Source organism: Methylovorus sp. SPW-M1 (assembly GCF_053848825.1).
On record NZ_CM132626.1, the window covers coordinates 2,470,044 to 2,527,714 of the forward strand.

At 57.3% G+C, this 57,671-nt stretch carries 54 protein-coding genes and 1 other RNA gene (2 of these 55 cut by a window edge); 11 read left to right on the forward strand and 44 right to left on the reverse strand.

The genetic code is table 11. The features are described from left to right. Both secA and ACWWD9_RS11695 read right to left on the reverse strand, forming a co-directional pair. A protein-coding gene (secA, locus tag ACWWD9_RS11690; RefSeq protein ID WP_455867114.1) for a preprotein translocase subunit SecA crosses the window boundary here: on the reverse strand, positions 1-1,678 show its 5' portion. The gene continues 1,058 nt to the left of window position 1, outside the view; the window shows 1,678 of its 2,736 coding nt (coding positions 1-1,678); the start codon lies at positions 1,676-1,678; its stop codon lies off the left edge, out of view. 111 nt (positions 1,679-1,789) lie between these two features. Beyond that, positions 1,790-2,668 carry a M23 family metallopeptidase gene (locus tag ACWWD9_RS11695; RefSeq protein WP_013441324.1) on the reverse strand — a complete coding sequence of 293 codons (879 nt, stop codon included), beginning with the start codon at positions 2,666-2,668 and terminating at the stop codon, positions 1,790-1,792. 27 nt (positions 2,669-2,695) lie between these two features. On the opposite strand from ACWWD9_RS11695, the gene ACWWD9_RS11700 reads away from it, so the two are divergent. Genes ACWWD9_RS11700 through ACWWD9_RS11720 form a run of 5 tightly spaced genes read left to right on the forward strand, consistent with a single transcriptional unit; the run spans position 2,696 to position 6,233 of the window. Further along, on the forward strand, positions 2,696-3,118 hold the full coding sequence (locus tag ACWWD9_RS11700; protein WP_013441323.1) for a DUF721 domain-containing protein: 423 nt from the start codon (positions 2,696-2,698) through the stop codon (positions 3,116-3,118). 54 nt (positions 3,119-3,172) lie between these two features. Next, positions 3,173-3,964 carry a sulfite exporter TauE/SafE family protein gene (locus tag ACWWD9_RS11705; RefSeq protein WP_455867115.1) on the forward strand — a complete coding sequence of 264 codons (792 nt, stop codon included), beginning with the start codon at positions 3,173-3,175 and terminating at the stop codon, positions 3,962-3,964. Between the two features lie 13 nt (positions 3,965-3,977). Beyond that, entirely contained in the window at positions 3,978-4,730 is a 753-nt protein-coding gene (locus ACWWD9_RS11710; protein WP_015829391.1) for an ABC transporter ATP-binding protein, read from the forward strand. After that, positions 4,727-5,539 (forward strand): ABC transporter permease, encoded by an 813-nt coding sequence (locus tag ACWWD9_RS11715; protein WP_455867116.1) that lies wholly within the window; start codon positions 4,727-4,729, stop codon positions 5,537-5,539. The genes ACWWD9_RS11710 and ACWWD9_RS11715 overlap by 4 nt, the downstream gene beginning before the upstream one ends. Positions 5,540-5,573: 34 nt before the next feature. Then, positions 5,574-6,233, forward strand: a complete 660-nt coding sequence (locus ACWWD9_RS11720) for a uracil-DNA glycosylase (protein WP_455867117.1) — start codon at positions 5,574-5,576, stop codon at positions 6,231-6,233. A gap of 78 nt (positions 6,234-6,311) precedes the next feature. Here ACWWD9_RS11720 and ppa read toward each other — a convergent pair whose 3' ends face one another. The 11 genes from ppa to ACWWD9_RS11775 all read right to left on the reverse strand — a co-directional run bounded on the left by ppa (position 6,312) and on the right by ACWWD9_RS11775 (position 18,041). After that, positions 6,312-6,839 (reverse strand): inorganic diphosphatase, encoded by a 528-nt coding sequence (ppa, locus tag ACWWD9_RS11725; protein ID WP_013441318.1) that lies wholly within the window; start codon positions 6,837-6,839, stop codon positions 6,312-6,314. 43 nt (positions 6,840-6,882) lie between these two features. After that, the gene (locus ACWWD9_RS11730) at positions 6,883-7,737 is read right to left on the reverse strand and encodes a carbonic anhydrase (protein ID WP_148211139.1); all 855 of its coding nucleotides are present in this window, start codon (positions 7,735-7,737) and stop codon (positions 6,883-6,885) included. 59 nt (positions 7,738-7,796) lie between these two features. Further along, positions 7,797-8,696, reverse strand: coding sequence for a phosphoribosylaminoimidazolesuccinocarboxamide synthase (locus ACWWD9_RS11735; RefSeq protein WP_159356434.1), 900 nt, complete (start codon positions 8,694-8,696; stop codon positions 7,797-7,799). A 63-nt stretch (positions 8,697-8,759) separates the two neighbouring features. Continuing rightward, positions 8,760-9,173: a phosphate-starvation-inducible protein PsiE gene (locus tag ACWWD9_RS11740; RefSeq protein ID WP_013441315.1), complete on the reverse strand. Its 414-nt coding sequence runs from the start codon at positions 9,171-9,173 to the stop codon at positions 8,760-8,762. A 153-nt stretch (positions 9,174-9,326) separates the two neighbouring features. Next, on the reverse strand, positions 9,327-10,412 hold the full coding sequence (fba, locus tag ACWWD9_RS11745) for a class II fructose-bisphosphate aldolase (protein ID WP_455867118.1): 1,086 nt from the start codon (positions 10,410-10,412) through the stop codon (positions 9,327-9,329). A gap of 9 nt (positions 10,413-10,421) precedes the next feature. Next, on the reverse strand, positions 10,422-11,858 hold the full coding sequence (pyk, locus tag ACWWD9_RS11750; protein ID WP_013441313.1) for a pyruvate kinase: 1,437 nt from the start codon (positions 11,856-11,858) through the stop codon (positions 10,422-10,424). Positions 11,859-11,987: 129 nt separating this feature from the next. Then, positions 11,988-13,169: a phosphoglycerate kinase gene (locus tag ACWWD9_RS11755; protein ID WP_013441312.1), complete on the reverse strand. Its 1,182-nt coding sequence runs from the start codon at positions 13,167-13,169 to the stop codon at positions 11,988-11,990. A gap of 10 nt (positions 13,170-13,179) precedes the next feature. After that, positions 13,180-14,178: a type I glyceraldehyde-3-phosphate dehydrogenase gene (gene gap, locus ACWWD9_RS11760; protein WP_013441311.1), complete on the reverse strand. Its 999-nt coding sequence runs from the start codon at positions 14,176-14,178 to the stop codon at positions 13,180-13,182. Positions 14,179-14,252: 74 nt separating this feature from the next. Continuing rightward, positions 14,253-16,238, reverse strand: coding sequence for a transketolase (gene tkt / locus ACWWD9_RS11765; protein WP_015829382.1), 1,986 nt, complete (start codon positions 16,236-16,238; stop codon positions 14,253-14,255). A gap of 200 nt (positions 16,239-16,438) precedes the next feature. Then, positions 16,439-17,434, reverse strand: coding sequence for a GGDEF domain-containing protein (locus tag ACWWD9_RS11770; RefSeq protein ID WP_013441309.1), 996 nt, complete (start codon positions 17,432-17,434; stop codon positions 16,439-16,441). A gap of 55 nt (positions 17,435-17,489) precedes the next feature. Next, positions 17,490-18,041: a thioredoxin family protein gene (locus ACWWD9_RS11775; protein ID WP_455867119.1), complete on the reverse strand. Its 552-nt coding sequence runs from the start codon at positions 18,039-18,041 to the stop codon at positions 17,490-17,492. Between the two features lie 170 nt (positions 18,042-18,211). On the opposite strand from ACWWD9_RS11775, the gene ACWWD9_RS11780 reads away from it, so the two are divergent. Further along, positions 18,212-18,943, forward strand: a complete 732-nt coding sequence (locus tag ACWWD9_RS11780; protein WP_455867120.1) for a 16S rRNA (uracil(1498)-N(3))-methyltransferase — start codon at positions 18,212-18,214, stop codon at positions 18,941-18,943. Here the strand turns inward: ACWWD9_RS11780 and ACWWD9_RS11785 are convergent. After that, positions 18,940-20,274 carry an Nramp family divalent metal transporter gene (locus tag ACWWD9_RS11785; protein ID WP_455867121.1) on the reverse strand — a complete coding sequence of 445 codons (1,335 nt, stop codon included), beginning with the start codon at positions 20,272-20,274 and terminating at the stop codon, positions 18,940-18,942. The genes ACWWD9_RS11780 and ACWWD9_RS11785 overlap by 4 nt on opposite strands. A 151-nt stretch (positions 20,275-20,425) precedes the next feature. Between ACWWD9_RS11785 and argA the strand changes: the two genes are divergently transcribed. Together argA and ACWWD9_RS11795 are read left to right on the forward strand one after the other, a co-directional pair. After that, positions 20,426-21,997, forward strand: coding sequence for an amino-acid N-acetyltransferase (gene argA, locus ACWWD9_RS11790; protein ID WP_455867122.1), 1,572 nt, complete (start codon positions 20,426-20,428; stop codon positions 21,995-21,997). A 115-nt stretch (positions 21,998-22,112) separates the two neighbouring features. Further along, a complete protein-coding gene (locus ACWWD9_RS11795) occupies positions 22,113-22,538 on the forward strand; it encodes an Hsp20/alpha crystallin family protein (RefSeq protein ID WP_013441304.1) in 426 nt (141 codons plus the stop codon). A 136-nt stretch (positions 22,539-22,674) separates the two neighbouring features. Here the strand turns inward: ACWWD9_RS11795 and ACWWD9_RS11800 are convergent, their stop codons facing one another. After that, entirely contained in the window at positions 22,675-24,345 is a 1,671-nt protein-coding gene (locus ACWWD9_RS11800) for a formate--tetrahydrofolate ligase (protein ID WP_455867123.1), read from the reverse strand. Positions 24,346-24,436: 91 nt separating this feature from the next. On the opposite strand from ACWWD9_RS11800, the gene argB reads away from it, so the two are divergent. The 3 genes from argB to slmA all read left to right on the forward strand — a co-directional run bounded on the left by argB (position 24,437) and on the right by slmA (position 26,608). After that, positions 24,437-25,321: an acetylglutamate kinase gene (argB, locus tag ACWWD9_RS11805; protein ID WP_013441302.1), complete on the forward strand. Its 885-nt coding sequence runs from the start codon at positions 24,437-24,439 to the stop codon at positions 25,319-25,321. A gap of 15 nt (positions 25,322-25,336) precedes the next feature. Continuing rightward, on the forward strand, positions 25,337-25,966 hold the full coding sequence (locus ACWWD9_RS11810; protein ID WP_159356425.1) for a pyrimidine 5'-nucleotidase: 630 nt from the start codon (positions 25,337-25,339) through the stop codon (positions 25,964-25,966). Between the two features lie 81 nt (positions 25,967-26,047). After that, a complete protein-coding gene (slmA, locus tag ACWWD9_RS11815) occupies positions 26,048-26,608 on the forward strand; it encodes a nucleoid occlusion factor SlmA (RefSeq protein WP_015829376.1) in 561 nt (186 codons plus the stop codon). Positions 26,609-26,703: 95 nt separating this feature from the next. Here slmA and ACWWD9_RS11820 read toward each other — a convergent pair whose 3' ends face one another. The 29 genes from ACWWD9_RS11820 to ACWWD9_RS11960 all read right to left on the reverse strand — a co-directional run. Beyond that, entirely contained in the window at positions 26,704-27,060 is a 357-nt protein-coding gene (locus ACWWD9_RS11820; protein ID WP_455867124.1) for a PEP-CTERM domain protein, read from the reverse strand. Positions 27,061-27,376: 316 nt separating this feature from the next. Next, entirely contained in the window at positions 27,377-28,600 is a 1,224-nt protein-coding gene (locus ACWWD9_RS11825) for a multifunctional CCA addition/repair protein (protein ID WP_455867125.1), read from the reverse strand. A gap of 12 nt (positions 28,601-28,612) precedes the next feature. After that, positions 28,613-29,560, reverse strand: a complete 948-nt coding sequence (locus ACWWD9_RS11830) for a complex I NDUFA9 subunit family protein (RefSeq protein WP_455867126.1) — start codon at positions 29,558-29,560, stop codon at positions 28,613-28,615. 2 nt (positions 29,561-29,562) lie between these two features. Further along, complete coding sequence (locus ACWWD9_RS11835; RefSeq protein ID WP_455867127.1) at positions 29,563-31,530, reverse strand: transglycosylase SLT domain-containing protein; 1,968 nt, start codon at positions 31,528-31,530, stop codon at positions 29,563-29,565. A 137-nt stretch (positions 31,531-31,667) separates the two neighbouring features. Beyond that, the gene (locus ACWWD9_RS11840) at positions 31,668-31,850 is read right to left on the reverse strand and encodes a hypothetical protein (protein ID WP_013441295.1); all 183 of its coding nucleotides are present in this window, start codon (positions 31,848-31,850) and stop codon (positions 31,668-31,670) included. A gap of 16 nt (positions 31,851-31,866) precedes the next feature. Continuing rightward, positions 31,867-32,796 carry a UDP-3-O-acyl-N-acetylglucosamine deacetylase gene (gene lpxC, locus ACWWD9_RS11845; protein ID WP_455867128.1) on the reverse strand — a complete coding sequence of 310 codons (930 nt, stop codon included), beginning with the start codon at positions 32,794-32,796 and terminating at the stop codon, positions 31,867-31,869. 243 nt (positions 32,797-33,039) lie between these two features. Beyond that, the gene (ftsZ, locus tag ACWWD9_RS11850; RefSeq protein ID WP_013441293.1) at positions 33,040-34,209 is read right to left on the reverse strand and encodes a cell division protein FtsZ; all 1,170 of its coding nucleotides are present in this window, start codon (positions 34,207-34,209) and stop codon (positions 33,040-33,042) included. A 79-nt stretch (positions 34,210-34,288) separates the two neighbouring features. Further along, a complete protein-coding gene (gene ftsA / locus ACWWD9_RS11855; protein WP_013441291.1) occupies positions 34,289-35,527 on the reverse strand; it encodes a cell division protein FtsA in 1,239 nt (412 codons plus the stop codon). Between the two features lie 37 nt (positions 35,528-35,564). Beyond that, complete coding sequence (locus tag ACWWD9_RS11860) at positions 35,565-36,320, reverse strand: cell division protein FtsQ/DivIB (RefSeq protein ID WP_013441290.1); 756 nt, start codon at positions 36,318-36,320, stop codon at positions 35,565-35,567. Beyond that, on the reverse strand, positions 36,310-37,272 hold the full coding sequence (locus tag ACWWD9_RS11865) for a D-alanine--D-alanine ligase (protein WP_159356421.1): 963 nt from the start codon (positions 37,270-37,272) through the stop codon (positions 36,310-36,312). Before ACWWD9_RS11865 ends, ACWWD9_RS11860 begins: the two co-directional genes overlap by 11 nt. Further along, positions 37,273-38,205, reverse strand: a complete 933-nt coding sequence (gene murB / locus ACWWD9_RS11870; protein ID WP_455867129.1) for a UDP-N-acetylmuramate dehydrogenase — start codon at positions 38,203-38,205, stop codon at positions 37,273-37,275. It abuts the gene before it with no gap. Continuing rightward, positions 38,202-39,599 carry a UDP-N-acetylmuramate--L-alanine ligase gene (gene murC / locus ACWWD9_RS11875; RefSeq protein ID WP_455867130.1) on the reverse strand — a complete coding sequence of 466 codons (1,398 nt, stop codon included), beginning with the start codon at positions 39,597-39,599 and terminating at the stop codon, positions 38,202-38,204. The genes murB and murC overlap by 4 nt, the downstream gene beginning before the upstream one ends. Next, a complete protein-coding gene (gene murG / locus ACWWD9_RS11880; protein ID WP_159356419.1) occupies positions 39,596-40,702 on the reverse strand; it encodes an undecaprenyldiphospho-muramoylpentapeptide beta-N-acetylglucosaminyltransferase in 1,107 nt (368 codons plus the stop codon). Before murG ends, murC begins: the two co-directional genes overlap by 4 nt. A 127-nt stretch (positions 40,703-40,829) precedes the next feature. Further along, complete coding sequence (gene ftsW / locus ACWWD9_RS11885) at positions 40,830-41,993, reverse strand: putative lipid II flippase FtsW (protein WP_013441285.1); 1,164 nt, start codon at positions 41,991-41,993, stop codon at positions 40,830-40,832. Next, positions 41,990-43,372, reverse strand: coding sequence for a UDP-N-acetylmuramoyl-L-alanine--D-glutamate ligase (gene murD / locus ACWWD9_RS11890; protein ID WP_455867131.1), 1,383 nt, complete (start codon positions 43,370-43,372; stop codon positions 41,990-41,992). The genes ftsW and murD overlap by 4 nt, the downstream gene beginning before the upstream one ends. A 17-nt stretch (positions 43,373-43,389) precedes the next feature. Continuing rightward, a complete protein-coding gene (gene mraY, locus ACWWD9_RS11895) occupies positions 43,390-44,493 on the reverse strand; it encodes a phospho-N-acetylmuramoyl-pentapeptide-transferase (protein ID WP_013441283.1) in 1,104 nt (367 codons plus the stop codon). Then, a complete protein-coding gene (locus tag ACWWD9_RS11900) occupies positions 44,493-45,866 on the reverse strand; it encodes a UDP-N-acetylmuramoyl-tripeptide--D-alanyl-D-alanine ligase (protein WP_455867132.1) in 1,374 nt (457 codons plus the stop codon). The genes mraY and ACWWD9_RS11900 overlap by 1 nt, the downstream gene beginning before the upstream one ends. Further along, complete coding sequence (locus tag ACWWD9_RS11905) at positions 45,863-47,296, reverse strand: UDP-N-acetylmuramoyl-L-alanyl-D-glutamate--2,6-diaminopimelate ligase (RefSeq protein WP_455867133.1); 1,434 nt, start codon at positions 47,294-47,296, stop codon at positions 45,863-45,865. The genes ACWWD9_RS11900 and ACWWD9_RS11905 overlap by 4 nt, the downstream gene beginning before the upstream one ends. Next, positions 47,296-49,026, reverse strand: coding sequence for a peptidoglycan D,D-transpeptidase FtsI family protein (locus ACWWD9_RS11910; RefSeq protein WP_455867134.1), 1,731 nt, complete (start codon positions 49,024-49,026; stop codon positions 47,296-47,298). The genes ACWWD9_RS11905 and ACWWD9_RS11910 overlap by 1 nt, the downstream gene beginning before the upstream one ends. Further along, complete coding sequence (ftsL, locus tag ACWWD9_RS11915) at positions 49,023-49,295, reverse strand: cell division protein FtsL (protein ID WP_013441280.1); 273 nt, start codon at positions 49,293-49,295, stop codon at positions 49,023-49,025. The genes ACWWD9_RS11910 and ftsL overlap by 4 nt, the downstream gene beginning before the upstream one ends. 5 nt (positions 49,296-49,300) lie before the next feature. After that, positions 49,301-50,266 (reverse strand): 16S rRNA (cytosine(1402)-N(4))-methyltransferase RsmH, encoded by a 966-nt coding sequence (rsmH, locus tag ACWWD9_RS11920; protein WP_013441279.1) that lies wholly within the window; start codon positions 50,264-50,266, stop codon positions 49,301-49,303. Then, entirely contained in the window at positions 50,263-50,709 is a 447-nt protein-coding gene (mraZ, locus tag ACWWD9_RS11925; protein ID WP_013441278.1) for a division/cell wall cluster transcriptional repressor MraZ, read from the reverse strand. Before mraZ ends, rsmH begins: the two co-directional genes overlap by 4 nt. Positions 50,710-51,056: 347 nt before the next feature. Next, positions 51,057-51,360: RNase P RNA component class A (gene rnpB, locus ACWWD9_RS11930), an RNA gene on the reverse strand. A 48-nt stretch (positions 51,361-51,408) separates the two neighbouring features. After that, positions 51,409-51,669, reverse strand: a complete 261-nt coding sequence (locus ACWWD9_RS11935) for a hypothetical protein (RefSeq protein WP_455867135.1) — start codon at positions 51,667-51,669, stop codon at positions 51,409-51,411. 127 nt (positions 51,670-51,796) lie between these two features. After that, entirely contained in the window at positions 51,797-53,713 is a 1,917-nt protein-coding gene (locus ACWWD9_RS11940; protein ID WP_455867136.1) for a peptidase U32 family protein, read from the reverse strand. 77 nt (positions 53,714-53,790) lie between these two features. After that, on the reverse strand, positions 53,791-55,008 hold the full coding sequence (locus ACWWD9_RS11945) for a hypothetical protein (RefSeq protein ID WP_013441275.1): 1,218 nt from the start codon (positions 55,006-55,008) through the stop codon (positions 53,791-53,793). A 29-nt stretch (positions 55,009-55,037) separates the two neighbouring features. Next, entirely contained in the window at positions 55,038-55,847 is an 810-nt protein-coding gene (locus tag ACWWD9_RS11950; RefSeq protein ID WP_015829360.1) for a transglutaminase family protein, read from the reverse strand. A gap of 22 nt (positions 55,848-55,869) precedes the next feature. After that, positions 55,870-56,817, reverse strand: a complete 948-nt coding sequence (locus ACWWD9_RS11955) for an alpha-E domain-containing protein (RefSeq protein ID WP_015829359.1) — start codon at positions 56,815-56,817, stop codon at positions 55,870-55,872. Positions 56,818-56,917: 100 nt separating this feature from the next. Next, positions 56,918-57,671, reverse strand: partial view of a circularly permuted type 2 ATP-grasp protein gene (locus ACWWD9_RS11960; protein ID WP_013441272.1) — the 3' portion only. It continues 677 nt past the right edge of the window; only the last 754 of its 1,431 coding nucleotides appear in the window; its start codon lies off the right edge, out of view; it ends in the stop codon at positions 56,918-56,920.

Here is a 57,671-nt window from a genome sequence, read left to right on the forward strand (position 1 = left end):
CAATAATATGAAGGCCACCTGCAGCCAGCACAGCGTCATGCTGCTTCTGCCAATCGGCCTTGATGGCGGCGATACGGGCTTCCTTGTCAGCGTCGCTCAGGCTTTCATCGCTGCGCACCAGCGCAATCTCTGGCTCAGGGTTGCCCCCCAGCACGATGTCGGTACCACGGCCCGCCATATTGGTCGCAATGGTGATCACGCCAGGACGGCCCGCCTGCACAATGATCTGTGCCTCGCGCTCGTGCTGCTTGGCGTTCAACACCTGGTGCTCCAGCTTGGCTTCGTTCAGCAGATGCGAAATCAGTTCGGAGTTTTCAATCGAAGTGGTACCCACCAGCACGGGTTGCCCACGGCTCTGGCAATCCTTGATGTCTTCGATAACGGCGCGGTATTTCTCGCCGGAGGTGCGGTAGACCTTGTCCATCATGTCTTTGCGCTGCATGCCACGATGGGTAGGGATCACGACGGTTTCCAGACCATAGATCTGGTTGAATTCGTAAGCTTCGGTATCGGCAGTACCGGTCATGCCGGACAGCTTGCCGTACATGCGGAAGTAATTCTGGAAGGTAATGGATGCCAGCGTCTGGTTTTCTTTCTGGATCGCCACGCCTTCCTTGGCTTCAACGGCCTGATGCAAGCCATCGGACCAGCGACGGCCCGGCATCATGCGGCCGGTGAATTCATCCACGATCACGATTTCGCCATCGCGCACCACATAGTGCTGATCGCGGTGGAAGAGAGATTGCGCGCGCAAGGCGGCATACATGTGATGAACCAGGCTGATGCTGGCGGCATCGTAAAGACTGGCGCCTTCGGACAGTAAACCGGCCTCGGCCAGCAATTGTTCGGCGTGCTCATGTCCGGCTTCTGACATCAGGACCTGATGGGATTTCTCATCGACCCAGAAATCCCCCTCGCCTTCTTCTTCCTGCTGGCGCTTGAGCTTGGCGGCGATGCCATTCATCTGCACATAAAGGTCGATGCTGTCATCGGCCTGACCGGAAATAATCAGCGGGGTACGCGCTTCGTCAATCAGGATGGAGTCGACTTCATCAATCAGCGCATAGCTGAGACCGCGCTGCACGCGTTCCTGTGAAGTGAACACCATGTTGTCGCGCAGGTAGTCAAACCCGAATTCGTTGTTGGTGCCGTAGGTGATGTCAGCCGCATATGCCTCTTGCTTGGCATCATGTGACATCTGCGAGAGATTAATGCCGACGGTCAAGCCCAGGAAGTTGTAAAGGCGGGCCATCCACTCGGCATCACGCTTTGCCAGATAATCGTTGACGGTAATGACATGCACGCCCTTGCCGGTCAGCGCATTCAGGTAAGCCGGCAATGTAGCCACCAGGGTTTTACCTTCACCGGTACGCATTTCGGCAATCTTGCCAGCATTGAGTACCATGCCACCGATCAACTGCACGTCAAAGTGACGCATGCCCAGAATGCGGCGACTGCCTTCACGCACTACTGCAAATGCTTCCGGCAGCAGTTTTTCAAGCGACTCGCCATTCTGATAGCGCTGCTTGAACTCCTCTGTTTTGGCTTTCAGCTGTTCATCGCTCAAGCTCTGCAATGCAGGCTCCAGCGCGTTAATCACCTGCACATTCTGTGCGTATTGTTTGACCAGCCGCTCATTGCGGCTACCGAAAATTTTCTTGAACAGCGTGGATAACATGCAATAACACCAACTTTCCGCCCCAAGGACGGAAACCTCTAGGTTGACTTAAACAGTTTCTGGGTATGTAACAATGCCAGCAACAACGCGCATCCACCCATGATGGACGACTTAATTCAGCAAATATTTCCTGGGATCCAGCGGTGCGCCATTCAGGCGAACTTCAAAATGCAAATGCGCACCGGTAGAACGTCCTGTAGTACCTACTCTGGCGATCATTTGGCCTTTTTCAACCCGGTCACCCACCTTTACCAATAATTCTGAGGCGTGGGCATATCGGGTCTCAAAACCTGCACCATGGTCAATCTTGACGATTTTACCATAATCGGGCGTCTGCTCTGCCGTCGTGACAAGGCCACCTGCCGCCGCGTAAATGGGCGTACCTACCTCAGAGGTAAAATCCAGGCCTTCATGAAAGGCCATCCTGCCGCTGAAGGGGTCCAGACGCCAACCATAACTTGAAGAGTTATAAGCGCCGTTGACGGGATGGCCATTGGGGAAAGCATTTTTCTGCACGCTCTGCTGCATCATGAATGCCTCAATGGCACTCAGCTGGTCCTGCTTGCGCTCCATCTCGAACAGCAGCTCGGATATCTTCTCCTGCAACTGCGGGACATCCAGTCCGTAGGCGCGTACTTCGGGGCCGCCGCGCCCAGGTTCGGGCTGCGCTTCTTCAGGAGTGGATGGCGAGATCCCCGCCATGCCGGAGAGGCGCTCGCTGGTGGCATCCAGTCGCATCATGCGCGCCTGCAATTCACCCAGCTGCATGGCCAGGGCATCAATATGTTCTTGGGTATTCGGGGAAACAAGGTGCAAGGCCGCCGGAATAAGCGCCTTGACGCCATGGTGCTTGCCATCTGCCTGTGGCAGAATAAGGAGGGATGTGAGCAGGGCTATGCCTGCTATCAAAAGCGCCAGAAATAGTACGACTTGCCCCAGAGTGAGAACCCTGGGTTTTGCCATTGTGTCAGAGACAATAATGATATTCACGCAATTCCCCTTTGAGAGCCCATCGGCATGCGCAAGCTGAACGCGTTATTCAAAGATAATGCCAATCTCGAAGCATTGACCAGCTTGTCGGACAGTTTGACTGCCTCTAAAAATGCCTGGAATGCTGTGGTGCCTGCTCAGCTGGCGCGCTATACGCAACCCGGTGTCATCAAGCACAAGCGCTTGACCGTATATGCCCATAACGGCGCAATTGCGGCAAGACTGAAGCTTTTATTGCCAACTTTAATCAGTGGGCTGCAAAAGCAAGGGGTTGAAGTTACTTCAATTCGGGTGGAAGTGCAAGTGCAATCTGGCACGCGGGAAACACCCAAAATACTGCGCACATTGAGCGCGCAAGCCGCAGAAAACCTGGATGATCTGGCACAGAAACTCAAAGGCTCCCCGCTGGGGGAAGCGCTCAGCCGACTGATCAGCCGGGCAGAAAAATAAGCCCGGCCCTCTCCCTTCTGAAACTAATCTCTTAACGCAAGCTCTGATCAAACTATGGAATTTTTGTACTATCTGGCAGCAGGTGCTGCAACCGGCGTGCTGTCTGGCCTTTTCGGCATAGGTGGCGGCGTAGTCATTGTATCCATCCTCGCTTATCTGTTTGCAGGCCTGGGTTTCCCCGAAAGTCATATCATGCACATTGCGCTGGGCACTTCGCTCGCCAGCATTGTGTTTACCTCGCTGTCATCTGCTCGCGCCCATCACCGCAAGGACAATGTGGACTTCCCCCTGGTCAGGCAACTGGCCCCCACCATCGTCCTTGGCACCTTGCTCGGTAGCCTGATCGTTGCCCAGATACACAGCCATGCCTTGCAAGCGATTTTTGCGGTTTTCCTCACAGCCGTGGCTTGCCAGATGCTGTTCAAGCTCAGCCCCAATCAGGCTAGCCGGGTGCCAGGCCGCTGGCTGAATGGCGTCATGGGCGTTGTTATCGGGTTTATCTCCAGTCTGGTGGGGATAGGCGGTGGCACGGTATCCGTGCCCTATCTGCATTATTGCAATGTGCCTTTGAAACGCGCGATTGGTACCTCTGCCGCCATCGGCCTGCCGATTGCCCTGGCGGGAACCATAGGCTATATCTACACCGGCTGGAGCGTGCCCGGCTTGCCCGCCAACAGCCTGGGTTTTATATACCTGCCGGCACTCGCTGGCATTGCGCTGGCAAGTGTGGTCACCGCTCCCTGGGGCGCGGCCCTGGCACATCGCCTGCCGACGCCGATTCTGCGCCGCCTGTTCGCCTGCCTGCTGCTGGCACTCGGACTTAACATGCTGTGGAAAGTCATATGAGCGGGGATGCAACATGAGCCTTGATACCAGCAAAGACAATGTCATTGAAGTGAGTGGCCTGTACAAGCACTTCGATCAGGTCACCGCGATCAATGGGCTGGATTTCACCGCTCGGAGGGGAGTGACCACGGCATTACTCGGTGGCAATGGCGCGGGCAAGACCACCACCATCGCCATGCTGCTGGGATTGCTGCTACCCAGCAGTGGCAATATCCGCATACTGGGCGAAGACATGCTGAAACACCGGCACCGCCTGTTGCATCGCATGAATTTCTCATCGCCTTACGTCGATTTGCCACAGCGCCTCACCGTGCGGCAAAACCTGACGGTATTTGGCCATCTCTATCGCCTGCCCGCGCTCAAGCAACGCATAGCCAAACTGGCAGAAGATCTGAACCTCAGCCAGCTGCTGGACCGGCCTTACGGCAAACTCTCCGCAGGACAGAAAACCCGCGTTTCTCTGGCAAAGTCGCTGATCAATGAACCGGAAGTCCTGCTGCTGGATGAGCCGACCGCCTCGCTGGACCCGGACACCGCCGATGCCATACGCACGCACCTGGAGCAATACCAGCAACGCACTGGTGCCAGCATATTGCTCGCATCGCACAACATGACCGAAGTCGAGCGCATGTGCAGCGATGTGATCATGCTGCGCGCAGGCAAAGTAGTTGACACCGGCTCGCCTGATGCGCTGTTGGCGCGCTATGGCCGCACCTCCATGGAAGAGGTCTTTATCGATATCGCACGGGACCGCGCCCCACAATGAGCAAACAAGACATCCATTATTCACCACGCCGCATCGGCGCCATTGTGCTGCGCCACCTTTATCTAATGCGCACCTCCTGGCCGCGCGTGCTGGAAATGGTCTACTGGCCTACCGTGCAGATGATCCTGTGGGGCTTCATCACCCTGTTCCTCAAGGAAAACAGCCATTACGTGGCGCAGGCTGCCGGCATTCTGCTCTCTGCGGTGCTGCTGTGGGATGTGCTGTTTCGCAGCCAACTGGGCATAGCCCTGGTCTTCATGGAAGAGATGTGGTCGCGCAACCTGGGGCATCTTTTTGTCAGCCCGCTGCGCCCTTATGAAATGGTATCGGCGCTGATCGTCATGAGCCTTATCCGCACCCTGATCGGCATAGGCGGTGCAGCCCTGGTGGCGATTCCGCTGTTCCATTACAACATCTTTGACATGGGGCTGCCGCTCATCGCCTTCTTTTTCAACCTGATCGCCATGGGCTGGGCCGTGGGTTTGCTGGTGTCCGGCATCGTCTTGCGCTATGGCCTGGGGGCCGAGAGTGTGGCCTGGATTGCCGTGTTTGCCATTCAGCCCTTGTGCGCCATTTATTACCCTGTCGCCACTTTGCCGCACTGGCTGCAGCCGGTAGCCTGGGCCTTGCCAGCGAGCCATGTATTTGAAGGCATGCGCGAGCTGCTGTTGCAGGGCACCTTCAATATGCATTATCTGGTCAATGCCATATTGCTGAATATTATGTATCTGGGTGGTGGCATCGCGGCCTTTCTGGGCTATTTCCGCGCCGCTCGCCGCCGCGGATTGCTGCTGCAAATCGGCGAATAAGCACCAGCCCTACACCCGCCCTGTCGGAGTCATCATGCATTCCCCTGAAACCATCCCATCCACCTGGGCCGAGCGATTACCAGAACTGGCACAGCAATATGCCAGCATTCGCAAGCAATTGCGTGATGAAACCGATATACGTCCGCGGCCCGGCCTGTGGTTTGAGGCATTGCGCGCAGTAAACCCGCAAGAGGTGCGCGTCGTCATTCTCGGCCAGGATCCCTATCACGGGGAGGACCATGGCATACAGCAGGCGCATGGCCTGGCGTTTTCGGTGCCTGAAGATGTGCGCCCGCCGCCGTCACTGCGCAATATCCTCAAGGAACTGGCGAGCGATATTGGCGAAGCGCATATTGAAGGCGGCAACCTCAGCAACTGGAGCAAGCAGGGCGTGCTGCTGCTGAATGCCTCGCTGACGACACGCGGCGGTGAAGCTGGCGCGCATGCGGCCTACTGGCATGCGTTTACTGAAAAGCTGATGACATGGCTGGGCCAGCGTGAGCAGCCTCTGGTATTCATCCTCTGGGGCAGCCATGCGCAACGCCATAAGTCCCTGATCGCCCCGCAGCACCGCATCATCGAATCCGTTCACCCCTCGCCGCTTTCCGCACATCGCGGATTTTTTGGCAGCCGACCATTCAGCCAGACCAACGCCGTGCTGGCCGAGTGGGGGCAAACGCCCATACACTGGTAAGCCAGCCTGGCACATGCCTCGCAGACAATAAAAAACGGCGCATAAGGCGCCGTTTTTTATTGAAAGCTTAAGCAGAGATTACTTGCTGTAGCGTGCCACGCTGGCCAGGATTTCCGCCTTGGCTTCATCGGTGCCCACCCAGCCACCCACCTTGACCCATTTGCCCTTTTCCAGATCCTTGTAGTGCTCAAAGAAGTGGGAGATAGGTGCCAACTGGAACTCAGGAATGTCGTGATAGCTTTTCACATCCTTGTACTGAGGGCAGACTTTATCAACAGGCACGGCCAGTACCTTGGCATCCACGCCGCCGTCGTCTTCCATGGTCAGCATGCCAATCGGGCGGCAACGAATCACCACACCAGGCTGCAAAGGAATAGGGGTAATCACCAGCACATCGGTCGGGTCACCATCTTCAGCCAGGGTGTGAGGGATGTAGCCGTAGTTACAGGGGTAGTGCATGGAAGTGCCCATGAAACGATCCACGAAAACCGCGCCGGACTCTTTATCCACTTCAAACTTGATCGGCTCGCCACGCATCGGGATTTCGATGATGACGTTGAAATCATTGGGGATATCCTTGCCTGCTGGCACATTGTTCAGTGACATTACTTGATCCTTTTATCAAAAATAGGGTGATTCAGTTGTTATTTTAAACCAGCGTCTCGAATTTGAGCTGATCGGCGTTATAGGCTTTCATCTCGCCGTTGATGATATCGAAATACCAGCCGTGCAGCTTGATAAGCCCCTGCTCAATACGGGTGCGTATGAAGGGGAATGTTTGCAGGTTTTCCAGCGAAACCACAATGGCCGCCATCTCGCAGGCGCACAGCTTGTCATCTGCCGTCTCATGGCCATGCTCGGCATTGACCCGGTCGGCCGCCCGCTTCGCCATGCCGACCCACGGCTTGATGAATTCGCCGTCCATCCCCTCTGGAATGCCTTCAAACAGGGCCTTGATACCACCGCACTGCCTATGCCCCAACACGATGATGTGTTGCACCTCCAGCGCGCTAACACCAAACTCCAGCGCCGCACTCACCCCGTGGTAACCGCCGCCCTGCTCATAGGGCGGGACCAGATTCGCCACGTTACGCACCACAAACAAATCGCCTGGCTTGCAATCAAGCACGATGGCCGGATCGACACGGGAATCTGAACAGGCAATCACCAGCGTGCTGGGCTTCTGGCCCTGACTCAGTTCGGCAAACAATTGCTGCTCGTCCGTCACGAAGTAGTTATCGTGAAAACGACGATAACCATCGATCAACTTCTGAAAATCCGTCATGCAGGTTTCTTTCTTCAATTGTGCCCGGCACTCTTCAACCACCCAGGATGGGATAAGGCGAAGTGCCAGGTACACCAGACCGGGGATGATGATCAGCTCATCGAGCTGGCCGATAACAGGAATAAAATCAGGTATCAGGTCAAACGGCATCACCAGATACGCCAGGGCCAGCCATAGCAATGCCTTGGCTGCCAGTGGCGTCTTCGGATGCGCCAGCACACGCTTGTAGACCTGGAACTCGGCCTTGAGCGTGGCGGCAAGCTGTTTCAGCTTCTGCTTCAGCTGGGCAACTCGCTGCCCGTCAGTTTGCGATAGGCTTCGCGGTACTTGTCCGCGGTTTTCTGCGCAACGTCAGCGGGTAACTCAGGACCAGGCGCAACCTTGTTCCAGCCAGTGGATTCGAGCCAGTCGCGCACATATTGCTTGTCGAAGCTGGGTGGGTTGCTGCCTACGGCATATTGCTCGGCAGGCCAGAAACGCGAGGAATCCGGCGTGAGCGCTTCATCGATCAGATAAAGCTCGCCAGCCGCATCCAGGCCAAACTCAAACTTGGTGTCGGCAATGATAATGCCGCGTGTCAATGCATAGGCAGCGGCTTCGGTATAGAGCTGAATGCTGATGCGGGCCACTTTTTCGGCCAGCTCTTTGCCCAGCAGCTGGGCGCATTTTTCCAGTGTGATATTTTCGTCATGGTCACCCATCTCGGCTTTGCTGGATGGAGTGAACAGTGGCTGTGGCAATGGTGAAGCTTCTTGCAAACCTGCTGGCAGGGCGATGCCGCATACGGTGCCCGAGGCTTTGTATTCTTTCCAGCCGGAACCCACCAGATAGCCGCGCACAATGGCTTCGATCGGCAGCGGCTTCAGTTTTTTGACCACCAGCGCACGACGCGCCAGCTGGGCTTTTTCCGCGGGGTCTGACACCACGCTTTCCGGGGCAATGCCGGTCAGGTGATTGGGAACAATATGCCCCAGCTTATCAAACCAGAAATTGGCAATCTGGGTCAGCACGGCGCCTTTGTCCTGAATCGGCGTTGGCAAAATCACATCGAAAGCCGACAGGCGATCAGTCGTCACCAGCAGCATGGTCTTGTCGTCGATGTCGTAAATATCCCTGACCTTGCCCTGATTGATCAGAGGCAGGCTGTTAATGCTGGATCGCATGAGAGGTGCTGTCAAAACGGATTCCTTAATCAATATGCGTTAATGCGGTGTGCTGGCATGGTTATCTGGATCACGATCCTATTTGGATTGCAGATCCGTGCCATCGGTATAGGGGAAGCGCACATGGCCGTAACGCACCAGCAAAATCGCCATGGCAATGAGCAGGATGGAGGCCGAGACGGCAAAAATGCGCCAGGCATCCAACTCCTTGATATCCAGTACCAGATAGCGCGCCAGGGCAATAATGCCGATGTAGAGTGGATAGCGCACTGGCAGCTTGCCCGAGCCCAGGTAATGGTTGAGCATGGTCATGACTTCAAGGTAGAGGAACAGCAGGAGCAAATCGCCCACTGTGACTGCCCAGGCCTGCCAGATATGGGCAATCTGCTGATAGGTAGCTACCACGGTCGCCAGTGCAATCACGATCAATACGATCTGCTCGACAATGCCCAGGCCATACTGGCCCAGGCTGCTAAATTTATTTGGTTTCATGCTGGCGCTCCCCAAGGTTTTTACCTGATATTGTCTTATATGCCATGACTACGCCAGATTCATCAAATGAATCCAGCCATGCTGGCCTGAGCGCTATTTTACATGACAACCACACCCGCACGATATGCAGATAAGCAAGCACTTACGCGAGCATCACACACCCTGGCGAGGCTGTACCAGCGCGGTTAACTCGCCTTGCCGATAGCGGCGGGCCATCTCGGCACAGGCCACAGGCCGGATTCGCGATGCCTGACCCGCTGAGCCGAATGCCTCAAAGCGTGCCCGACAGATGCTGGACATACCCTGCGTGGCAGCCGTCAGCAGCTTGCGCGGATCAAGCTCGCGATTGTGCTGTCCACCATGCAAAAATTCCCGCGCCGACCCAATAAACGCCATGCGCAGATCGGTATCAATATTTACCTTGCGCACGCCATGCCGTATGCCCTGCACAATCTCTTCCACTGGGACACCGTAGGTTTCGGGAATCTCGCCACCATGGGCATTGATCAGTTGCAGCCACTCCTGCGGCACCGAGGATGACCCGTGCATGACAAGATGTGTGTTGGGCAAGCGGGCATGAATCTCACGGATGCGCTCGATGGCAAGAATGTCGCCGCTGGGTGGTCGGCTGAATTTATAGGCGCCATGCGAAGTACCAATCGCAATCGCCAGCGCATCCACATTGGTAAACCGTACAAAATCGGCAGCTTCTTCCGGGTCAGTTAGCAACTGGCTGTGGTCCAGGTGGCCCTCGGCGCCAACCCCATCTTCCTCGCCCGCCATGCCGGTTTCCAGTGATCCCAGCACCCCCAGCTCGCCCTCCACGGACACGCCAACGGCATGGGCAATATCCACTACCCGACGCGTCACTTCCACGTTGTAGGCAAAATCTGCAGGGGTAGAAGCATCTTCACGCAGCGAGCCATCCATCATCACACTGGAAAAGCCCAGCCGTATGGCCTGCACACATACATCGGCCGAGGCGCCGTGATCCTGATGCATGACCACAGGAATATGCGGGTAGGTTTCAATCGCGGCCAGCACAAGATGCTGCAGGAAGATCTCGCCTGCGTATTTACGTGCCCCCGCGCTGGCTTGCAGGATGACCGGGCTATCCACCGCATCGGCAGCCTGCATGACCGCCTGTATCTGCTCCAGGTTATTGACGTTGAACGCAGGCAGGGCGTAGCCATATTCGGCCGCGTGATCCAGTGCCTGCCTGAGAGTAATGAGTGCCATGGCAAACTCCTAACTTTGGCGATGTTCCCCTACTTGGACAAGTTTCATGGTATTGGTGCTGCCAGCCTTGCCGATGGGCTGGCCAAAGGTCAGCAAAATATAATCGCCATTGGTCACCACACCACGCGATACCAGCTCTTCTTCCGCATCAAACAGAATACGGTCAATATCATGACTGCCCACCTCCATGCGATAAGGGTAGACCCCACGGCACAGCGTCAGCTTGCGCCGCGTATTTTGCTCTGGCGTCAGCGCATAGATGGGCACATTGTTGTTGGCGCGCGATAACCAGATGGCCGACTTGCCCGACTGCGTCAGTGCGGCTATCGCCTTCACGTTGAAATGCCGTGCGCTGTAACTGGTGGCCATGGCAATCGCTTCATCGATTTCATCAAAGGTATCACGTCCCAGGCGTCGCACGCTGTCGTCGTAGTATTCTTTCTCCGCTTCCTTGCATACGCGATGCATGGCTGATACCGCTTCCACCGGAAACTGGCCGGCCGCGGTTTCCGCCGACAGCATCACCGCATCCGTGCCATCCAGCACGGCATTCGCCACATCCGATACCTCGGCCCGGGTTGGGATGGGGTTGAGGATCATGGATTCCATCATCTGCGTGGCGGTAATCACCAGCTTGTTCTTGGCGCGCGCCAGCCGGATCATGCGTTTCTGCAAGCCGGGCACCACGGCGTCGCCCACTTCCACGCCCAGATCCCCGCGCGCCACCATGATGACATCGGCGGCATCCACAATCTCTTCCAGGGCGGGTATCGCTTCTGCCCGTTCGATCTTGGCGACAATATGGGCATGGCCGCCTGCTTCTTGCACCAGTTGTCGCGCCAGTTCGACATCCGCCCCGCTGCGCGGAAACGAGATGGCGATATAGTCGGCGCTCAGGGCAGCAGCGGTCTTGATATCCTCGCGGTCTTTTTCAGTGAGCGCTTCGGCTGCCAAGCCACCACCCAAGCGATTAATGCCTTTGTTATTGGATAGCAGGCCGCCGACCTTGACTGTGCAATAGACCGCACTACCCTCTACCGAATCCACGGTGAGCACGATACGGCCATCGTCCAGCAGCAGCACCGTGCCCGTGACGACCTCCTGTGGCAGGGTTTTGTAATCCAGGCCCACGCGCGATTGATCGCCCAAGGGGCAATCTGCATCCAGAATGAAATTGTCACCGGGCCGCAGCAGTATCTTGCCATCGGCAAACTTGCCAATACGGATTTTGGGGCCTTGCAAATCGCACAGCACGCCCACCGAGCGCCGCCGCGCACGCGCCAGCTCCCGCACCAGCTCTGCCCGGGCTATATGGTCTGCCGCCTGCCCATGCGAAAAATTCAGCCGCACCACATCCACCCCGGCATCCAGCATGCGTTCCAGCACTTCACGCTCACTGGAGGCCGGCCCCAGCGTCGCTACGATCTTGGTTCTGCGTAATTCCATTGCTACCTCCTGAAATGGCCATCGTCTGCAGACCGCAAACGCTGCCACCTGAAACCAGATTACAAATAACGGCTGCCCATAAAAAAAGGGGCGCGAGCGCCCCTTTTTACTGAATACCCGCGTATCGGCTTAACCGCGTGCGCGTGCCTCCAGAATTTCAACTGCTGGCAGCGGTTTGCCCTCCAGAAACTCCAGGAAAGCACCACCGGCCGTTGAAATATAGGACACCTTGTCATAGATATCATACTTCTGAATCGCGGCAATGGTGTCGCCACCGCCCGCCAGGGTAAACGCCTTGGTCTGGGCAATGGCTTCCGCGATGCGTTTGGTACCTTCACCAAACTGGTCAAACTCGAATACCCCTACCGGGCCATTCCAGACGACGGTGGCAGCATTCATGATGATCTCCGCCAATTCCTCAGCAGATTTCGGGCCAATATCAAAAATCATCTCGTCTGCGGCCACGTCACTCGCGTCTTTCAGCACCGCAGGCTCGTTGGCGTCGAATTGCTTGCCGACAACTACATCCACGGCAATCGGCACGGCTGCACCACGTGCGGACATTTTGTCGATCAGCGCCTTGGCTGTGGGCACCAGATCATCTTCACACAAGGACTTGCCGACTTCATGTCCGGTGGCCTTGAGGAAGGTATTGGCAATGCCGCCGCCCACCACCAGTTGGTCCACTTTTTCAGCCAGGCTTTCCAGCACGGTCAGCTTGGTCGACACCTTGGAACCACCGACAATCGCCACCATAGGCCGGGCCGGACAGAGCAGGGCTTTGCCCAGCGCATCCAGTTCCTGTACCAGCAGGATGCCTGCAGCAGCCACGGGCGCAAACTTGGCAACGCCATGCGTGGAAGCTTCTGCGCGGTGGGCGGTACCAAAGGCATCCATCACAAACACATCGCACAGCTTGGCGTATTTTTGTGACGTTTCGTCGAGATTCTTCTTCTCGCCCTTGTTAAAACGACAGTTTTCCAGCAGCACCAGTTCACCGTCGGCCACGTCAAAGCCGCCATCCACCCAGTCCTTGATCAGGCGCACAGGCTTGCCAAGCTTGGCAGCAATGACATCGGCAACCGGCTTGAGCGAGTTCTCCTCGGAATACACGCCCTCTTCCGGACGCCCCAGATGAGACGTCACCATGACCTTGGCACCCGCCTTCAGCGCGTGCTCGATAGTGGCCATGGATGCGGTAATGCGGGCATCCGAGGTCACTTTGCCGTCCTTGACCGGCACATTGAGATCAGAACGAATCAGTACCTTTTTACCCTTAAGGTCCAGGTCGGTCATTTTGATGACTTTCATGCCCAGCTCCTTATTTAGCGACGTGCTGCACCAGGCGCATCAGATTGCAGGTGTAGCCATACTCGTTGTCGTACCAGGCCACGACTTTGACAAAGGTCGGGTCAAGCTGAATGCCAGCATCAGCATCAAATACCGATGGGCAGGTTTCACCACGGAAATCGGTGGACACCACTTTTTCTTCGGTATAGCCCAGCACACCCTTGAGTTCGCCTTCAGCCGCGGCTTTCATCGCAGCGCAGATTTGCTCGTAGCTGGTCTCTTTTTCCAGTTCCACGGTCAGGTCCACCACGGATACATCCGAGGTTGGCACACGGAAAGCCATGCCTGTCAGCTTTTTGTTCAAGGCAGGAATCACCTTGCCGACGGCCTTGGCAGCGCCAGTGGACGAAGGAATGATGTTTTCCAGAATGCCGCGACCGCCGCGCCAATCCTTGTTGGATGGGCCATCGACGGTTTTCTGCGTTGCCGTGGCGGCGTGTACCGTGGTCATCAGGCCACGCTTGATGCCGAAGGCATCGTTTAGCACCTTGGCAACCGGCGCCAGGCCATTGGTGGTGCAGGAAGCTGCCGACACAATCGCTTCGCCCTGGTAGCTGGCATGGTTAACACCATAGACAAACATGGGGGTATCGTCCTTGGAAGGAGCCGATTGCACGACTTTTTTGGCGCCCGCATCGATATGCTTCTGGCAGGTTTCCTTGGTCAGGAAGAAGCCGGTACATTCGATCACGATATCCACACCGGCCTCGTCCCACTTGAGGTTGGCCGGATCTTTTTCAGCGGTCAGGCGGATTGTCTTGCCGTTCACCACCAGATGATTGCCTTCAACAGCGACATCACCCTTGAATTTGCCGTGCACGGAATCATGCTTCAGCATGTATGCCAGATAGTCCGGCTCCAGCAGATCATTGATCGCGACTACTTCAATATCGGTGAAATGCTGAGCTGCTGCACGAAACACCATACGGCCAATGCGGCCAAATCCATTGATACCAACCCTGATTGCCATTTGTCTTTCCTTTCCCTGATAAAGAAAAAGGGAGCCAACACTAGACTGGCTCCCTTTGACTTAACTACACACTATTACAGTACGGATTTTACGGTTTTCACAACATTTTCAACCGTGAAACCGAAGTGCTTCATCAGCACGCCGCCAGGAGCGGACTCGCCGAAGGTGTCGATACCGACCACAGCACCTTCCAGACCAACATACTTGCGCCAGAAGTCAGGGTGAGCAGCTTCCACTGCAACACGCTTCACGCCTGGGGTCAGCACGCTGTCCTTGTAAGCCTGGTCTTGTGCATCGAATACGTTGGTGGATGGCATGGAAACCACACGCACCTTGGTACCAGCTGCATTCAGCTCAGCAGCAGCCTTGATCGCCAGATCCAGCTCGGAACCGTTGGCGATGATGATCACATCAGCCTTGCCAGCCACGTCGGAGAATACATAACCACCCTTGCGGATCAGGTCAATTTGCGCAGCATCGTGCTTGATGCCAGGCAGATTCTGACGGCTCAGCACCAGGCTGGTTGGACCATCGGTACGCTCAACAGCAGCTACCCATGCCACAGCAGTTTCAGTAGCATCAGCAGGACGCCATACGTTCATGCGTGGGATGTAACGCAGACCGGAGGTGTTTTCCACTGGTTGGTGAGTTGGGCCGTCTTCGCCTTGACCGATAGAGTCGTGAGTCAGCACGTAAACAACACGTTGCTTCATCAGCGCGGACATACGCATGCCGTTCTTCATGTAGTCGGAGAACATGTGGAAAGTACCGCCGAATGGCAGCAAGCCACCGTGCAGTGCCATACCGTTCATGATCGCAGCCATACCGAATTCACGTACACCGTAGGAGATGTAGTTACCTGGCTTCTTGCCATCCACGTGCACGAAGCTGCCAGTGCTGGTCAGGTTGGAGCCGGTCAAGTCAGCGGAACCGCCGAGGAATTCTGGCAGCAGTGGAGCCAGAGCGCCGATGACGTTTTGCGAGGCCTTGCGGCTGGCAACGCCTTCTGCCTTTTCGTTGAAGTCGGCGATCATCTTGGTGGTCGCTTCCTTCCAGTTTGCTGGCAGTTCATTTGCCATGCGGCGCTTGAATTCAGCGGCTTCTGCCGGGAAAGCCTTTGCGTATGCATCGAACTTGGCGTCCCATGCAGACTCGGCAGCAGCACCCTTGGCCTTGGCATCCCAGCCTGCGTATACGTCAGCAGGGATTACGAATGGCTCGTGGTTCCAGCCGATGTTGGCGCGAGTAGCAGCCACTTCAGCGTCACCCAGTGCGGAACCGTGGCAGTCATGGCTGCCGGACTTGTTTGGAGAACCCTTGCCGATGATGGTCTTGCAGCAGATCAGCGATGGCTTGTCAGTCACCTTCTTGGCAGCGTCGATAGCAGCCTGGATCGCAGCGGAGTCATGGCCGTCTACAGACTGAACGTGCCAGCCGTATGCTTCAAAACGCTTAGCGGTGTCATCGGTGTACCAGCCTTCGATGTGACCGTCGATGGAGATGCCGTTGTCATCCCAGAAAGCCATCAGCTTGCCCAGACCCCAGGTACCGGCCAGTGCACAAGCTTCGTGAGAAACGCCTTCCATCATACAGCCGTCGCCCAGGAACACGTAGGTGTAGTGGTCAACGATGTCGTGGCCTGGCTTGTTGAACTGGCTGGCCAGCAGCTTTTCTGCCATGGCGAAACCAACGCCGTTGGCAATACCCTGGCCCAGAGGACCAGTGGTGGTTTCTACGCCAGGAGCGTAGCTGTATTCAGGGTGACCTGCACACTTGGAATGCAATTGACGGAATGTCTTGATGTCGTCGATGGAAACATCGTAACCAGTCAGGTGCAGCAGGGAGTAAATCAGCATAGAGCCGTGACCATTGGACAGCACGAAGCGATCGCGGTTAGCCCATTGAGGATTGGTCGGGTTGTGGCTCAGGTTGTGGTTCCACACTACTTCTGCAATTTCCGCCATACCCATAGGCGCGCCTGGGTGCCCCGAGTTGGCTTTCTGGACGGCGTCCATCGAAAGCGCACGGATGGCGTTTGCTAAATCTACACGAGTTGCCATTAAAATCTCCCACGGTTAAAGAGAAAAAAGGCATCTACCCGGCCGTCTCAGCCGGCTAGAAGCCTTACCTCAAATTCTTTTGGAAATCCCCTGATGCAGGGAATGTAACGCTATATAACGTTGCTGCTGCGGTACGCGTTCAGTGCCTAATTATTCCTTAGAACCCACTTTTGAGCAATACCGCCGTTTAATCAAAAGGACTAGAAAAGCTCTACTCCCCCTTCGTTTCGCTTGTTTTCGAGAGCGCCCTCTGCCACCAGCCGCTCATAATTGCAAACCCGGTTGCGACCATGATGCTTGGCATAATACAAAGCCACATCCGCCCGGTCGATGATATGCGAGGAAACATCGTAGGCCATGATCTCGGTATAACCGGCACTCACGGTGATGCGGCCCACCTGCGGAAACTCGAATTCGGCGACGCGCTCGCGGAAACGATCCAGCACCATCTGCATTTCTTGCTGATCATGGCATTCAAAAATGGCGACAAATTCTTCGCCGCCAAAACGGAACAGCAGATCGTGATCGCGCAGGCTGTAAGTCATTTGTTGCGCGAACAGCAACAGCACCTCATCCCCCAGCAGATGGCCATAGCGGTCGTTCACCAGCTTGAAGTGATCTATGTCAAAAATCGCCATGTAATAGTGCAGGCCCAGCGCATCGTCTTCGCGCTGATGCCTATTTTGCACGCGGGTCACCACCTTGTTGACCTTGTGCTCGAAGGTCTTGCGATTAAGCAGCCCGGTCAGGGTGTCCTGCTCGTTATCATTAATCAGCGCGATGAAGTTCTGATACACCTGCAGCAGCATGCCGGTGATCTGGTCGAAACCGGCTACTTCGGGTGCGGTAACGCCAATCACGGCCAACGGCTTGTTTTTGGCACAGCTCACAGGATAAAGCGTGACGGTTTCACCATCTTGCCGCACGTATTGCTGACGCTGACCAGTGGCGACGCACTGCTCCAGCATATGCTGCAAATCGGCAGGAATCTGAGCGCTGGGGACATCGCCACCTTCCATCACGGTAAGGGCGAATTTCTTGCTATGGACATCCTCAAGCTTGTATATGGCAACTGCGCCAGGTGCTACCAGTTCAAACAAGGCATGGGCGAGCGAAATCTCCAGCGCGTTGACATCGCGTTCGCTGGTAAGTGCGATCAGCTTGGCTAGCACCCCTTGAATGGTGGGCGAATACAATGCAGATTCAGTAATTAATGGAGGAATATACAAGCTCAAGCTTTTATTAAATGACTCACTCTTTCCATTTGAGTGAGCAGCCTATACTGGCAATTTGTTCACGTGGCCCCTGACCTGTGGCCGCAATTTGCGCCATGGCGCGGTATAAATCCCTGCTACTCTCTGGTGCAAGCTCTTTGCGCGATGCATCAAAACGCCCGCGATACTGCAGCTCGAGGTCGGCATTAAAGCCAAAGAAATCAGGCGTACACACCGCCCCATAAGCACGGGCGACATTCTGACTCTCATCAATAACGTATGGGAAGCAAAAACCGTACTCAGCGACCACTTCCCGCATGCGCTCCGGACCATCCTCCGGGTAAGCGACAATATCATTGGACTGGATGGCAATCGTATTGATGCCTTGCGCCTGCAATTCACGCACATCATTCACCAGCCGCTGGCGTATGGATTGCACATAGGGGCAATGATTACAGATGAACATGACAAGTGTGCCACGCTCACCGCGAATATCTGCCAGAGTCCAGATTCGCCCATCCGCATCAGGCAGACTGAAGTCAGGTGCCTTCCAGCCAAAGTCACATACCGGGGGATTTACGCTTGCCATTTTTACCGACTGCTCCTATCTTGCCATGACCCGCTCGCCCGCATGTCGGGTGGAGATATGCGCCCTTCTACTGAATGCGCGCAAAGTCTCGTGCATACCCGATAAAAACTCGCCGCCAGCAAGCCGATCTTTTAAAATAATCCGCAATACTAACATTCACTTAGGCTCTTATGTCCAGCCCCCGCTTTTTCTCCGATGTGCCATTGACCAGCAACAGCTCGATCACCCTGCCAGCCACCGCCGCCAACCATGCTATCAAGGTACTGCGCCTGCAGGTGGGCGATGCCCTGCGTTTATTCAATGGCGATGGGCATGATTACAGTGCCGAAATCGAAACAATCCGCAAAAATGAAGTCATCGTAAAAACCGGGCAGGCTGTCGCCGTCAGCAATGAGTCCAGGCTGAAGATCACATTGGCACAGGGCATTTCAGCAGGCGACCGCATGGATTTCACGATACAGAAATCGGTAGAGCTCGGCATTCACGCCATTCAGCCCATCAGTTGCCAGCGGAGTGTGGTGAAGCTCAACGGCGACCGGGCAGACAAGCGTCGCGAACACTGGCAAAACGTCGCCATCTCGGCCTGCGAACAATCCGGCCGCGCCTTTCTGCCCGAGGTCGGGCAAGCAACCTCGCTGGCAAAATGGCTGGCAAGCGCCCCGCCGTTTGCTACGCGCATTACGCTAGACCCGCTGGCAAGCTCACGCCTGCAAGACCTCCCTATCCCCCAGGGCCCCATATGCCTGCTGATTGGCCCCGAGGGCGGGCTGACCAGCGAAGAGATTGCCATGGCCGCCTCTCAGGGCTTTACCGGAGTGCAGTTAGGCCCGCGCATCCTGCGCACAGAAACCGCCGCCCTTGCTGCCTTGGCTGCCATCAATACAGTATGGGGTGATTTTTAAGCCACAAAAAACCGGAACACCAGCCAGGCATTCAGCGCGGAAATCATCAGAAACAGAAACCACGCCAGCGCCTGACTCATCCAGCCGATGGCAAATTCCCCCATCACCTTGCGGTTGCTGGCGAGCCGCATCAATGGGTAAATGGCAAACGGCAGCTGAAAGCTCAGCACCACCTGACTGAGCACCAGCAACTTGCCCACTGCCCCCTCACCCCACAACGACACCCCGATAAACGCGGGGATGAGCGCCAGACCCCGGGTAATCAGACGGCGTTGCCAGCAGGGAATCTTGAGATCAAGAAACCCTTCCATGATCACCTGCCCCGCAATCGTACCGGTCAGCGTGGAGCTTTGCCCGGCCGCCAGCAAGGCCAGGCCAAACAACACGCCAGCAGCGGCTGTACCCAATACCGGACTCAGCAACTGGTGGGCATCCTGAATATCGGCCACATCACTGTGGCCGTTGGCGTGAAAAGCCGCGGCCGCCAGCACCAGAATCGCCGCATTGACGAAAAAGGCCAGGCTGAGCGACACCACGGTATCAATCGTAGAAAGCTGGATGGCCTCGCGCTTGTCAGCCGGACGATCGCTCACCACGCGCGTCTGCACGATGGAGGTATGCAGGTAGAGATTATGCGGCATCACCGTCGCCCCCAGAATGCCGATGGCAAGGTAAAGCGCCTCAGCATCGTGCAAGGCGGCGCCCGATGGCACCAGGCCCGCAGCAGCAGCGGCAAAATCGGGCCCCACCAGCCAGAGTTGCACCACAAAGCACAAGCTGATGGTCATTATCAGCCCCAGCACGATTGCCTCCACCTGACGGAAGCCTTTGCCCTTGAGACCGAGGACTATCAGCGTATCAAAGGCCGTCAGCACCACCCCCGTCAGAATCGAGCAGCCAAACAGCAGATGCAGCGCCAGGGCCGCGCCCAGCACCTCCGCCAGATCGCAGGCAATAATCGCCAGCTCCGCCATGGCCCACAAAGTGAGATTGACCGGCCGACTGTAGTGCTCACGACACAAGCGTGCCAGATCGCGACGGCTGGCGATGCCCAAGCGTATGCATAAGCCCTGCAGAAAAATGGCAATCAGGCTGGAGCTTAAAATCACGAAAAGCAGCGCATAGCCATATTTGGAACCAGCCTCGATATCCGTTGCCCAATTGCCCGGATCCATATACCCCACTGCGACCAGAAGACCGGGGCCAGCAAATTTCAGCAGCTTTTTCCAGAAGGGTAGCCCAGGGGCCAGTTGAACCGTGCCACGCACTTCGGACGGACAAAAAGGCGCTGTGGCCGTGCGCGGCAGTCGGGCAAACAGGGATCTGATCATGAAGCCACCGATATTGATGTTATTGGAATGAAGGTGAATCAAGGCTGTTTATAGCATCGCCTTTGCCGCTCGGCAAGACAGACCCATTTCATTAATTGCAAATTACGCAAAATTTATATAAAGTCTGCGCATTACATAAAAGGACACCGCCATGTCACTGGGCCAAGCCATCCGCAAACGGCGCAAAACACTCGCGCTCACCCTGCAAACCCTCGCAGCCAATGTAGGCACGGACAGCGGCAACCTCTCCCGCATCGAGCGCGGGGCGCAAGGCGTTTCCGAGCCCATGCTGCGCAAGCTTTGTCATGCGCTGGACTGCACACCCGCCCAGCTATACGCGCAAGCCGACACGGCCACCACCCCCGCGACGACACCGCGCCCCATGCAGCACCCCCAGGATTTTGTGCGCTGGTTCCGCTCGGCCGCGCCCTATATTCACGCCTTTGGCGGCCGGACCTTTGTGATCGCCTTTGGTGGCGAAGTCGTTGAAGACGGACAGTTTACCGCCCTGTCGCATGACCTCAACCTGCTCGCCAGCCTGGAAGTGAGGCTGGTGCTGGTGCATGGCGCCCGGCCCCAGATCGAATCGCGCCTGAAGCGCGCCCGCATCGAAACCCGCCTGGTCAACGGCCTGCGGGTGACCGATGCGCAAGCCATGGAAGCTGTAAAAGAAGCCAATGGCGCCATTCGGGTAGAAATCGAGGCCCAGCTCTCCATGGGCATCGTCAACTCCCCGATGGCTGGCTCGGATATCCGCGTTGCCAGCGGCAACTTTGTCACGGCACGACCACTGGGCGTGCGCGATGGCGTCGATTTGCAGCACACCGGCACCGTGCGCAAAGTCGATGCGATTGGCATCCAGAAGCGGCTGGACGACGGCGAATTGGTGCTGCTGTCGCCGCTGGGTTACTCCCCAACCGGCGAAGTGTTCAACCTGACGCTGGAAGACGTGGCCGTGAGCGCCGCCGCCGCCCTGGACGCAGACAAGCTGATCTTTCTGATGGATGCCAACGGCGTACACAACGTGCGCGGCGAACTGCTGCGTGAAATGACGGCGCTCAAAGCCAAGAACCTGCTGCGCAATGTGGAAAACAACACGCAGGGCAGCGGCGCACAGAATTTCAGTGAAGATGAAGCGTATTACCTGCCCGCCGCCGTACGCGCCTGCGATCAGGGCGTAGCCCGCACGCACCTGATCAGCCGCCATATTGATGGTGCGATTCTGCAGGAGCTGTTTACCTATGACGGCATCGGCACCATGGTGACCGAGCAGCCGCTGGAATCCATGCGCGAAGCAGAAATCAGCGATGTAGGCGGCATATTGCAATTGATCGAGCCACTGGAAGCCGAAGGCGTGCTGGTGCGACGTGGCCGTGAACGGCTGGAGATGGAAATCAGCCGCTTTCATGTCATGGAACACGATGGCCGCATTATCGGCTGCGCGGCGCTTTACCCTTTCCCGGAAGAAAAAACCGCAGAGCTCGCCTGCATGGCGGTGCATCATGCCTATCGCCGTGGCGGACGTGGCGACCGGCTGCTGCAATACTGCGAAAGCATTGCCAAAGAGCAAGGCCTGAAATCGGTATTTGTCCTAACCACCCATACCGAGCACTGGTTTGAAGAGCGAGGATTCATCGAGCGCGATGTGAATGCCCTGCCGCAACAGCGGCAGCAGCTTTACAACCTGCAACGCCGCTCCAAGGTATTTACCAAGCAACTGTAAAAACCAGGCCGCATGGGCGGCAAAATAGATACGGATGGGGGCTTGAAAACAAAAAGCCCGATCCCATTAATGACAACAGGAACACAATTCCCAACCTCATTAAAGGAGATTAAACATGGCCAACCTTACCCGTTTCGATCCCTTCACCGTCAACGCGCTGGATCCGTTTGACGATGTCTTCAAGGGCTTTTTCCGTCCAGTCAGCGCTGAGCGCTCCGCCGTATTGAAAATTGACGTGCAAGAACACGACGACCATTACACCGTGCATGCTGATCTGCCCGGCGTAAAAAAAGAAGACATCCACGTCACCATTGATGGCAATCGTGTGGCCATCAGTGCGGAATCCAGACGCGAACAGGATGTCAAGGAAGGCGGACGACTGCTACGCAGCGAACGTCACTACGGCAAACTGTCGCGCAGCTTTGAGCTGGCGAATGAACTTGATGACAGTCGCGCCGAAGCCCAATACCGCGACGGCGTACTGCAACTGACGCTGCCGAAAAAAGCGGCAACCAGCGCCAGAAAACTCACCATTAATTAACGTAAAGCAGCAGTTACCCAGGTAATCACAAGTTGCCTGCCCCAGCCCCGACCCACCGTCGGGGCTTTTCTTTTCTCAGGACTTTCTGCCCATACATGCATTCAGATATCCCCCGCTGACATGGGCAGGTCTCAGGCTAGGACAATCCGCTGACATTCCCCTGGTCATCAATATCGATACGATGGGCAGCGGGTTCGGCTGGCAGGCCGGGCATGGTATTCACGCCATCGCAAATCAGCACAATGAATTCCGCGCCAGCGCACAGCCTGGCCTCGCGCACCGTCAGCGTATGGCCGGCAAGCACCCCGCGCTGCGCCGCATCTGTGGTGAAAGAATAGGGGGTTTTGGCTACGCAGATAGGGTAATGGCCATAGCCGGCATCTTGCCAGGCTTGCAGCTGCGCCTTCACCTGCGCCGGGGCGGCAATATCCGCAGCGCCATAGACTGCCGTCGCGAGCTTGCGCAGCTTCTCCCACAAGCTGTCTTCATCGGCATACACCAGGCGCATCGTGGACTCAGCCGCTGCCAGACGCACCACCTCATGCGCCAGCATTTCCGCCCCGGCACCCCCATCGGCCCAATGCGTGCATAGCACCACCTTGACGCCCTGCTCCGCCATGCAGGCCTGCACCAGCGCCAACTCGGCCTCGGTATCCTGCGAAAAACGGTTCAGCGCGATCACACAGGGCAAACCGTAATGCGTACTGACGTTCTCCACATGCTTCTGCAGATTGGCAAGGCCCTGCTTGAGGGCTGACAGACTCTCCTGCGGCAAGGCAGAGAGAGCTTGCCCGCCGTGGTACTTGAGTGCGCGTATAGTCGCCACTATCACGCATGCATGCGGCCGCAAACCGCTCTTGCGGCATTTGATATCGATGAATTTTTCGGCTCCCAGGTCGGCACCGAAGCCGGCTTCGGTGACCACATAATCACCATGCTGCAATGCCAGTCGCGTCGCCACCACCGAGTTGCAGCCATGGGCAATATTGGCAAAGGGGCCGCCATGTATCAGGGCCGGAGTATGTTCCAGCGTCTGCACCAGATTGGGTTTGATCGCTTCTTTCAGCAATACGGCCATGGCGCCTTGCGCCTGCAATTGCCCTGCCGTCACCGCCTGGCCATCGGTGCGATAGCCCACCACAATATTGCCCAGCCTGCGCTTGAGATCGGCCAGCGAAGAGGCAAGGCACAGAATCGCCATGACTTCGGAAGCCACCACGATGTCAAAGCCGTCTTCACGCGGATAGCCGTTGGCCTTGCCGCCCAGCCCGACCACGACATGGCGCAAGGCGCGGTCATTGGTATCGAGCACGCGGCGCCAGGTAATGCGCCGCACATCCAGCCCGAGCGCATTGCCTTGATGCAGGTGGTTATCGATGAGCGCTGCGAGGAGATTGTGCGCCGCTGCAATCGCAGCAAAATCGCCAGTGAAATGCAGATTGATGTCTTCCATCGGCATGACCTGGGCATGACCACCACCCGTCGCTCCACCTTTCATGCCGAATACCGGCCCCATAGAGGGCTCGCGCAAACAGATGCATACCGATTTGCCTATGCGCTGCAAGGCATCGCCCAGGCCTATGGTTGTAGTTGTTTTGCCTTCGCCAGCCGGGGTCGGGCTGATGGCACTGACCAGTATCAGCCTGCCCTGCCTGGCGTCCATAGGCACGGGCAGTTTGTGCAGATTGATCTTGGCCTTGTGGGCGCCATACAACTCCAGCGCCTCGACAGGCAGCCCCAAACGGGCCGCGATGTCCTCCATGGGAAGGATGCTGGCCTGTTGCGCAATTTCAATATCGGACGTCATCGCCATACCCCTTGTTTTTTAGAAGATTACACCATCTCAAATGCAGCCGTTCAAGGTAAAATGCACAGCATTGCCAACGCCGAGACACCACATGCTGAACGACACCACCTCCGCGCAAAAAGCCCAGACCCTCGCGGAAGCCCTGCCCTACATCAAACGCTTTTTTGACAAGACCATTGTCATCAAATACGGCGGCAACGCCATGACCGACCCGCACCTCAAGGAATGCTTTGCCAGCGATGTCGTGCTGCTCAAGCTGGTCGGCATGAATCCCGTCGTGGTGCATGGCGGCGGCCCGCAAATCAACGAGCTGCTGGACCGCCTGGGCAAAAAGGGCGAGTTCATCCAGGGCATGCGCGTCACCGATGAAGAAACCATGGATATCGTGGAAATGGTGCTGGGCGGTCAGGTCAACAAGGAAATCGTCAACCTGATCAACCGTAACGGCGGCAAGGCAGTGGGCCTGACCGGGCAGGATGGCAACTTCATCCACGCGCACAAGCTGATGATCCCCAACAAGGACAAGCCGGACGAAATGATCGACATTGGCCAGGTCGGGGAAATCAGCGGCATAGACCCTAGCCTGATCCAGTTCCTGGATAGTGGTGACTTTATTCCGGTGATCGCGCCGATCGGCGTGGGCACGGAAGGCGAAACCTACAACATCAACGCCGATGTCGTGGCTGGCAAGCTGGCCGAAATCCTCGGCGCAGAAAAACTCATTTTGCTGACCAATACACCTGGCGTACTGGACAAGGAAGGCAATCTGCTGACCGGCCTGACCCCCAAGCAGATTGACGATCTGGTGGCCGATGGCACCCTTTCCGGCGGCATGCTGCCCAAGATCAGCTCAGCGCTGGATGCCGCGCGCAGTGGCGTCAAATCGGTACACATCATCGACGGCCGGGTGGAGCACGCCCTGCTGCTGGAAGTGCTGACCGATGAAGGGGTGGGCACCCTGATCAAGGCAAAGTAAAGCCAGACGCCCGCTTTGCGCCCTATCTGGATCTTTGATCTGGACGACACGCTGCACGACGCGTCCGCCCATATCTTCCCGCACCTCAATCGTGCCATGACGCAGTACATCATGGACACCCTGGCGCTAGGCGAGGCGGAAGCCCATGCCTTGCGTCAGCGTTACTGGCGTATTTATGGCGCCACGCTGAAAGGGCTGATGCGGCATCATGGCACTGACCCTTACCATTTTCTGGTACGCACCCATGAACTGATGAACCTGCCTGACATGGTGGTGCATGCCAAGCGCCTGCGACATGCCCTGCTGCGCCTGCCTGGGCGCAAAGTCGTGTTCACCAATGCGCCCATGCAATACGCTCTGCGCGTACTCAAGCTGATTGGCGTGGAAGACATGTTCGAGATTGTGCATAGCGTCGAGTCCACGCGCTTTCACCCCAAGCCTTCCGTGCGCGGTTTTCAGAGTTTGCTGCGCACCCTGCACGCCCATCCCGGCCAGTGCATCATGGTCGAAGATAATCTCCCCGCCCTGCGTACCGCACGTCGCCTGGGCATGAAAACCGTGCACATCACACGTCGTTTGCACAAACCATGTTACGTATCTGCCAGACTAAACAGCGTGTTAGCGCTTACTCGTCACACAATATAGAAACAGCAGGCAGTCAGCTATTTCACTCAGCGACGTTTTCCCCTAAAATCCGCTAACCTTATTACCTAGCAAGGATGAGCAATGGCTGGAGAACGCAAACAACAGATTCTGGAAACGCTGGCAAAAATGCTGGAAACGCCCAAGCGCGAAAAGATTACCACCGCCTCTCTGGCTGCTCGCCTGAATGTGTCTGAAGCGGCGCTTTATCGCCACTTCGCAGGCAAGGCGCAGATGTTTGGTGGCCTGATCGAATTCATCGAGCAAACCCTGTTTGGCCTGATCAATAAAATCACCAGCGAAGAAACCGAAGGCATGAAGCAGGCACAGCGCATTGTGACCATCCTGCTGCTGTTCGCGGAAAAAAATCCCGGCATGACACGGGTACTGATTGGTGACGCGCTGGTGAATGAGGATGACGCGCTGCAAACCCGCATCAATCAGTTATTTGATCGCATTGAGTCCACGCTCAAGCAAAGCCTGCGGATTGCAGAAACCCAGACTGGGCGTGAACTGCAACCCGAAGCCAAGGCCAATCTGATGCTGTGTTTTGTCGTGGGTCGCTGGCAGCAATTCGCCAAGAGTGGCTTCAAGCGCAAACCCATGGAATTCGTACAGCAGCAACTCGGGCTGCTGATCAACTGAAACAGAGGTTCAGTCGGCACAGACGCTCTGTTAACAGAGATAATAAAAAAGGCGGAACATGTCCGCCTTTTTTATTATCCGAACCGACAGCCTGACTACATTCGCGAACGGCGATAACCTACAAACATCAGCAAGCCCAAGCCCGTCAGCAGCATGACTGCCTTGGGCTCAGGAACTGGCCGCAAAGCCAGCTCGGTGGACTGGGCAGGCGCGGCTGGTGCATCAAAACCGATATTGCTATCTGCCATGGCCGTCATGGAAAAGCGGTCGGCCCGGCCAGTATCAGCCATAGCCAGCAAGGTAGCAGTGTTGGCGGTCAATGCCACCGGTTCACTGATGCTGAAGTTGGTTGTGACTGCCTGATTGCCAGGCATTTCCGCTGCTTGTGCCGCGTGGTTGAGAGAAAGACCAACAACCGCGGCGATCAAGGAAGTACCAAGTGCTCGTTTCATGGTGCAGACTCCTTAAGTTACGTTTGGTGTAACTAAAGCAATCCGCGTGCCAACTTGCATAAAGCATAGGTTTCTGGCAAAAAATCGTCAAAAAGCGTTTAAATGCGGCGATTTATAGCATTAGCCAGTTGGCGTTCGAGCTGGCATGCACAAAGCACGATCAATATGCACCAGATGCATGCCTGATACGCAACAATCTGCGTGCATGCTGCTTGCAAGTGCCGTGGCTATTGGCTTCCATTGAAGGTGTAGCGAATGACAGGCAGCGTATGCCTCAGTCGCCGCGACTGAAAGTGTCACCGCATGGTGACGTTTTTCAGGAATGTCGGACAGCCAATACTTCCTGCAAGGCACTCAGCCTGGCGGCAAATACCGCACTTTTGATCTCTTCGGGATGGGAAAACTGTCGGGCAATGGCGCCAGCATCCACCTGCATCACGGCTTGCAGCAGCTGCTTGAGATAAGCCGCTTCAGGAAAAGCTTTGTGTTCAAAGCCAGCACGGCCGCGCGAATCGCACTCGCAAGCCTTAAGAAAATCGTCAAACCGCGTCGGCTGACGCAAGGCATCCAGCTCCTGCAGAAAGTGCAGCAGGGTATCCGGCCGCATGGCGTTAACCTGATGCACCTTGCCATGAAACCTGGCCACCAGCTGCGCAAGCTCGCGGCAATCGTTGGGCACGCGCAGGCGCTTGACCACATCCTTGAGCAGATCCACGCTGCGCAGCTCATGGCCAATATGCCGTGGCCAGATATCCGGCGGCGTGGTGCCCTTGCCCAGGTCATGCGTCAAGGCGGCAAAACGAACTGGCAATGAATAGCCTTGGCTGGCCGCATAGTCAATCACCATCATGACATGCACGCCCGTGTCGATTTCGGGATGATGCTGGGCTGGTTGCGGCACGCCCCACAGGCGATCCAGCTCGGGAAATATTCTCTGCAAGGCCCCGCAGGCACGCAGCATCTCAAACATGCGTGAAGGCTTAGCCTCCATCAGGCCCTTGGCCATCTCCTGCCAGACCCGCTCAGGCACCAGGGCATCGACCTCGCCATCGGCGACCATCTGCTGCATCAGGGCCAGGGTTTCGGGAGCCAGGGTAAACTCGGTAAATCTTGCGGCAAAACGTGCGGCTCGCAGGATGCGCACCGGGTCTTCGGCAAATGCCGGACTGACATGGCGCAATATGCGCGCCTCCAGGTCCGCTTTGCCATGGTAGGGATCAATCAGGCTGCCATCCTCAGCGCGGGCGATGGCATTGATGGTGAGGTCGCGTCGCGCCAGGTCTTCTTCCAGCGTGACATCAGGGGATGCATGCACCTCAAATCCTTTGTACCCCTTGGCGGTTTTGCGCTCGGTGCGGGCTAGCGCATATTCTTCGTGGGTATCCGGATGCAGGAAGACAGGAAAATCCTTGCCGACACGACGAAAACCAGCCGCCTCCATTTCTGCCGGGGTGCTGCCGACCACGACATGATCCTGATCCTGCACGGGCAGGCCCAGCAGTGCATCACGCACGGCTCCGCCCACGACAAAGGTTTGCATGCCCACCAGGACCTAGCGACCGGCCAGGCCACGAAAACGGTTATAGGCGTTGCGTGGCGTGTCATTGGTCAGGTATTCAGGCACCACCGCTTCCAGCGCGGTAGGCGTGACGCCCAGCACAGCGGGGAAAGGTGCACTGGTCACGCTATCCACTTCCATGGAGCTCAGGTTGTCACGCGTCATCAGCTTGACGGGCATTTTTTCCAGCGCATAGGCCTGCAGGTAAGAAAGCTTGTCGTTAAGCCCGACCACCATGCGCTTTTTGCCCAGCACAAACGCAACGAACAGAATGAGCTCTTTCATGGTGTACACGCGTGGGCCGCCCAATTCATATACCTGACCAAAGGTCTCGGCATTTTCAATGGCATTGGTAAATGCCTGCGCTACATCTTCCACCCATACGGGCTGAAAGCGTGCCTGGGGTTTCGCCAGGGCGACCACAGGCATGAGCTTGACCAGGCTGGCAAACAGATTGAGAAAGCTGTCATTGCGGCCAAAAATGACCGATGGCCGGAAGATGGTGACATTCAGGCGATCCGCATTGGCCAGTACGGCCGCTTCGCCTTTTGCCTTGGAGCGCAGATAGACACTGGGCGCATCGGGCGCCGCCTGGAGGGCGCTCATGTGTAGCAGGCGACAGACACCCAGCTTCACACACAATTGCACCAGGCGGCTGGGCAGCTCGGCATGCATGGCCTCGAAGCTGGCTTTGCGGCTCTCATGCAGTATGCCTATCAGATTGATCACCCCATCACAGCCTGTCAGGTGCGTACGCAAGGCCTGATCATCCATGACATCGCATTCCACGACTTGCACATTGGGCAGCAGGATCAGGTGTTTGCTGGCTTCACGCCGACGCGTCAGCACCTTGACCAGATAACCGGCCGCACTCAAACGGTGAACAATTGCGCTACCGACAAAGCCAGAACCACCGAGTACACATATTTGTTTTATTTTCATGCTTAGTTTTCCGCCTCTTCCGTCGTCATTACCCCTCCGCCGCCGCCCACTGTGCCGAGCCGCTGCTTGAGGCTTAGTATTTTAGTGCCCAGGCGATGCGCATAATAATAAGCATTGCCCATGACCTTCTGCACATAGTTGCGCGTCTCGCTGAAAGGAATGGTTTCGGCATAAATCGCCCCCTCCAGCGGTTGATCCGCCATCCAGCGCCGGGCGCGCCCCGGTCCTGCATTATAGGCCGCGGTTGCCATCAGGGATTGCCCGCCCATCAGATCCAACGTGTAACGCATATAGTAAGTCCCCAGCTGCACATTGGTATCCAGCTGGTGAATCATGGTGTTCTGATAGTTATCCAACCCCATGCGCTTGGCGATCCATTTGGCAGTGGCAGGCATCACCTGCATCAGGCCGGAGGCACCTACGCCGGATTTGGCATAGTGCATGAAACGGCTTTCCTGACGGGTCAGACCGTAAATCCAGGCCTCATCCAGCCCCTGTTCCTTGGCAAAACCGCGCACGATTTCGCGATAAGGCGTGGGATAGCGCAAGGAAAAATCATGCGTGCTGGTGGTCTTGTCGGCGGTAATAATCGCGAGGTCATACCACTCCTGCTTCGCGGCCAGCTCGGCAGCGGCAATCATCTGTTTGTCATCAAAGCCGGTGGTCGCTGCCGCCCACTCGGTGCGCGACTCCCAGCGCATGTCATAGCGCTGCAGTTCCATGGCCCGCTGTATCCCGGGCACGGCACTCACGGCTTCCACTTCTGCCGAGGTGGGGCGATAGCTGGCAGGCACCGCACTCAGCACGTCGCCCAGTTCGTCTTCCGCCAGCAAACCGTAATAGCTGCGCTCACGCGACAACGGCACCAGCAGGGCATTGGCCGCAGGGATCTGCTTTTGCTCTTTCAGCGCGCGGCCTTTCCAGTAACGCCAGGCGGCCTCCTGCTGCTGCGTGGCTGGCATTTCGGCAATGGTGTTCAGCAATCGTGGCCAATCGCTGACACGCAGCGCGGCACGGGCCTTCCAGGCCATCTGTTCCTTATCCAGGGCAGCCGCAGGCACGCGGTCATAAAAGCTCAGGGCGGCCGGGTCATGCCGACGCGCGGCATGCAGGGCTAACCTGCTCCAGAAATAATCCTGCTCGGCAGGCTCAAATGATGCTTGCAGCTTTTGCCACATATCCAGCGCATACAAGGGCTGCGTGCGCGCCAGACGGTCCAGCGCATAGAGATTGAGCTCACGGCCATAGCGGTTTTTCAGGCTGAGTGTTTTCTTTTCGAGCGCCTGCTGCGGATTCTGATAAGTCTTGTCCAATAATTTTAGGGCTGCGGCATCCATCGTCGATATACGCTGTGCCACCAGCTTGGCCGGGCTCACCTTGTTATCGGCCAACAGCAACCTGAACTTTTCCCAGATCAGATCATTGCTCAAGGCGCCATTTTTCTGCATGCGATCGTACAAGGCGAGGCAATTGGCCGGTTGCTCGGCGGTGCTCATCCAGAGTGTTCGGCCTTCCGCCAGGGCATCGCTATCGCCACGGATGGCGCGACCTTCCAGGGCATAACAGCTGACCCCGGCATCATCCCGCTTCAAGGCGGGGAGCTCATCAAAAAAGGTCGCCCACTCCTGGCGCTTGGCGAGGCCTTTGAGCCACTCGCCGCGCACGCGGTCGGCAAATGGCATATCGGCATATTGGGCGAGAAAAGTGCGTACGGTCTGGCTGTCCGACTGGTTGAGCCTCAGCAGCATCAACCAGTAATCGGCATAAGGGGCGAGCAGGTAGTCTTGTGCCTGCATCTGCTGCAAGTCACGTTCCAGGCTAAGATCATCCCGGTTTTTGTAGGCAATGCGGGCATCGTTGAACAACTCTTCATTGCTGGCAGCCTGTGCTGCAGGCACAAGGAGTGCAGACGCCGCCGTGGACACCATGAGCATGAAAGCAAAACTGAAAACTGCGGAGTACCGTTGCATGGGTAAAGCCTGTGTCGATTACTACTGAGAAAAGCATAGCACAGGGCTACTGGCTATGGGGCACGAATAGGACACGTTTTGCCACGCAATCCTGCGCGGACAAACCAGCCCTGGGCTGTGAGATTACACCAAGGAAATCAGAACAGGATAATGCGGCCCATGGCCATGATGACCGCCGCCACAAACAGCAAAACACCGGTGAACTTGATCAATTGCCAGGAAAAGCGAAGGTAGCGTTTATCGCCGGACAGCAGGTAAACCGCCATGGAAACAGCCACCGCGATGACCCCGATGACCAGTAAAAGTCGCAAGACCAGCATCAGGGATTACCCGGGATCAGGCGTATTGCAGGACAGGCGGCATGCCTATCGGTGCCTGGAAGCCGCTAGGCGCTTCTTCGGTACGCTCGAAAGTGGCATATTCCCACGCTTCCTGATCGGCCAGCAGATTGCGCAACAGCTGATTGTTCATGGCATGGCCGGATTTATAGGCGGTATACGCACCGATTACCGGATGCCCCAGAACATAGAGGTCGCCAATGGCATCCAGCACCTTGTGCTTGGCGAACTCGTCGTCATAGCGCAAGCCATCGTTGTTCAGCACGCGGTATTCATCCAGCACGATGGCGTTATCCAGGCTGCCGCCACGGGCCAGACCATTGGAACGCAAGTACTCGACTTCATGCATGAAGCCGAAAGTACGCGCACGGCTGATCTCCTTGATATAGGAGTTGTCAGCAAAATCGATCACAACGCGCTTGCCGCTGTGTTCAAACACCGGATGATTGAAATCGATAGTGAAATCCAGCTTGAAGCCGAAATAGGGGTCGAAGCGCACCCATTTGTCGCCATCGCGGACTTCCACTGTTTTCTTGATACGAATGAATTTCTTGAGCGCAGGCTGCTCGACTATCCCTGCCTGCTGCAGCAGGAAGACAAACGGACCGGCGCTGCCATCCATGATGGGCACTTCACCGGCGGTGAGATCCACCCGCACATTATCTACACCAAGGCCGGCCAGGGCGGACATCAAATGCTCGACGGTGGCTACGCGACTGCCGCCATGCTCCAAGGCTGAGCACAAACGGGTATCGGTAACGAATTGAGGCTGCACCTTGAATGCCGCCGTATCGGGCAGATCGACACGACGGAACACAATTCCGGTATCGGGCGCAGCCGGGCGCAAGGTCATCTCGACCTTGTCGCCTGTATGCAGCCCGACGCCGGTGGCGCGGATCACGGTTTTCAGTGTGCGTTGTTTCAACATGATTTCTTACACCCTGGGTATACAACCCGTTAATACTTGGGCCGCAGCATTAAGCACTGCGGCATTAACCTCAATTATTTCAACATCATAGCATATGCGCCGCCATAGCCGGCAGCTTTCCTCAAGCGAAAACCACACGGTTTTCGCCTGTTTTACTGGCTTTTACATGCGGGGTTGCCCCCTGCATCAACGCTGACAGCCTGTGTCAGGACGACACCAGCTCAGACCTTGATGCTGTACTGGCTAGTCAGCCTGTTTGCGCAGGAAGGCAGGAATATCGTATTCCTCCACACCCGACAGCTTCATGGCTTCCACCTGAGCACGGCGGCCGTTGCTGCTGAATACCGCTGGGCTTTCGTCTTCCACCACGCCACCGCCAACAAACATCGGCTGGTTGGTGGTACCGTCGCGCACCTGGGTCATCACACGCAGTTCAGGCTTCTGCTGACGACGGCCTACAATGCCATTCAAGCCTGTCGCCACCATGGTCACACGCAGACCATCGCCTATGCTCTCATCCACTACGTTACCAACGATGACGGTCGCATCTTCGGCAGTGAACGCCTTGATGGTGTTCATAACGTCATAGTATTCCTTCATCTTGAACGAGGTGCTGGCGGTGATGTTAACCAGAACGCCACGGGCGTTAGCCAGATTCACATCTTCCAGCAGCGGGCTGGCAACAGCCTGCTCGGCGGCAATGCGAGCGCGATCCGGACCGGTAGCCAGTGCGGAACCCATCATCGCCATACCCATTTCGGACATCACGGTGCGTACGTCAGCAAAGTCGACGTTGACCAGACCTGGGCAATTGATGATTTCGGCAATACCGGCCACGGCGTTATGCAACACGTCGTTGGCAGCCTGGAATGCTTCGAGGAAAGGTACATCTTCACCCAATACCTGCATCAGCTTTTCGTTCGGGATGATGATCAGAGAATCCACATGCTTGGAAAGTTCCTCCAGACCTTCTTGTGCAACCTTGGTGCGCTTGCCTTCAAAGGCAAATGGCTTGGTCACGACAGCGACGGTCAGGATGCCCATTTCCTTGGCCACTTCAGCGATGATAGGAGCAGCACCAGTACCTGTGCCACCGCCCATACCCGCGGCGATGAACAGCATGTCCGCGCCATCAATCACTTCCGCGATGCGGTCACGATCTTCCAGTGCGGCTTCGCGGCCGATTTCAGGACGGGCGCCAGCGCCCAGACCCTTGGTAATGTCCGTACCAATTTGCAGCACGGTCTTGGCATTGCTTTTCTTCAATGCCTGCATGTCGGTATTGGCGCAAATGAATTCCACGCCGCCTACCGCTTTTTCGATCATGTGGGCAACGGCATTGCCACCGCAACCACCTACACCGATAACCTTGATGACCGCTTCTTGCGAATCTCTATCCATAATTTCAAACATCTGTACATCCTCCTTGTTGTCTGCCTAACAAAATCTGCCTTAAATCACGTGCTACTGATGACACTGCTACTTGCTGCTACTAAAAATTGCCCTGAAACCAGCTCTTCATCCTGCTGAAAATCTGGCTCAAGGACGTGGATTCCATTTGTCCTTGCAACTGACGCTCAATCTGCTGCTTGCCCATCAACACCAGGCCCACACCCGTGGCGTAGCGCGGATTGCCGACCACTTCTGACAAACCGCCCACATAGCGCGGCATGCCCAGACGAACCGGCATGTGGAATATCTCCTCGCCGAGCTCGACCATGCCGCGCATCATGGCGGAACCGCCGGTGATGACGATGCCGGAAGCAATCATTTCTTCCATGCCACTGCGGCGCAGCTCACCCAGTACAAACTCATACAGCTCAACCACGCGCGGCTCGATGACTTCAGCAAGGGTCTGTACGGACAATTCACGTGGATCACGGTTATCCACACCCGGTACTTCCACTACTTCGCGTGGATCCGCCAGCTGGCGCAGGGCGCAGCCATGCTTGATCTTGATTTCCTCAGCGGATTGCGTAGGCGTGCGGAACGCCACGGCCACGTCATTGGTAATCTGGTCACCGGCAATCGGCACCACCGCGGTATGGCGTATCGCGCCTTGCTTGAACACGGCAATATCCGTCGTGCCGCCACCGATATCCACCAGGCATACGCCCAGCTCTTTTTCGTCTTCGGTCAGCACCGCCATACTGGAAGCCAGCGGTTGCAGAATGAGGTCGGTCACTTCCAGGCCGCAGCGCTTGATGCACTTGACGATGTTTTGTGCGGCTGCCACGGCGCCGGTGACGATATGCACCTTCACCTCCAGCTTCATGCCGCTCATGCCATGTGGTTCGCGCACATCTTCCTGGCCGTCGATAATGAATTCCTGCGTGAGGATATGCAGGATCTGCTGATCGGACGGCAAGGCAATCGCGCGCGCCGTTTCAATCACGCGATCGACATCCATCTGCGTCACTTCGGCATCCTTGATCTTCACCATGCCGTGCGAATTCAGGCTCTTGATGTGGCTGCCTGCGATGCCGGTGAACACGGTACTGATCTTGCAGTCCGCCATCAGCTCGGCTTCTTCCAGTGCGCGCTGTATGGCTTGTACGGTGGAGTCGATGTTGACCACCACACCTTTTTTCAAGCCGCGCGAGGCATGCTGTCCGAGACCAATGACTTTCAGTCCACCATCGGGCTGCAACTCCGCCACGATGGCGACGATCTTCGATGTGCCGACATCCAGTCCGACGATAAGATTCTTATCATCTCTAACCCTGCTCATTGATTTCTCCAGTATTTCAATTCATTCATTGTGGTGCTTATGCCGCCCGCGCTTTGGCTGTTATCGGCTCGTTCGTGGCCGGTTTTTCGGCCTTGCCTGTCTCAGGCTTGCGTACCGCAAACCCGTTCGGATATCTCAAATCGGCGTAGCGCACAGCCACCCCCAGCTTGGAAAGCGTGCCTTGATACACATCGGCAAACTTTTCCAGCCGCTCATCCATCTGCTCGCGCCCCAGTTCAATCACCATGCCCTTGTCGGTGCGTATCTGCCAGGCGCGGCGCGGTGTCAGCACCAGTTCGCTCACCCGCATACCGGCTACCGACAGCAGCTGACTGTATTTGCCGTAGTGCTCGGCCACTTCATGCACGCCATCACCAGGCCCATAAAACACTGGCAGGTCACTATCCGAAGCCGCATGAAACAGTTCGCCATAGGTATTCACCAGCGCAATATCGCCCCAGCGTGCCAATTCGCGATGCTCCTCTACCGTGACCTCCAGCTTGTCCGGCCAGCGGCGGCGTACACTCACCGACCTTGCCCATGGCAGCTTTTCAAACGAACTGCGCGCCTGCTCAAGGTCCATCGTGAAAAAATTCCCCTGCAAGTGGCGGCTGACAATCAGCTTGATCTGCTCACGCGTTACATGGTCCAGCGAGCCATCCACCCGTACCTGGCGGATAGGAAAAATCGGCAGGTGCACGACCACAAACAGCGCGCCATACAGCATCAGCACCGCTGCCAGCGCAAACAGGAAGTTAGCGATCCAGTTCAGGACCTGGGGTTTATCCCACACGCGCCAACTCCAGTATGCGGATCACCAATTCGTCAAAGCTGATGCCATTGGCTTTGGCGGCCATTGGCACCAGGCTGTGGTCTGTCATGCCCGGCGACGTATTCACTTCCAGGAAGTAATGGCGGCCGGCTTCATCCCTCAGGAAATCCACGCGGCCCCAGCCACGGCCACCAATGGCACGGAAAGCCTGCAGCGCTTCAGCGCGGATACGGGCTTCCTGCTCGGCGGGCAAACCGCATGGGCACAGGTACTGCGTGTCATCGCGCAGGTACTTGGCTTCAAAGTCATAAAATTCGTTGGCCGGCACGATACGGATGATGGGCAGAGCTTCATCGCCCAGAATGCCCACGGTATATTCGCCACCGCCGACAAAACGCTCGGCGAGCACCAGTGGATCGGACTTGGCGGCAAGTTCGTATGCCGCTTTCAGCGCGCCGGACTGCTTGACCTTGCTGATGCCGATGCTGGAGCCTTCATTGGCTGGCTTGACGAACATTGGCAGACCCAGGCGCTGCTCCACTGCGGCAAAGTCGCTGCTGGCATCCAGCAGTTCAAAGTCCGGCGTTGCAATCCCTGCGGAGCGCCACAAGAGTTTGGTACGCCATTTATCCATGCCCACGCTGGAGGCCAGCACACCGCTGCCGGTGTAGGGAATGCCCATCAGTTCCAGTGCGCCTTGCACTGTGCCATCTTCACCAAAGCGGCCATGCAGCGAGATAAACACGCGGTCAAACGCCAGCAGTTCATGCAAATCGCGCTCGGCAGGATCAAAGGCAGCAGCCTCCACGCCCTGACGCAACAGGGCAGCCAGCACCGCGCCGCCGCTCTTCAGGGAGACCTCGCGTTCGCCGGAGCGCCCGCCCATCAATACCGCCACTTTTCCAAAATTTTTCATCATCACATCCGCTGGTTCATGTGTTTGCAGGTAAGCCTTGGTGGCTACCCTGCGCATTTACACTTCCCGCTCTCCTGTTTCCGTCTCGCCTATCATTCTTACTTCTTGCTGCAACTCAATGCCAAACTTGGCTTTTACCGACTCGCGCATATGCGCAATCAACTGTTCAATTTCTGCCGCCCTTGCCCCACCGAGATTGACGATGAAGTTGGCATGCTTTTCCGATACCTGCGCCCCACCAATCTGGTAGCCCTTGAGCCCACACTCTTCAATCAACCGCGCCGCATAATCGCCTGGCGGATTGCGAAAAGTCGACCCTGCATTCGGCTGGTTAAGCGGCTGCGTCGCGAGCCGCCTTGCCAGCAATTGCTTGATCTTCTGCTCAGCCTCTTCCGCATCGCCCGCTGGCAGGCTGAACCACGCTGCGATAAACCATTCCTGCTCGCCCAGCCAATGCTCAGGCTGACCAGCCAGCGCCACATGCCGATAGCTGGCATGGAACTCGGCACGACTGCGCTCATGCAGTTCGCCCTGACGGTCCATGGTCAGCACCCGCTGCACGATGTCCCAGGTTTCTCCGCCATGGCAGCCTGCATTCATGGCCAGCGCACCGCCCACGGTGCCAGGAATGCCCGCCATGAACTCGCCCCCCTGCAAGCCTTGCCGCGCGCTGAAGCGGGCCAGCTTGGCGCAGGTCACACCCGCTTCGGCATAGAGCTCGCCATTCACCATCTCCAGCCCGGTCAGCACGTTATGCATCACGATCACCGTGCCGCGCACACCGCCATCGCGCACCAGCAGATTGGAGCCTAGACCGATGAAATGCACCGGCTCGTCCTTGCTCAGCGTGCGCATGAACTGCTGCAAATCCTGAAGCCCCGCCGGGATATACAGACGATCCGCCAGACCACCCACGCGCCAGCTGTTATAGCGCTCCAATGGCGCATTCAGCATCAGTTCACCTTGCATGGGGAGCTGCTGGGCCATCATGCCGTCGCGGCCTCCCTGGTCTTGGCAGCGACTTGTCCAATCGAGCCTGCGCCCATCACGACCACCACATCGCCATCCTGCGCCACACCCAGAATGGCCTCTGGCAACTCAGCAGTCGTCTCGACAAACAGGGGTTCCACCTTGCCTGCCACGCGAATGGCGCGTACCAACGCACGACCATCGGCAGCGACGATAGGCGCTTCACCCGCCGGATATACATCGCTCAGCAACACGGCATCGGCGCTCGACAGCACTTTTACAAAATCCTCAAAGCAATCCCGGGTGCGCGTGTAGCGGTGCGGCTGGAAGGCCAGCACCAGACGGCGACCAGGGAATGCACCACGGGCAGCGGCAATCACCGCCTGCATTTCCACCGGGTGATGGCCGTAGTCATCAATCAGCGTAAATTGGCCGCCATTGCGGGCTGGCACTTCGCCATAGCGCTCAAAGCGGCGCCCCACACCCTTAAATTCACGCAGCGCCTTGATGATGGCTGCGTCGGGTACATTCAATTCGCTCGCCACGGCAATCGCTGCCAGTGCATTCAGCACGTAGTGGTTGCCAGGCAGGTTGAGCGTGACATCAAACTCGGTAGTCACGCCGTTAATGCGCTGCACCGTGAAGTGCATGGTGCCGTTATCCGCACGCACGTTTTTGCCACGGATGCGCGCATCTTCCGAAAAGCCATAGGGCATGATCGGCTTGGTCACGCTGGGCAAAATGGCCCGGATGTTGGGATCATCAATACACAACACTGCCATGCCCCAGAACGGCAACTGCTGCAGGAACTCGACAAACGCGCCCTTGAGCTTTTCAAAGTCGTGCCCATAGGTATCCATGTGGTCGGCATCAATATTGGTGACCACCGAAATCACCGGCGACAGGTGCAGGAATGAAGCATCGGATTCATCGGCCTCGGCCACAATGAATTCACCGGTACCCAGCCGTGCGTTGGCACTGGCGGCTTCCAGGCGACCACCGATGACAAAGGTCGGGTCCATGCCCGCTTCGGCCAGAATGCTGGCGATCAGGCTGGTGGTGGTGGTCTTGCCGTGCGTCCCTGCCACGGCAATGCCCTGGCGGAAGCGCATCAGCTCGGCCAGCATCAGCGCCCGTGGAATCACCGGCGTGTTGCTGGCACGCGCGGCGATGATTTCCGGATTGCTTTCGTTCACCGCACTCGACACCACCACCACATCGGCATCGCTCAGGTGCGCGGCTTCATGGCCCTGATACACCTTGGCACCCAGGCTGTTCAGACGCTGGGTAGTGGCATTGCTCGCCAGGTCAGACCCGCTGACGCCAAAGCCCAGATTCAGCAGCACCTCGGCAATGCCGCTCATGCCCGAGCCGCCGATGCCGACAAAATGCACGTTTTTTACTTTATGTTTCATATCGCAGCTCCACCCCGGGATGTCAGGGCCATACTTTCCAGTTCATTGGCGATGGTCTCGGTCGCCTGTGGGCGGCCCAGACTGCGCGCTGCCAGCGCCATTTCCAGCAGCCGCGTGCGATTCAGTTCCTGCAACAAATTGGCCAGACGCTGTGGCGTCATTTCCTGCTGCGGCAGATGCACGGCTGCGCCTTGCGCCGCCATCCAGGCCGCGTTGTCACGCTGGTGCGAAGTGGTCGACACCACCAGCGGCACTAGGATGGAGGGCACACCCGCCACTGCCAGCTCGCTCACCGTAATGGCACCGGCGCGACACACCAGCACATCCGCTTCGCTATAGGCCTTGGCCATATCTTCAATAAAAGGCAGCACCTCAGCTTCCACGCCTGCCGCGGCATAGGACGCCCGCAACATATCCACCTGATCAGCACCAGACTGATGGGTCACCGTGGGACGCTGCTCCATGGGAATCAGCGCCAGCGCACGTGGCAAATTCACATTCAGCACTTGTGCGCCCAGACTGCCGCCCACTACCAGCAGATGCAGCGGGCCCTGACGTTTGGCATAGCGCTCTTCCGGTGCAGGCACTGCCACAATCGCGGCGCGTACGGGGTTACCGGTCACGCGCGCCTTGACGGCCATACCACCCAGGCCGCCTTCGCCACCCTCAAAACCAAACAGGATGCGGTTGGCCGACTTGGCTAGCGCACGATTCGACATCAGCAACGCTGCATCGGCATTCACCAGCGCCAGCGGTACCTTGCACAAACGGGCAGCCCAGCCACCCGGCACGGTCACATAGCCGCCCATGCCCAGCACTGCGGCGGGTTGCAATTGCTTGATCAGCTTGCAGGCCTGCCAGGTGGCGGCCAGCAGCTTGAATACACCTTTGGCGGTATGCACCAAGCCCTTGCCGCGCAAACCGGAAAAATCCAGCCGTGTCATGGCAATGCCACTGGGCGGCACCAGACGGTTTTCCATGCCGTGCGTCGTGCCCAGCCAGTGCACCTGCCAGCCGCGACGCTGCATCACATCAGCAATCGCCAGGCCTGGCATCACATGCCCGCCCGTACCCGCCGCCATGATCAGGAGCGTCTTGCTCATGCCGGCAAACCTTTCTGCAATCTGGCGTTTTGGCTACGGCCGCTGCGCTTAACTGGCATGCGCCAGTTAGCCTTCGCCGAAACGGACGCCTGAATCTCTTGCACCATCATTACGGAAAGCCGCGTCATCATGCTGGCAATCCTTTCTGCAGGCGTCTGTTTTCCCAGTCGATTCTTAGCAATACGGCCAGTGCAATGCAGTTGGCGAGAATGCCGCTACCGCCAAATGAGAGCAGCGGCAGGGTCAGGCCTTTGGTGGGCAAGAGCCCCATGTTCACGCCCATGTTGATGATGCCTTGCACTCCCATCCAAACGCCTATGCCTTGTGCCAGCAGGGCGGAGAAGTAACGCTCATTGCCGATGGCTTCTTTGGCGATGCCGAAGGCGCGCAGGATCAGCCAGGCGAATAGTGCAATCACGACCATGACGCCGACAAAGCCCAGCTCTTCGGCGATCACGGCCAGCAGGAAGTCGGTATGGGCTTCTGGCAGGTAGAGCAGTTTTTCCACGCTGGCCCCCAGGCCAACACCAAACCACTCTCCACGGCCAAACGCGATCAAGGCGTGCGACAGTTGATAGCCCTTGCCGAACGGATCAGCCCATGGGTCCATGAAACCGATCACGCGTTGCAAGCGGTATGGTGAGCTCCAGATCAGGCCGACGATGGCAATCGGCAACAGGGTCAGCAGACCAGCGAAAATACGGCCATTGATGCCACCCAGCCAGAGGATGGAAATGGAGATGGCGGCGATGACGGCAAATGCGCCGAAATCAGGCTCGCGCAGTAGCAGCCAGCCGACCAGCAGCATCACAAACACCATGGGCAGGAAGCCTTTGGTAAAGCTATCCATCACGGCGGATTTGCGGATGGTGTAATCCGCCACGTAAATGGCGGCAAACAGCTTCATGAACTCCGATGGCTGCAGATTGATGATGAACAGCGACAGCCAGCGCTGGCTGCCATTCACATTGCGGCCCACCCCGGGGATCAGCACCAATACCAGCAGCGCAATGCCGGTCAGGAACAGATACGGCGCCATTTTCTGCCACATGGCCGTGGGCACCTGGAAGGCCATCAAACCGGCGATCAGGCTGATAACAATAAAGACCGCCTGGCGAATCAGGAAATAGGTACTTTGATGGCCGGTGGCCTTGTCTGCTTCGGCCAGGGCGATGGAGGCGGAATACACCATCACCAGGCCTATGCCCAGCAAAATTAGCGTGACCCAGACCAGGCCCTGATCATAGGTAGCGCTATTGAAACGCTCGCGGCTGCCGAGGGTGATCATCATGACTGGACCTCCTCGTGACGCGTCACCAGATCAGCCACGGCGGCGATAAAGACTTCGGCACGGTGGGCGTAGTTGCGGAACATATCAAAGCTGGCACACGCGGGTGACAGCAGAACGGCGTCGCCAGGCGTCGCGGCAGCATAAGCCTGCTGCACGGCTTCTTCCAGACTTGCGGCATGCAGGCGTGGCACCGGGCTGCCTTGCAGGGCGGCCTCAATCAGCGCGGCATCGCGCCCTATCAGCACCACGGCGCGGGCATTCTGGTCGACTGGCTCACGCAGCGGGCTGAAATCCTGGCCCTTGCCATCGCCACCGGCAATCAGCACCACCTTGCGTGGCAAGCCAGCCAGCGCAGCGCAGGTCGCGCCTACATTGGTGCCCTTGGAGTCATCATAAAAAGCGATGTCATGCAGATCAGCCACCCACTCCACCCGGTGTGGCAAGCCTTTGAATTCGCGCAGCACATGCTGCAGTGGTGCCCAATCCACTCCGATGGCACGGCACAAGGCCAGCGCTGCCAGAGCGTTGGCGGCATTATGCAAGCCGGGGATGCGCAGCTCTTCCACATGCAGAATGGGATGTGCACCTTGTGCCAGCCAGAGTTGATCATGCAGCGCCAGCAGGCCATAGGCATGAGACTCGACAGGCAGATCCAGGCCAAACGTCACCACGGGCTGATCCGGCAAGGCCATGTTGCGGCACCAGGCATCTTCGCGGTTAAGCACCTGTACGCCAGCCCCCTTGAGGATGCGCGCCTTGGCGGCAGCGTATTCCGGCATGCCGGGGTAACGATCCATATGATCTTCGGTCACGTTCAGCACGGCGGCGGCATCGGGTGCCAGGCTGCTCGTGGTTTCGAGCTGAAAGCTGGAAAGCTCCAGCACGTAAACATCGGGCGCGCCGTCGGTTTCCACCTGACGCAGCGCATCGAGCACGGGCAGGCCGATATTGCCAGCCACCACAGTCTTGAGGCCAGCGGCCTTGCACATTTCACCCACCAGCGTGGTGACGGTGGTCTTGCCATTGGCACCGGTAATCGCGATCACCTTGCTGCTGCGCGGACGGAACTGGGCAAACAGCTCAACATCGCCCACCACCTGAATACCATTGGCCAGTGCCTGTTGCACTTCCGGCTCGGCCAGCGCCACACCAGGGCTGATCACCACCAGATCAACCGCATTGAACATGGTGGAACGGAATGGCCCGGTATATACCGTGAGCTGAGGGAACTCCGCCTTGAGCGTATCCAGATTGGGCGGTGCCGTGCGCGAGTCGGCAACAGACAGCACGGCACCCTGGCCACGCAGCCAGCGCAAGGCCGAAAGGCCGGTATCACCCAGCCCCAGCACCAGCACCTGTTTGCCTGCAAGATCGCGCATGATGGTCTTTGTTTTCCTTAACGCAGTTTCAATGTGGATAAGCCGACCAGTACCAACATCATGGTAATGATCCAGAAGCGCACGACGACTTGCGTCTCTTTCCAGCCCTTTTGTTCATAGTGATGGTGCAAGGGCGCCATCAGGAAAATGCGGCGGCCAGTGCCGTAGCGCTTTTTCGTGTATTTGAAATAAGTGACCTGAGCGGCTACAGACAGGGTTTCCATCACAAACACGCCACCCATGATGAACAGCACGATTTCCTGACGCACAATCACGGCCACCACGCCGAGTGCGGCACCAAGCGCCAGCGCACCGACGTCACCCATGAACACTTCGGCGGGGTAAGCGTTGAACCACAGAAAGCCCAGCCCTGCGCCTGCCATGGCAGTGCAAAACACGGCCAGCTCGCCCGCGCCTGGAATATAAGGAATGCCCAGATATTTGGAGAAATAGAGGTGACCCGCGGCGTAGGCAAAGATCGCCAATGCCCCTGCTACCAGCACAGTGGGCAGAATGGCCAGGCCATCCAGACCATCGGTCAGATTGACGGCATTGCTGCTGCCGACGATGACAAGATAGGTCAGCACAATAAAGCTCGCAGCCCCCAAAGGCACCGTGACGGTTTTGAAGAAAGGGAAAATCAGCGTGGTTTCCGCCGGGATGGTAGAGGTATGCCACAGGTAGATTGCCGCGCCAAAGCCCAGCAGACTCTGCCAGAAGTATTTTTCCTTGGCAGACAGGCCTTTGGGGTTGCGGTGCACCACTTTGCGCCAGTCATCCACCATGCCGACGATGCCAAAGCCCAGGGTGACGATCAGCACCACCCAGACAAAACGATTGGTCAGGTCCGCCCACAACAGGGTGGAAATACCAATCGCCACCAGAATCAGGGCGCCACCCATGGTCGGCGTACCGGCCTTGACCAGATGGGTCTGTGGACCGTCATCGCGCACAGATTGGCCCACTTTGTACTGGGTCAGCTTGCGAATGAGGCCGGGGCCAACAATGAAGGAAATAGCCAGGGCCGTCAGCGTCGCCATGACGGCACGCAGGGTGATGTAATTGAAGACGTTAAAACCGCGTACGTCTTGCGCAAGCCAGCGGGCAAGTTCCAGTAACATTAGTGCGCCTCCTCTTTCGTATTATTTTGTTCACTCACAATCAACTGCACGACGCGCTCCATGCGCATGAAGCGTGAGCCTTTCACCAGCACCACGGTATTGGCATCCATCTCGTGGCAGAGGCCAGCCACCAGCTGCTCGGGCGTTTTATAATGATGGGCAGGGTCACCAAAGGCCTTGCTCATTTCCAGGGACAAATCACCCAGCGTGTAGAGACCGTTAATGCCAGCCTCACGGGCGTATTGGCCGATTTCGGTATGCATGGCAGCGGCGGTTTCCCCCAGCTCGCCCATGTCGCCCAGCACCAGCAGGCGCTTGCCCGGGCGGGCGGCAAGCACATCAATCGCAGCTTTCATGGAGGCCGGGTTGGCGTTATAGGTGTCATCAATCACCAGCGCCTGACCGATACCAGCGCGATGCTGCAGACGGCCATCCACACCATCAAAGGCTTCCAGGCCCTTGGCTATCGACTCAGGCCTTGCGCCCATGGCAATGGCCACCGTGCTGGCAGCCAGGGCATTGCGCACATTGTGCAAACCCGCCACTTGCAGATTGAAGGCAATGCCGCCTATGGGCGATTTCATGTAGACATAACTGGTATCAGCACGCAGCTCATAATTGGCCGTAACATCGGCCATCTTGGCGAGGCCAAAGGTCAGAATGTCATGCTCGCCTGCGAGCTCGGTCCACAGCGGCGCGTAAAGATCATCGGCATTGATGACGGCCATGCCTTCCAGCGCCAGCCCTTCAAAGATTTCACCCTTGGCGCGGGCGATGCCCTCTACGGAGCCAAGCCCGCCCAGATGGGCACTGGTGGCATTGTTGACCAGCGCCACGGTAGGCCGCGCCATCTGGCTCAGGTAGCGGATTTCACCGAAATGGTTCATGCCCATCTCGGCCACGGTGTATTTGTGCGAAGGCCGCAAGCGCAGCAGGGTCAGCGGCAGGCCAATGTCGTTATTGAGATTGCCACGTGTCGCCAGCACGGCATTGATGTCACCGGCCTCGGCACGCAGAATGGAAGCGACCATTTCCTTGACCGTGGTTTTGCCGTTGCTGCCGGTAATCGCTGCCACCGGGATTGAGAAACGGTTGCGCCACACGGCGGCCAGTTGACCCAATGCCAGGCGCGTATTCTTGACCACCACACCAGCGGCCATGCCTGGCTGAGCCTCTGCCACCAACGCAGCCGCGGCACCGGACTGCAGTGCCTGCAGCACATAGGCGTGACCATCAAACCGTTCGCCACGCAGGGCAATAAAAAGCTGGCCTGGCACGATATTGCGGCTATCGGTGCCCACGCTGGTGAACAGCACATCTTCCCCCACCAGCTCGCCGCCTACTGCAGCCGCCAACTCGGACAAACGCATCATGCGACGGCTCCTAATAATGTTGTGACGACATCGACATCGCTATACGGATGCCGAACGCCTTTGATTTCCTGATACGTTTCATGTCCCTTGCCCGCCACCAGCACGATGTCCCCTGGTGCGGCCTGCTCAATGGCGTGGGCAATCGCAGCACGACGATCCACCATGATCTGGTGATTTCTACCCATGCTGGCGGTAATGTCGGCAATAATGGTGTCCGGGTTTTCGCTGCGGGGATTGTCGCTGGTGACCACCACGTGATCGGCCAAACGGCTGGCAATGGCGCCCATCATCGGCCGCTTGCCGGCATCGCGGTCACCACCGCAACCAAACACGCACCAGAGCTTGCCGCGGGTTTGCTCGCGCAGGGCCTGCAATGCATTTTCCAGGGCATCGGGGGTATGGGCGTAATCAATGACCACCACGGGCATAGCGTTGCCACCGTATTGCTCCATGCGCCCTGGCACGGGCTTCAGGGTGGCAATAGCTTGCGCGGCAGCCTCCAGCGGCACATCCATTGCCAGCAGGGTCGCCAGCACGGCGAGCAGGTTATAGGCATTAAATCGGCCCATGACTGCGGCGTGCAGCGTCACATCCCCCCAAGGCGTCGTCACCGACAGTTGCATGCCGGTTTCATGCAGATGCAGGCTGGTGCAATGCACATCGCCGCTTTGCACGCCGTAACTCAGCACCGGGCGCCCTTCAGAGCGCAACGCCTGCAAAAAGGTCAGCCCATAGGCATCTTCTGCGTTCAATACCGCCAGCTTGAGGCCAGGCCACTCCATCAGACGGCGCTTGGCGGCAGCGTAGCTGTCCATATCGCCGTGATAATCCAGATGGTCGCGCGTGAGGTTGGTAAACACGGCAACATCAAAATGCACGCCATTGACGCGCCCCTGGTCCAGCCCATGCGAGGAGACTTCCATGGCGGTGGCTACCGCGCCCTGTTTCAGGTACTCGGCCAGCAGACCGTGCAACACAATAGGATCAGGCGTGGTATTGATGGCGGTAGCAAGCTCCCCGGGGAAACCATTGCCCAAGGTGCCGATGACAGCGGTTTTGCGCTGCAGGCTATTCAGGCAATGGGTGAGCCACTGCGTGCAGGAGGTCTTGCCGTTAGTACCGGTCACACCCACCATCCACAACGCGCTGGAAGGGTGATCATAGAATTCATCGGCGATCTCGCCTGCCTGCTTGCGCAAGTCCTTCACCGGCAGGTTGACGGCCTGCAGATCGGTCGGCCAGCTAAAGCCTTCGGCCTCCCACAATACGGCGCCAGCGCCATTGGCAATCGCCTGCGGAATATAGGCCCGTCCATCGGCAGCGTCACCAGGGTAAGCCACAAAAAGACTGCCCGCCGTCACCTTGCGGCTATCGGAAGTCAGGCTGCTTGGGCGTATGCCGAGATCATGCAGGGAGGCAAGGATGGTCATTACACCACCTCCTTGATCTCAGGTGCATCTTCTGGCGGGATCACGATATTGTCGTTGGGCGCATCCTGTGGCACCGCGAGCATGCGCAGCGCGCCGGCCATGATGGCACTGAACACGGGCGCCGCCACGGTGCCGCCGTAATATTGGCCACTGCTCGGTTCATCCACCATCACTGCAATAATCAGGCGCGGGTTGGAAGCCGGAGCCAGCCCCACAAACGAGGACACATATTTATCGGCCAGATAACCGCCCGGCCCCAGCTTGTGGGCCGTACCGGTTTTGCCTGCCACGCGGTAACCCGCTATCTGAGCACGTGGCGCCGTGCCGCCTGGCTGCACGACCAGCTCCAGCATATCGCGCACGGCGAGCGCCGTTTTGGCGGAAAACACCTGCTGCCCCACCGGGGCTTCCTTCAGCTTCAGCAGCGAAACCGGCTTCAGCTCGCCATCATTGGCAAACACGGTATAGGCTCGCGCCAGCTGCAAGAGCGTGAGACTGATACCGTGACCAAACGACATGGTGGCTTGCTCGATAGGCCGCCAGTTCTTGTAATTGCGCAGGCGGCCGGAAGCTTCGCCAGGGAAGCCGATATGCGTCGGGCTGCCAAAGCCCATGTGGTTATAAATGCCCCACAGGTATTGCGGCTCCAGCGTCAGAGCCATCTTGGCCGAACCGACGTTGGAGGATTTCTGAATCACCTGCGCCACTGTCAGCATGCCTTGCGGGTGAGCGTCATGGATGGTAGCCGGGCCAATGCGCAGAATGCCAGGCGCGGTCTGGATATGGGTATCTGGCGTGAAATGTCCGGACTCCAGGGCAGCTGCAGCGGTGAATGGCTTGAGAGTGGAGCCTGGCTCAAAAGTATCGACAATGGCGCGATTGCGCGAACGCCCGGCCATATTGACCGGGTTATTTGGGTTGTAAGTGGGCAGATTGGCCATGGCCAGCACTTCGCCTGTGCGGGCATCCAGCACAATGGCGGCTCCGGCCTTGGCCTTGAACTGCTCGACGGCATGCGCGAGTTCGCGGTAGGCCAGATACTGGATCTTGCGGTCTATCGACAACACCAGATCATGGCCATCCTGCGGGACTTTGACGGCTTCCAGGTCTTCCACAATATGACCTTGACGGTCCTTGATCACGCGACGGCTGCCGGATTTGCCGGAGAGCCAATCCTGATAGCGCAGCTCAAAGCCTTCCTGGCCATTTTCATCGATACCGGTAAACCCGACCAGATGCGCCATAACTTCGCCAGCTGGGTAATAGCGACGGTATTCGCGCTGCATGAAAACACCGGGCACGCCAATCTGCATGACTTGCTTGGCAAGCTCGGGCGGAATGCGGCGCTTGATGTAGACAAACTCGCGCGGATTATTGGCGAGTTTTTTATTGAGTTCGGCGGGCTTCATTTTGAGTAGCGTCGCCATTTTGCTGATCTGCTGCGGCGTGGCCTGCACATCCGGCGGACTCGCCCAGATCGACTCCACCGGCGTACTGATGGCCAATGGCTCACCAAAACGATCGGTGATCATGCCGCGATGCGCTGGCAGCTTCATCGAGCGGCTATAGCGGGCATCGCCCTCTTTCTGCAGAAAGCTTTTGTGCATGCTTTGCAGGTAGATACTGCGGCCCAGCAATGCGGCAAAACCCGCCATCACCACGATCAACAATACGCGGCGACGCCAGGCGGGGAGCTTGATAACGGGAGGCTGAATCACGCGCGACCTCATGGCTGGGCACCTCGCGTCACCACCTGCACCCGCTTGGCATCCGGCACCTGCATATGCAGACGCTGGTTGGCGATCTGCTCAATCCGCGCATGCATGGCCCAGGTGCTTTGCTCCAGCTGCAGCTGGCCCCACTCCACGTCATATTGCTTGGCGGCATCTTCCTGTTGCTGCAACTCGATATAGAGCTTGCGCGACTTGTGCTGGGACGTGATGACGCCTAGCGCCGTCACGATCAGTACCATGAAGAGGATGAGGTTGAGCCGCGTCATGATGGTTATGCCACCCCCGTACGCTCGGCCACACGCAGCACGGCGCTACGTGAACGTGGGTTGCGCTTGATCTCAGCGGCACTGGGCTTGATGGGCTTGCCCACCGCCATCATGCGTGGCTGCGGCAAATCTTTCGCCAGCACCGGAAAATTGGCAGGCAAGTCGTCACGATCCTGCTCGCTGCGGACAAAGCGTTTTACGATGCGGTCTTCCAGCGAGTGAAAGCTGATCACGGCCAGACGACCACCTGGTGCCAGGGCATCCAGGCATTGCGGTAAAACTAGCGACAACTCCTCAAGCTCCTGATTGAGGAAAATCCGTAAAGCTTGAAAGGTGCGCGTCGCCGGGTCTTGCCCAGGCTCGACTTTGGGGATCGCCCCAGCCACGACCTTGGCAAGCTGTCCTGTAGTGGTGAGGGCATTCCCCCCTGTGCGTGCCGCAACAATCGCCCTTGCAACCTGTTTAGCAAACCGTTCTTCACCATATTCTTTAATTACCCCCGTAAGTTGTTGCTCGGACGCCTCCGCCAGAAACTCAGCGGCTGTTTGCCCACGGCTTTGATCCATGCGCATGTCCAGCGGACCGTCAAATCTGAAACTGAAACCGCGCTCGCCTTCGTCGATTTGCGGCGATGAAATTCCAAGGTCCAGCAAGACCCCGTCGACCTGCTGGATGTCTTGGGCGCGCAATACTTCGCCCAACTCGGAAAAGTGATGATGGTGTATGGAAAAACGTGGATCCTGAATGGACTGGGCAGCCGAAACAGCAGCCAGATCACGGTCCAGGCCCAGAAGGCGACCATCTGCGCCTAATTGCTCGAGAATTTTGCGGCTATGACCACCGCGACCAAAGGTGCCATCCACGTAAATGCCATTGGGCTTGATCGCCAGGGCAGCGACCGCCTCTTCAAGCAATACCGAAACATGTGGGGACACAACGACTTCGGAGGGGGATTGTGAGCGCGCGCTCACAGTGAGAATCCTTCAAGTTCGGCCGGCAGCACCATTTCGTCGGCGGCCATCACCTGATCAAGCTGGGCTCGCCAGGCGTCCATGTTCCAGAGCTCAAAATGGCTACCCTGACCAACCAGCATGGCCTGTTTTTCCAGACCGGCAAATTCGCGCAATACCGGAGAAACCAGCAGCCGGCCTGCGCTATCCATGTCGATATCTTCAGCAAAGCCCACCAGCAAACGCTGCAGACTGCTGGACTGGCGGTCAAAACTGGAGAGCGCCATCATTTTGGCCTGTATGGGTTCCCAGGCAGGCTGGGGATAAAGGAGGAGGCAGCGGTGTGGATGCGCAGTGAGCACCAGATGACCGGCGCACTGGGACAACAGGGCATCGCGGTGCTTGGCCGGCACGGCCAATCTGCCCTTGGCATCCAGATTCAATGATGTAGCACCGCGAAACATTTAAAACACACACCCCTTTGCCAATTGTCGGGTTAGAAAAATTGCTGACCGCCCTTAGCCTCGGCCAGCAATCTCCCACAAAAACCCACATTTCTCCACTTACGCCCACTATAGTTAAAAAAATAAGGGCATGCAAGCGGTTTTTTGCTATTTTTCCTTTACGGGACAATGACTTAGCGAATTTTTCTACTAAAAAATTAGTTGTTTAAAAATAAGGAGATAGCCAATTAACTGAAAGTGCTTTGTGAGAATAATCTTTGATGTGACTGAATCGTGAGGTGCTCGATAATCAGGTGGGGGAAAGTGGTGTAAATCGGGTCAAAATCAGAGGAAAAACTGAAGCAATAAAAGGAAGTTGGCCGATAAGCCGGGTTCTGTCGCATCTTGCGATGCGTGACAGTCATTCATCTAGGCGCACGATTGCTCGTACGCTCAAGCAACCTACCCGGTAGCAGCGCGAGCCACGCCCTTGCTACCCTATTTGGTCTTGCTCCGGATGGAGGTTACCGCGTTTCACCGTAACTTAATACGCTCGTCTCTGTGGCCCTGTTCCTCGCCTCACGGCGTACGGCCGTTAGCCGTCATCCTGCTCTGCGGAGCCCGGACTTTCCTCCCCCCGCTTACGCGGGCGGCGACTGTCCAGCCAACTTCCGCGTGCATTCTAACACGCGAGCGCATGAGATTCGGGCGCGAACACGACTACCAGGAGGAAGGCGGCGGCCCAGGTGGGGCATTCTGCGGCCGCCCATCAGCGCCAGCCGGCGGACGTGGACGGCATTGCTGCAATGCCTGCGGGGTTTTGGCCGCCTGCACGCAGGCGAGCTCGGCATTAAGCCGTTGAATGGCGTCCTGCCTGGCAGCAGCAAAATCCTGCGGAGGTGGAGGCGGCGGCGCATCAGCCGAAGCGAGCGAGGCCGACAACAGTAATGCGATGGCAATTGGGCTATGGATGGAACGCATATCAAGAACTCCCCAGATAATGGAGCAACGAGTATAAGCAGGCCCGCGAGAGCGATCAGCCGGGTTTACCGGTTTTTACAGCTTTGACGCGAATTTATTCACATCGCCATCATGCATGCCAATGGGCTCATGGCCGCTTGGCAAAGAACTGCACGGGCTGCGGCGGCGGCATGGCGAGGACAGGTTTGCGCACCTTGCCCATGACATGCATCTCACACCGCTTGCAGTCAAATTTGAGGGTAATCCTGTCCTTGCCGCTGATCAGGGTCATGGGCTCGGCGGTAATCGTCCCCTGCACACCGATGACGCCTTTGGCTTCCTTGGGGCACATGGCATAGCTATAGCGCAGACAGTGCTTGGTAATCATCACCGGCACTTCGCCCAGCTCTTCATTGGCTTCATAGGCAGCGGCAATCGCGCTGACACCATGCTTTTCATAAAACGCCCGCGCATGCTTGTTGTAGACGTTGGCGAGATAGCTCAGGGTATCTTCCGGATAAACAGCGGGCGGCTGGGCGGGAATCGCCGGTTGCGGGCGAGGATAGGTTTGCAGCCGCGCCTCTTCCAGCGCGGATACCGCATCGCGGCGCAGGCCGTTAATGATGGATGCCGCCAGGAACCAGGGCTGGGCAATCTCAAGCCGGATGTCGCGTGCCACAAAATCGGTAGCGCCCAGCTTGGTCAGGTTATCGCGCAAGCTGGCATAGGCTTTCTCGGCCTGCTGGGCCGGTTGCTTTTCCGCCACGCATTGCGCATGCGCAGTGACGCCATCTTCATCCACCAGATCCAGCGCAAAGCCATCGCGCGTTTCATAAAACACAATATCGACGCTGATGCGGCGGCTGGCAGAGTCTTTTTCCAGCAGACGCATATAGGCTTGGTCGCGATTGCGATACACCGTCATGTTGCGGCGTATGTCCGCAGGCATTTCATTCGGGTACAGGCGCTTACCGTTGACGGTATTGATGCGCATGCCAACCAGCTCTTTATGCACATCAAAAAAACACACGCCATCGCCGTTATGTAATTCCAGCTGGCTTTCCACCTCAAAATAATCCTGACCGACTTTGCTTACCTTGCCGATTTCTTCTCCGGCAAACTTGGGCGTGTCAAACGCGCCCACGTCCTCACCACGGCCGTGAATAAAATACTCGGTGGTGCTGCGATTGAAGGTTTTTTCCGGTTGCGGAGTGAAGGTATAGCTGCAACGTCCGGAAGACGCACGTGCGTAATCCGGCAGGTCCAGCAGAATCTCATCCAGCAGCTGGCGATAATGCGCGGTGGCATTTTTGACGTAGGCCAGGTCTTTGTAGCGCCCCTCGATCTTGAAGGAGCTGACGCCTGCATCAATCAGCGCGCGCAGGTTGGCACTCTGGTCGTTATCTTTCATCGAAAGCAGGTGCTTGTCTTTAGCGAGAATGCGGCCTTTGCTGTCTTCCAGCGTGTAGGGTAGACGACACTCCTGGGAGCATTCGCCGCGATTGGCACTGCGGCCGGTATGGGCGTGGCTGATATAGCACTGGCCGCTGAAGGCGACACACAGGGCGCCGTGGATAAAGAACTCGAGATTGCATTGGGTCGCATCCGCGACTTTGCGGATGGTCTGGATATCCATCTCCCGCGCCAGCACGATCTGGCTGAATCCCACCTGATCCAGGAAGACGGCCTTTTCCACGGTACGAATATCGGTTTGCGTGCTGGCGTGCAATTGAATGGGCGGAATATCCATTTCAAGCAGGCCCATATCCTGCACGATCAGCGCGTCAACACCCGCTTCGTAAAGCTGCCAGGTCATGTCACGGGCAGCTTCAATCTCGTTATCGTGAAAAATGGTATTGAACGCGACAAACACTTCGGCACGAAAGCGGTGGGCATATTGCACCAGTCGCGCAATGTCGGCGACGGAGTTTTCAGCCTTGGCACGAGCGCCAAACGCCGGGCCGCCGATATACACGGCATCGGCGCCATGCCGCACAGCCTCAATGCCAAAGTCGGCATTACGGGCAGGGGCGAGCAGTTCAAGTTGGCGACGGTGAGCGGTCATGGCGAAGGGCTAGGCTGGGGAAGCGCGTATTTTACCGCAAAGCGCCCCCAACGTCTGCGCACGGATGGCGTGCGCCCTCAGACCACGGCTTGCACGCCCTCTTCGCGGCCTGCTGCTTCGGTGAGAACCGCAACGTTATCCTTGGTAAAGAAGCCATCAAAGCTGCCGAAGCGTTGCACATACTCAATGATGAGCGAGGAGTGTTCGGAGGCATTGGAGAAAATCTGCTTCAGCCCTTCACTCTTGGAGCCGATCACATCCAGCAGAAAACCCTTGCCCTGTTCGGCGATGGAATTCACCACGTAATCGATATTCTCCAGGCCCTGGGTTTCGCCATCGCGCACGGCGATCGCCATGTGGTGCAGGCGCGGCCCATAGTTGCGCACAAAGGTCTCGGTCGGCGAAGGCAGTTTTTCCAGGTGATTGACGAAATAAGGCGTGTTATTGGCCGTAAACACCTTGGCCGGGCTCTTGGATTCGGGGATGCCATGCACGCTCTTGGTGACATTGGTCGACGAGTTCTGGTCGTGAATATTGTAGGCGCCCCAGAAATAGTAGCTCGACCATGACAGGTACTCCAGAATCGCCAGTTCGCGATTCTGGCTGTAAACGCGCGTGGCCAGGTGATCCAGCGGTAGCAGCAATTGATCAACGCCCAGCTTGGCCTGGGTATTCTTGGCTTGCTCGTAGACCGCCTGCACTTCATTATCAATGCGACTGACACCGAGCGCATACACGCGCAGCTCCTGCGGCTCGCGTTCCAGATAGGCAATGATGTTATGGGTATAAGGCGAGGGTTTGCTCACGGCCAGATTGCCAGGCAGCTCCAGCTTGCGCACTTCATCCTGGCTGAAAAAGCGGAATTCACGCGCTTGCTGCAGGCGGCTGACCTCATGCAGATTGCTAACGCGCAGCACTTCCCCCATATAGCGGCTGTTGGGCTTGCGGGCGCCCACGGGGTACACCTCGTTCAAGGCGCGGAAAATCCCGCGCAGGTTGGGGTCCTTGACTTCGCGCACCAGAATATCCGGTGACTCCAGATCAATGCGCAGGATATGCGTCCAGTGGCTCTCGCTTTCCAGCGTGACCAGGTAATGATACGGCGTCATCAGCGCCAGCTCGGCGATGTATTGAATGGAATGCCCGGGGTCCACCGTAATCATCAGCGCATCTATTTCGTGAATCATGTCAGTCAGGCCGACACGATCACGCTCTTCCAGCAGGCGCACCAGGTATTCTTCAAAAAATGGCGAGTTTTCCTTATCGCCGTGACGGGCAAAGCCGAGAGAGTTCATGTGCTGATTCCTTGGGTATGACGGTAGCGCTATTGCTGGGCTTGCTGCTGCATCTGATGGACAACGACCTTGACCGACATGGTTTCCACACCGCCACCATTGCGCACGCCGCTGATGGGGCAGGCATCACGATAATCCAGACCGGTTGCCAGCCGCACATGCACGCCATTGGTACGGCAGCGATTAGTGACATCGAAACTGATCCAGCCGATATCGTCCAGCCAGGCATCTGCCCAGGCATGGCTTTCCATCAGGCTGCCATCCGGGGTAAACAGATAACCGCTGACATAGCGGGCCGGTACGCCCAGATAGCGGCAGCAGGCAATAAAAATATGAGCATGATCTTGGCAAACGCCGGAGCCGAGGGCGAATGCCTTGGCCGCGGAGGTTTCCACCGCCGTCTGGCCTTTCACATACGGCACACGGTCAATGATGGCATCCATCAAGGCTTGCAGCGCTGCGGGCTCCTGCAGTTTGGGGTGGGTTATCTTGAACTCTTCCACAAAGGCCGTCAGGTTTTCGTCCATCTCGGTCAATGGCGTGGGACGCAGATAAATCGGCGTGGGCAAGCCATCATTGATAGGCAACACATTCAGGCCGGTTTCCACCTCACCCGATGCCACGATACTGATCTCTTCATGTGGGGCATCCACCACCAGGGTGTGGGCATGATTGCCGTAGGTATCCTTGTGCGGCTGCAGGTGACCATTGACGCGAATCTCCCAGCGCAACACCTGCTGGCCGAAGCCGTTTTGCGGCGTCAGACGCAAAAGCTGGATGGTGTAATTCACCACCTCGCTGTATTGGTAGGTCGTGCGATGTTCAATATTAAGTAGCATTGCCGTAACCCGTTAGTTCGCCTTAGCCGCCGTGCACATTGAGATAGGTACGCTGGATTTCGCCACCGAGCCTGTTATTGCTGACAATAAAGTCTTCGAGGAATTCGTGCAGCCCATCCTGGAAAATATCGCGCATGCGCGCATAGCGCAGCTTGGCGTGCAGTTCGCCTGCCAGTCGGCGACATTCATTATTCTGCCGACCGGACAGCTGCCCCAGAATAATGGTGATTTCATCGTAACAGGCCAGCAGTGAACGCGGCATATCGCCACGCAGCACCAGCAGCTCCGCCACCCGCCAAGGCACGATCGTATCGCTGAATACCTTTTGGTAAGCCTGAAAGGCCGACACCGAATGCAGCACCGCACTCCACTCGTAATAATCCACCGCGCCGCCGACTTCTTCGCCTTCGGGCAACAGCAGATGGTATTTCACATCCAGCAGCCGGGCGGTGTTGTCCGCCCGCTCGATAAAGGTTCCCAGCCGCACAAAGCGGAACGCATCATCACGCAGCATGGTGCCAAAGCTCACGCCGCGAAACAGATGCGAACGGGATTTAACCCAGTCACAAAATACGCTAAGCCCGCTCTCCACCAGCCGGATACCGATGAACTGGCTGAATTCCAGCCACAGGGTGTTGATGTTTTCCCAGGTTTCGGAGGACATGGCCACCCGCACCGCCCGCGCATTCTCGCGCGCGCTGCGCAAGGAGTTGTAGATGCTGGACGGATTGGCATCGTCCATGGACATGTACTGGATGACATTTGCCGCCGTGTACTCGCCGTAATTCTTTTCAAACAGTTCGGTGTTGCCCGCAATCTCCACCGCGGGTTGCCACAATGCCGCTTCGCTTTGCGCCGCATTCGGCACCAGTGACATGTTGTAAGTCACATCCAGCACACGTGCCATGTTCTCGGCACGCTCAATGTAACGTGCCATCCAGTAGAGGTGATCCGCCGTTCTGCTTAACACTTTGAACCCTTTTCCGAGAGGTCCGGCGTTGCATTGCCGGAATTCCCTCTTTTTTACATTATCGTAGCGGCCTGCAACTGCTTAAGCTTCAAGTCCGCGCTTACATGCCGGTGTCATTCAGCACCCAGGTGTCCTTGGTACCGCCACCCTGAGATGAGTTGACCACCAGCGACCCCTCTCGCAATGCCACACGGCACAAGGCCCCTGGCACCAGGGTAACCGTCTTGCCGGAAAGCACGAATGGCCGCAAATCCACATGCCGGGGCGCAATCCCCTGCTCAACCAGAGTCGGGCAGGTGGAAAGCGCCAGCGTTGGCTGGGCAATGTAATTGGCGGGATTGGAAAGAATACGCAAGCGGAATTCCTCAATCTCCTTTTTGCTGGCACTAGGCCCAACCAGCATGCCGTAACCGCCAGACCCCTGCACTTCCTTCACCACCAGCTCAGGCAGGTGATCAAGCACATACTTGAGGTCATCCTCCTTGCTCAGTTCATACGTGGGCACATTGGAAAGGATGGGCTCTTCACCCAGGTAAAACCGGATCATCTCCGGCACATAGGTATAAGTCGCCTTGTCATCGGCAACGCCGGTACCCACGGCATTGGCCAGCGTAACTCCGCCGTTGCGGTAAACCGTCAGCAAACCGGGAACCCCCAGCATGGAGTCGGGGCGGAAGCTCAATGGGTCAAGGAAATCATCGTCTATGCGGCGGTAGATGACATCGACACGTTTGGGGCCTTCGGTCGTGCGCATATACACCGCATTGTTGCGCACAAACAGATCCTGGCCTTCGACCAGCTCGATGCCCATCTGCTGCGCAATAAAGGCATGTTCGAAATAGGCGCTGTTATAA

Bases quoted from the DNA above. Each gene is read 5' to 3' on its own strand.
- ACWWD9_RS11830 (WP_455867126.1), bottom strand. From the start codon at position 29,560: ATGAAAATAAAACAAATATGTGTACTCGGTGGTTCTGGCTTTGTCGGT.
- ACWWD9_RS11905 (WP_455867133.1), bottom strand. From the start codon at position 47,296: ATGACCATCCTTGCCTCCCTGCATGATCTCGGCATACGCCCAAGCAGC.
- ACWWD9_RS11795 (WP_013441304.1), top strand. From the start codon at position 22,113: ATGGCCAACCTTACCCGTTTCGATCCCTTCACCGTCAACGCGCTGGAT.
- ACWWD9_RS11715 (WP_455867116.1), top strand. From the start codon at position 4,727: ATGAGCAAACAAGACATCCATTATTCACCACGCCGCATCGGCGCCATT.
- ACWWD9_RS11700 (WP_013441323.1), top strand. From the start codon at position 2,696: ATGCGCAAGCTGAACGCGTTATTCAAAGATAATGCCAATCTCGAAGCA.
- ftsZ (WP_013441293.1), bottom strand. From the start codon at position 34,209: ATGTTTGAAATTATGGATAGAGATTCGCAAGAAGCGGTCATCAAGGTT.
- murC (WP_455867130.1), bottom strand. From the start codon at position 39,599: ATGAAACATAAAGTAAAAAACGTGCATTTTGTCGGCATCGGCGGCTCG.
- ACWWD9_RS11935 (WP_455867135.1), bottom strand. From the start codon at position 51,669: ATGCGTTCCATCCATAGCCCAATTGCCATCGCATTACTGTTGTCGGCC.
- mraY (WP_013441283.1), bottom strand. From the start codon at position 44,493: ATGTTACTGGAACTTGCCCGCTGGCTTGCGCAAGACGTACGCGGTTTT.
- pyk (WP_013441313.1), bottom strand. From the start codon at position 11,858: ATGGAATTACGCAGAACCAAGATCGTAGCGACGCTGGGGCCGGCCTCC.
- murD (WP_455867131.1), bottom strand. From the start codon at position 43,372: ATGCGCGATCTTGCAGGCAAACAGGTGCTGGTGCTGGGGCTGGGTGAT.
- ACWWD9_RS11755 (WP_013441312.1), bottom strand. From the start codon at position 13,169: ATGAAAGTCATCAAAATGACCGACCTGGACCTTAAGGGTAAAAAGGTA.
- tkt (WP_015829382.1), bottom strand. From the start codon at position 16,238: ATGGCAACTCGTGTAGATTTAGCAAACGCCATCCGTGCGCTTTCGATG.
- ACWWD9_RS11820 (WP_455867124.1), bottom strand. From the start codon at position 27,060: ATGAAACGAGCACTTGGTACTTCCTTGATCGCCGCGGTTGTTGGTCTT.
- ACWWD9_RS11865 (WP_159356421.1), bottom strand. From the start codon at position 37,272: ATGCGCAGGGTAGCCACCAAGGCTTACCTGCAAACACATGAACCAGCG.
- ACWWD9_RS11705 (WP_455867115.1), top strand. From the start codon at position 3,173: ATGGAATTTTTGTACTATCTGGCAGCAGGTGCTGCAACCGGCGTGCTG.
- ACWWD9_RS11835 (WP_455867127.1), bottom strand. From the start codon at position 31,530: ATGCAACGGTACTCCGCAGTTTTCAGTTTTGCTTTCATGCTCATGGTG.
- ACWWD9_RS11900 (WP_455867132.1), bottom strand. From the start codon at position 45,866: ATGATGCGTTTGTCCGAGTTGGCGGCTGCAGTAGGCGGCGAGCTGGTG.
- ACWWD9_RS11940 (WP_455867136.1), bottom strand. From the start codon at position 53,713: ATGACCGCTCACCGTCGCCAACTTGAACTGCTCGCCCCTGCCCGTAAT.
- mraZ (WP_013441278.1), bottom strand. From the start codon at position 50,709: ATGTTTCGCGGTGCTACATCATTGAATCTGGATGCCAAGGGCAGATTG.
- murG (WP_159356419.1), bottom strand. From the start codon at position 40,702: ATGAGCAAGACGCTCCTGATCATGGCGGCGGGTACGGGCGGGCATGTG.
- ftsW (WP_013441285.1), bottom strand. From the start codon at position 41,993: ATGATGATCACCCTCGGCAGCCGCGAGCGTTTCAATAGCGCTACCTAT.
- ftsA (WP_013441291.1), bottom strand. From the start codon at position 35,527: ATGAGCAGGGTTAGAGATGATAAGAATCTTATCGTCGGACTGGATGTC.
- ACWWD9_RS11775 (WP_455867119.1), bottom strand. From the start codon at position 18,041: ATGGCAAGCGTAAATCCCCCGGTATGTGACTTTGGCTGGAAGGCACCT.
- argB (WP_013441302.1), top strand. From the start codon at position 24,437: ATGCTGAACGACACCACCTCCGCGCAAAAAGCCCAGACCCTCGCGGAA.
- ACWWD9_RS11720 (WP_455867117.1), top strand. From the start codon at position 5,574: ATGCATTCCCCTGAAACCATCCCATCCACCTGGGCCGAGCGATTACCA.
- ACWWD9_RS11785 (WP_455867121.1), bottom strand. From the start codon at position 20,274: ATGATCAGATCCCTGTTTGCCCGACTGCCGCGCACGGCCACAGCGCCT.
- ACWWD9_RS11945 (WP_013441275.1), bottom strand. From the start codon at position 55,008: ATGAACTCTCTCGGCTTTGCCCGTCACGGCGATAAGGAAAACTCGCCA.
- slmA (WP_015829376.1), top strand. From the start codon at position 26,048: ATGGCTGGAGAACGCAAACAACAGATTCTGGAAACGCTGGCAAAAATG.
- argA (WP_455867122.1), top strand. From the start codon at position 20,426: ATGTCACTGGGCCAAGCCATCCGCAAACGGCGCAAAACACTCGCGCTC.
- ftsL (WP_013441280.1), bottom strand. From the start codon at position 49,295: ATGACGCGGCTCAACCTCATCCTCTTCATGGTACTGATCGTGACGGCG.
- ACWWD9_RS11950 (WP_015829360.1), bottom strand. From the start codon at position 55,847: ATGCTACTTAATATTGAACATCGCACGACCTACCAATACAGCGAGGTG.
- murB (WP_455867129.1), bottom strand. From the start codon at position 38,205: ATGATGGCCCAGCAGCTCCCCATGCAAGGTGAACTGATGCTGAATGCG.
- ACWWD9_RS11800 (WP_455867123.1), bottom strand. From the start codon at position 24,345: ATGACGTCCGATATTGAAATTGCGCAACAGGCCAGCATCCTTCCCATG.
- fba (WP_455867118.1), bottom strand. From the start codon at position 10,412: ATGGCACTCATTACTCTCAGGCAGGCACTGGATCACGCGGCCGAATAT.
- ACWWD9_RS11780 (WP_455867120.1), top strand. From the start codon at position 18,212: ATGTCCAGCCCCCGCTTTTTCTCCGATGTGCCATTGACCAGCAACAGC.
- ACWWD9_RS11740 (WP_013441315.1), bottom strand. From the start codon at position 9,173: ATGAAACCAAATAAATTTAGCAGCCTGGGCCAGTATGGCCTGGGCATT.
- ppa (WP_013441318.1), bottom strand. From the start codon at position 6,839: ATGTCACTGAACAATGTGCCAGCAGGCAAGGATATCCCCAATGATTTC.
- ACWWD9_RS11910 (WP_455867134.1), bottom strand. From the start codon at position 49,026: ATGAGGTCGCGCGTGATTCAGCCTCCCGTTATCAAGCTCCCCGCCTGG.
- ACWWD9_RS11710 (WP_015829391.1), top strand. From the start codon at position 3,978: ATGAGCCTTGATACCAGCAAAGACAATGTCATTGAAGTGAGTGGCCTG.
- lpxC (WP_455867128.1), bottom strand. From the start codon at position 32,796: ATGTTGAAACAACGCACACTGAAAACCGTGATCCGCGCCACCGGCGTC.
- ACWWD9_RS11840 (WP_013441295.1), bottom strand. From the start codon at position 31,850: ATGCTGGTCTTGCGACTTTTACTGGTCATCGGGGTCATCGCGGTGGCT.
- ACWWD9_RS11825 (WP_455867125.1), bottom strand. From the start codon at position 28,600: ATGCAAACCTTTGTCGTGGGCGGAGCCGTGCGTGATGCACTGCTGGGC.
- gap (WP_013441311.1), bottom strand. From the start codon at position 14,178: ATGGCAATCAGGGTTGGTATCAATGGATTTGGCCGCATTGGCCGTATG.